General features: G+C 70.2%; 49 protein-coding genes and 1 tRNA gene (1 of these 50 running past the window's edge). 26 read left to right on the top strand and 24 right to left on the bottom strand.

Annotated features, from left to right (window positions below):
• The 5 genes from AB0I53_RS26975 to AB0I53_RS26955 form a co-directional block, all read right to left on the bottom strand.
• On the bottom strand, positions 1-1,861 hold the 5' portion of the coding sequence (locus AB0I53_RS26975; RefSeq protein WP_358608500.1) for an NAD-glutamate dehydrogenase. It extends 3,113 nt beyond the left edge of the window; the window shows 1,861 of its 4,974 coding nt (coding positions 1-1,861); the start codon lies at positions 1,859-1,861; the stop codon falls past the left edge of the window.
• A 300-nt stretch (positions 1,862-2,161) separates the two neighbouring features.
• The gene (locus AB0I53_RS26970) at positions 2,162-5,101 is read right to left on the bottom strand and encodes a hypothetical protein (protein WP_358608497.1); all 2,940 of its coding nucleotides are present in this window, start codon (positions 5,099-5,101) and stop codon (positions 2,162-2,164) included.
• Between the two features lie 98 nt (positions 5,102-5,199).
• Complete coding sequence (gene ettA / locus AB0I53_RS26965; protein WP_358608494.1) at positions 5,200-6,876, bottom strand: energy-dependent translational throttle protein EttA; 1,677 nt, start codon at positions 6,874-6,876, stop codon at positions 5,200-5,202.
• A gap of 141 nt (positions 6,877-7,017) precedes the next feature.
• Positions 7,018-7,428, bottom strand: a complete 411-nt coding sequence (gene ssb, locus AB0I53_RS26960) for a single-stranded DNA-binding protein (RefSeq protein ID WP_358608491.1) — start codon at positions 7,426-7,428, stop codon at positions 7,018-7,020.
• 123 nt (positions 7,429-7,551) lie between these two features.
• A complete protein-coding gene (locus tag AB0I53_RS26955; protein WP_358608573.1) occupies positions 7,552-9,516 on the bottom strand; it encodes a cytochrome c oxidase assembly protein in 1,965 nt (654 codons plus the stop codon).
• Positions 9,517-9,670: 154 nt separating this feature from the next.
• Between AB0I53_RS26955 and AB0I53_RS26950 the strand changes: the two genes are divergently transcribed.
• From AB0I53_RS26950 to AB0I53_RS26915, 8 genes are all read left to right on the top strand, one after another.
• Complete coding sequence (locus tag AB0I53_RS26950) at positions 9,671-10,252, top strand: DUF3558 domain-containing protein (protein WP_358608489.1); 582 nt, start codon at positions 9,671-9,673, stop codon at positions 10,250-10,252.
• Positions 10,253-10,384: 132 nt separating this feature from the next.
• Positions 10,385-10,461: transfer RNA gene (locus AB0I53_RS26945), tRNA-Arg, on the top strand.
• A gap of 207 nt (positions 10,462-10,668) precedes the next feature.
• Positions 10,669-11,286, top strand: a complete 618-nt coding sequence (locus tag AB0I53_RS26940) for a dihydrofolate reductase family protein (protein WP_358608486.1) — start codon at positions 10,669-10,671, stop codon at positions 11,284-11,286.
• Between the two features lie 594 nt (positions 11,287-11,880).
• Positions 11,881-12,654 carry a helix-turn-helix transcriptional regulator gene (locus tag AB0I53_RS26935; protein WP_358608484.1) on the top strand — a complete coding sequence of 258 codons (774 nt, stop codon included), beginning with the start codon at positions 11,881-11,883 and terminating at the stop codon, positions 12,652-12,654.
• Positions 12,651-13,481, top strand: a complete 831-nt coding sequence (locus tag AB0I53_RS26930) for an FAD-dependent monooxygenase (RefSeq protein WP_358608481.1) — start codon at positions 12,651-12,653, stop codon at positions 13,479-13,481. The genes AB0I53_RS26935 and AB0I53_RS26930 overlap by 4 nt, the downstream gene beginning before the upstream one ends.
• Positions 13,482-13,661: 180 nt before the next feature.
• Positions 13,662-13,832, top strand: a complete 171-nt coding sequence (locus AB0I53_RS26925; RefSeq protein ID WP_358608478.1) for a hypothetical protein — start codon at positions 13,662-13,664, stop codon at positions 13,830-13,832.
• A gap of 79 nt (positions 13,833-13,911) precedes the next feature.
• Complete coding sequence (locus AB0I53_RS26920; RefSeq protein WP_358608476.1) at positions 13,912-14,160, top strand: helix-turn-helix transcriptional regulator; 249 nt, start codon at positions 13,912-13,914, stop codon at positions 14,158-14,160.
• A 76-nt stretch (positions 14,161-14,236) separates the two neighbouring features.
• Entirely contained in the window at positions 14,237-14,680 is a 444-nt protein-coding gene (locus AB0I53_RS26915) for a DoxX family protein (protein WP_358608474.1), read from the top strand.
• 5 nt (positions 14,681-14,685) lie between these two features.
• Here AB0I53_RS26915 and folE read toward each other — a convergent pair whose 3' ends face one another.
• Positions 14,686-15,282, bottom strand: coding sequence for a GTP cyclohydrolase I FolE (gene folE / locus AB0I53_RS26910; protein ID WP_358608471.1), 597 nt, complete (start codon positions 15,280-15,282; stop codon positions 14,686-14,688).
• 153 nt (positions 15,283-15,435) lie between these two features.
• Between folE and AB0I53_RS26905 the strand changes: the two genes are divergently transcribed.
• Positions 15,436-16,140, top strand: a complete 705-nt coding sequence (locus AB0I53_RS26905; protein ID WP_358608468.1) for a transcriptional regulator — start codon at positions 15,436-15,438, stop codon at positions 16,138-16,140.
• A 49-nt stretch (positions 16,141-16,189) separates the two neighbouring features.
• Here the strand turns inward: AB0I53_RS26905 and AB0I53_RS26900 are convergent, their stop codons facing one another.
• Positions 16,190-17,428 carry a sodium:proton exchanger gene (locus AB0I53_RS26900; RefSeq protein WP_358608466.1) on the bottom strand — a complete coding sequence of 413 codons (1,239 nt, stop codon included), beginning with the start codon at positions 17,426-17,428 and terminating at the stop codon, positions 16,190-16,192.
• A 266-nt stretch (positions 17,429-17,694) separates the two neighbouring features.
• Here AB0I53_RS26900 and AB0I53_RS26895 point away from each other — a divergent pair, with 266 nt between their 5' ends.
• The 6 genes from AB0I53_RS26895 (at position 17,695) to AB0I53_RS26870 (ending at position 23,015) form a co-directional block, all read left to right on the top strand.
• Positions 17,695-18,072: a metalloregulator ArsR/SmtB family transcription factor gene (locus AB0I53_RS26895; protein WP_358608465.1), complete on the top strand. Its 378-nt coding sequence runs from the start codon at positions 17,695-17,697 to the stop codon at positions 18,070-18,072.
• 120 nt (positions 18,073-18,192) lie between these two features.
• Positions 18,193-19,521 carry a 2-hydroxycarboxylate transporter family protein gene (locus tag AB0I53_RS26890; protein ID WP_358608462.1) on the top strand — a complete coding sequence of 443 codons (1,329 nt, stop codon included), beginning with the start codon at positions 18,193-18,195 and terminating at the stop codon, positions 19,519-19,521.
• A gap of 14 nt (positions 19,522-19,535) precedes the next feature.
• A complete protein-coding gene (locus AB0I53_RS26885; protein WP_358608461.1) occupies positions 19,536-20,711 on the top strand; it encodes a CaiB/BaiF CoA-transferase family protein in 1,176 nt (391 codons plus the stop codon).
• Positions 20,711-21,502, top strand: coding sequence for a CoA ester lyase (locus tag AB0I53_RS26880; protein WP_358608459.1), 792 nt, complete (start codon positions 20,711-20,713; stop codon positions 21,500-21,502). The genes AB0I53_RS26885 and AB0I53_RS26880 overlap by 1 nt, the downstream gene beginning before the upstream one ends.
• Positions 21,503-21,657: 155 nt before the next feature.
• Positions 21,658-22,584, top strand: a complete 927-nt coding sequence (locus AB0I53_RS26875; protein WP_358608456.1) for a LysR substrate-binding domain-containing protein — start codon at positions 21,658-21,660, stop codon at positions 22,582-22,584.
• 35 nt (positions 22,585-22,619) lie between these two features.
• Positions 22,620-23,015, top strand: coding sequence for a hypothetical protein (locus AB0I53_RS26870; RefSeq protein WP_358608453.1), 396 nt, complete (start codon positions 22,620-22,622; stop codon positions 23,013-23,015).
• A 430-nt stretch (positions 23,016-23,445) separates the two neighbouring features.
• On the opposite strand, the gene AB0I53_RS26865 is transcribed toward AB0I53_RS26870, so the two are convergent.
• Both AB0I53_RS26865 and AB0I53_RS26860 read right to left on the bottom strand, forming a co-directional pair.
• A complete protein-coding gene (locus tag AB0I53_RS26865; protein WP_358608450.1) occupies positions 23,446-24,261 on the bottom strand; it encodes an SAM-dependent methyltransferase in 816 nt (271 codons plus the stop codon).
• 168 nt (positions 24,262-24,429) lie between these two features.
• The gene (locus AB0I53_RS26860; RefSeq protein WP_358608447.1) at positions 24,430-25,362 is read right to left on the bottom strand and encodes a LysR family transcriptional regulator; all 933 of its coding nucleotides are present in this window, start codon (positions 25,360-25,362) and stop codon (positions 24,430-24,432) included.
• 83 nt (positions 25,363-25,445) lie between these two features.
• Here AB0I53_RS26860 and AB0I53_RS26855 point away from each other — a divergent pair, with 83 nt between their 5' ends.
• Both AB0I53_RS26855 and AB0I53_RS26850 read left to right on the top strand, forming a co-directional pair.
• The gene (locus tag AB0I53_RS26855) at positions 25,446-26,207 is read left to right on the top strand and encodes a sulfite exporter TauE/SafE family protein (protein WP_358608444.1); all 762 of its coding nucleotides are present in this window, start codon (positions 25,446-25,448) and stop codon (positions 26,205-26,207) included.
• A 209-nt stretch (positions 26,208-26,416) separates the two neighbouring features.
• Positions 26,417-26,584, top strand: coding sequence for a hypothetical protein (locus AB0I53_RS26850; protein ID WP_358608441.1), 168 nt, complete (start codon positions 26,417-26,419; stop codon positions 26,582-26,584).
• 232 nt (positions 26,585-26,816) lie between these two features.
• Here the strand turns inward: AB0I53_RS26850 and AB0I53_RS26845 are convergent, their stop codons facing one another.
• Positions 26,817-28,100 (bottom strand): hypothetical protein, encoded by a 1,284-nt coding sequence (locus AB0I53_RS26845; protein WP_358608438.1) that lies wholly within the window; start codon positions 28,098-28,100, stop codon positions 26,817-26,819.
• Between the two features lie 548 nt (positions 28,101-28,648).
• Here AB0I53_RS26845 and AB0I53_RS26840 point away from each other — a divergent pair.
• Together AB0I53_RS26840 and AB0I53_RS26835 are read left to right on the top strand one after the other, a co-directional pair.
• Positions 28,649-32,413, top strand: a complete 3,765-nt coding sequence (locus AB0I53_RS26840; protein WP_358608435.1) for a CHAT domain-containing protein — start codon at positions 28,649-28,651, stop codon at positions 32,411-32,413.
• Positions 32,414-32,439: 26 nt separating this feature from the next.
• Complete coding sequence (locus tag AB0I53_RS26835; protein WP_358608432.1) at positions 32,440-34,044, top strand: Hsp70 family protein; 1,605 nt, start codon at positions 32,440-32,442, stop codon at positions 34,042-34,044.
• An 89-nt stretch (positions 34,045-34,133) separates the two neighbouring features.
• Here AB0I53_RS26835 and AB0I53_RS26830 read toward each other — a convergent pair whose 3' ends face one another.
• Positions 34,134-34,922 (bottom strand): serine hydrolase, encoded by a 789-nt coding sequence (locus AB0I53_RS26830; protein WP_358608429.1) that lies wholly within the window; start codon positions 34,920-34,922, stop codon positions 34,134-34,136.
• Positions 34,923-35,023: 101 nt separating this feature from the next.
• Between AB0I53_RS26830 and AB0I53_RS26825 the strand changes: the two genes are divergently transcribed.
• The 6 genes from AB0I53_RS26825 to AB0I53_RS26800 all read left to right on the top strand — a co-directional run bounded on the left by AB0I53_RS26825 (position 35,024) and on the right by AB0I53_RS26800 (position 39,485).
• Positions 35,024-35,695, top strand: coding sequence for a response regulator transcription factor (locus AB0I53_RS26825; protein ID WP_358608426.1), 672 nt, complete (start codon positions 35,024-35,026; stop codon positions 35,693-35,695).
• A gap of 41 nt (positions 35,696-35,736) precedes the next feature.
• Positions 35,737-37,107 carry an ATP-binding protein gene (locus tag AB0I53_RS26820; RefSeq protein ID WP_358608423.1) on the top strand — a complete coding sequence of 457 codons (1,371 nt, stop codon included), beginning with the start codon at positions 35,737-35,739 and terminating at the stop codon, positions 37,105-37,107.
• A complete protein-coding gene (locus AB0I53_RS26815) occupies positions 37,104-37,592 on the top strand; it encodes a hypothetical protein (protein WP_358608420.1) in 489 nt (162 codons plus the stop codon). Before AB0I53_RS26820 ends, AB0I53_RS26815 begins: the two co-directional genes overlap by 4 nt.
• Before the next feature lie 43 nt (positions 37,593-37,635).
• Entirely contained in the window at positions 37,636-38,094 is a 459-nt protein-coding gene (locus tag AB0I53_RS26810; RefSeq protein WP_358608417.1) for a GNAT family N-acetyltransferase, read from the top strand.
• Between the two features lie 93 nt (positions 38,095-38,187).
• Entirely contained in the window at positions 38,188-38,823 is a 636-nt protein-coding gene (locus AB0I53_RS26805) for a hypothetical protein (RefSeq protein ID WP_358608414.1), read from the top strand.
• Between the two features lie 2 nt (positions 38,824-38,825).
• Positions 38,826-39,485 (top strand): RES family NAD+ phosphorylase, encoded by a 660-nt coding sequence (locus tag AB0I53_RS26800; RefSeq protein ID WP_358608411.1) that lies wholly within the window; start codon positions 38,826-38,828, stop codon positions 39,483-39,485.
• Between the two features lie 128 nt (positions 39,486-39,613).
• On the opposite strand, the gene AB0I53_RS26795 is transcribed toward AB0I53_RS26800, so the two are convergent.
• From AB0I53_RS26795 to AB0I53_RS26735, 13 genes are all read right to left on the bottom strand, one after another.
• Positions 39,614-40,726 (bottom strand): oxygenase MpaB family protein, encoded by a 1,113-nt coding sequence (locus AB0I53_RS26795; protein WP_358608408.1) that lies wholly within the window; start codon positions 40,724-40,726, stop codon positions 39,614-39,616.
• A 145-nt stretch (positions 40,727-40,871) separates the two neighbouring features.
• Positions 40,872-41,483 (bottom strand): hypothetical protein, encoded by a 612-nt coding sequence (locus AB0I53_RS26790; RefSeq protein WP_358608405.1) that lies wholly within the window; start codon positions 41,481-41,483, stop codon positions 40,872-40,874.
• 297 nt (positions 41,484-41,780) lie between these two features.
• Positions 41,781-42,935, bottom strand: a complete 1,155-nt coding sequence (locus tag AB0I53_RS26785) for an epoxide hydrolase family protein (RefSeq protein ID WP_358608402.1) — start codon at positions 42,933-42,935, stop codon at positions 41,781-41,783.
• 227 nt (positions 42,936-43,162) lie between these two features.
• Positions 43,163-43,780 carry a vWA domain-containing protein gene (locus AB0I53_RS26780; RefSeq protein WP_358608399.1) on the bottom strand — a complete coding sequence of 206 codons (618 nt, stop codon included), beginning with the start codon at positions 43,778-43,780 and terminating at the stop codon, positions 43,163-43,165.
• 13 nt (positions 43,781-43,793) lie between these two features.
• Positions 43,794-45,296: an Hsp70 family protein gene (locus tag AB0I53_RS26775; RefSeq protein WP_358608396.1), complete on the bottom strand. Its 1,503-nt coding sequence runs from the start codon at positions 45,294-45,296 to the stop codon at positions 43,794-43,796.
• Positions 45,289-45,429, bottom strand: coding sequence for a hypothetical protein (locus AB0I53_RS26770; protein ID WP_358608393.1), 141 nt, complete (start codon positions 45,427-45,429; stop codon positions 45,289-45,291). The genes AB0I53_RS26775 and AB0I53_RS26770 overlap by 8 nt, the downstream gene beginning before the upstream one ends.
• Positions 45,426-47,009, bottom strand: coding sequence for a hypothetical protein (locus AB0I53_RS26765; RefSeq protein WP_358608390.1), 1,584 nt, complete (start codon positions 47,007-47,009; stop codon positions 45,426-45,428). The genes AB0I53_RS26770 and AB0I53_RS26765 overlap by 4 nt, the downstream gene beginning before the upstream one ends.
• Positions 47,009-49,411 (bottom strand): GTPase-associated protein 1-related protein, encoded by a 2,403-nt coding sequence (locus AB0I53_RS26760; protein ID WP_358608387.1) that lies wholly within the window; start codon positions 49,409-49,411, stop codon positions 47,009-47,011. Before AB0I53_RS26760 ends, AB0I53_RS26765 begins: the two co-directional genes overlap by 1 nt.
• Positions 49,408-50,598: a zinc ribbon domain-containing protein gene (locus AB0I53_RS26755; protein WP_358608384.1), complete on the bottom strand. Its 1,191-nt coding sequence runs from the start codon at positions 50,596-50,598 to the stop codon at positions 49,408-49,410. Before AB0I53_RS26755 ends, AB0I53_RS26760 begins: the two co-directional genes overlap by 4 nt.
• A 175-nt stretch (positions 50,599-50,773) precedes the next feature.
• Positions 50,774-53,134 carry a hypothetical protein gene (locus tag AB0I53_RS26750; RefSeq protein WP_358608381.1) on the bottom strand — a complete coding sequence of 787 codons (2,361 nt, stop codon included), beginning with the start codon at positions 53,132-53,134 and terminating at the stop codon, positions 50,774-50,776.
• Between the two features lie 237 nt (positions 53,135-53,371).
• Positions 53,372-55,027 (bottom strand): Hsp70 family protein, encoded by a 1,656-nt coding sequence (locus tag AB0I53_RS26745; RefSeq protein ID WP_358608378.1) that lies wholly within the window; start codon positions 55,025-55,027, stop codon positions 53,372-53,374.
• Entirely contained in the window at positions 55,020-55,727 is a 708-nt protein-coding gene (grpE, locus tag AB0I53_RS26740; RefSeq protein ID WP_358608375.1) for a nucleotide exchange factor GrpE, read from the bottom strand. Before grpE ends, AB0I53_RS26745 begins: the two co-directional genes overlap by 8 nt.
• 273 nt (positions 55,728-56,000) lie before the next feature.
• Positions 56,001-56,552 carry a snapalysin family zinc-dependent metalloprotease gene (locus AB0I53_RS26735; protein ID WP_358608372.1) on the bottom strand — a complete coding sequence of 184 codons (552 nt, stop codon included), beginning with the start codon at positions 56,550-56,552 and terminating at the stop codon, positions 56,001-56,003.
• A gap of 230 nt (positions 56,553-56,782) precedes the next feature.
• Here AB0I53_RS26735 and AB0I53_RS26730 point away from each other — a divergent pair, with 230 nt between their 5' ends.
• Positions 56,783-57,517 carry a PIG-L deacetylase family protein gene (locus AB0I53_RS26730; RefSeq protein ID WP_358608570.1) on the top strand — a complete coding sequence of 245 codons (735 nt, stop codon included), beginning with the start codon at positions 56,783-56,785 and terminating at the stop codon, positions 57,515-57,517.
• Positions 57,518-57,671 lie beyond the last annotated feature (154 nt).

Below are 57,671 nucleotides of genomic sequence, written 5' to 3'. Positions count from 1 at the left end.
CCTCGACGCCCATGCTCTGCAGCACCGGCAGCACCCGCGACAGGGTCACCCGGCCGCCGACGTAGAGCTTGAAGCGGCGCTGGCCCGCGCTGGCGTCGCGCGGCGCGTAGAACGACATCTTCAGGTCGCGCGGACCCGACAACGACTCCAGCCGCCGGAGGTCCGCCAGGCCCTCGCTCGCGGTGAAGTCCTCCTTGTACGCCTCCGGGAAGCTCGACGCGTAGCGCTGGCCGAGCTGGCTGATCGCCTCCGACAGGCTGCGCGCCACGTGACCGTCGCGGCCGCCGCCGGACTGCTCGGCGTCGACCTCCTCGATCATCTCGTCGTCCCAGGTGTGGATGGCGTCGGAAAGCCGGCGCTGGATGCGCACCAGGTCCGGCTCCACCTGGTTCTCCGGATCGGTGTGCACCACGAAGTGCACCCGCGCCAGGGTGGATTCGCCGACCCGCGTGCTGTACTCCAGGCCGGTGCCGTGGAGCTCGTCCAGCAGGACCTCCTGCATCGCCAGCCGCGAGCTGGTGGTGTAGCGGTCCCGCGGCAGGTACACCAGGCAGGAGTAGAAGCGGCCGTAGGCGTCGCGGCGCAGGAACGGCTTGAGCTTGCGGCGCTCGGCCAGCGCCAGCACACCGGTGATGGTGTCCTGCAGCGTGTCCGGGTCGGTGGAGAACAGCTCGGTGCGCGGGTAGTTCTGGATCTCCTCCAGCATCCGCTGGCCGGAGTAGGACTCCATCGGGAACCCGGCGCGGTGGATGATCTCCCGCACCCGGCGCTCGATGAACGGGATGTCCAGCACGTTCTCGTGCAGCGCGGTGGTGGTGAACAACCCGAGGAAGCGGTGTTCCCCGTTGACGTTCCCGGCCTCGTCGAAGGTCTTGACGCCCACGTAGAACGGGTGCACCGGACGGTGCACTGTGGACGGTGCGCTGGCCTGGGTGAGCACCAGCAGGTCCTTGGACAGCGCGCTGGCGCCGGCGTCCGGCCCCGCGGTCAGGCTGCGCGCCGCGACGCTGTCGCTGCGCAGCACGCCCAGCCCGGAGGCCAGCACGGTCTGCAGCGCGGGCTCGGCACTGTCGTCGATCAGCTCGTAGTGCCGGTAGCCGAGGAACGTGAAGTGCCCGTCGGCCAGCCACCGCAGCAGCTCGGCGCCATCGTGGACGTCGTCACCCGGCAGCGGCGGCGGGGTCCGGTCCAGCTCATCGGCCAGCGACCGGGCGGTCTCGTGCATCCGCTCGGTGTCCTCGACGACCTCACGCACGTCGTTGAGCACGTCGGCAAGGCCATGTTTCAGGGCGGCCAGCCGCTCGGCGTCGACGACCCGGTCGACCTCGACGAACATCCAGCTTTCGGCGATCGCGTCGGCCGGCGGGGCCGCCGGGTCCGCGTCCGGCAGCACCTCCAGCAGCTCACCGGCCACGTCGCGGCGCACCACGACGATGGGGTGGATGATGCGCTGCACCTCGGCGCCGAAGCGGCCGAGCTCTGCGATCACCGAATCCACCAGGTACGGCATGTCGTCGGTGACGGTCTGGACCACCGTCGCCTGACTCCCCCAGCCGTCCTCGGCCCGGTCCGGGTTGAAGATCTGCACCAGCGGACGCCCCGCGACCCGCTCCGCGGCGAGCCGGTGGTGCGACCGCAGCGCCCCGACGAGGTCGGTGGGCTCGTCGTCGACGAGCTCCTCGGCAGGCACGTGCCGGTAGTAGGCGCGCAACAGCTCGGCGAGTTCCGGTGCGGACTCAACCGCTCTGTCCAGCAGGCGACGCTTGGCCAGTTCGGGGTTCTCGGACCGCTCGCCGACTGCGTCGTCCCCATCGGCTCGCGGGCGTTCTCCGGTCTTCAACTGTCCGGGATTCGAGGTCATCTTCAGGCAGCTCCACGCTTGACGGCACCTCTTTGTGCCAACAGGTTCCACCTTAAGACTGCCAGTTCCGGCGACCAGCGGAGGGCGGTAGCGCGGTCGAGCACGTGAAAAGCGGCACAATGATCGATGTCTTTGACGTTTCAGAAAACGTTCTTGGTCGCCTCACACCCTCCCACTGGGAACCAGTGCGGAATGCCGTGCGTCACGTTCCGGCCGGGAACGTCGCAAACCGCAGCACACGCGGCAACACCTGCCCCACGCATTCGGACCAAGCCGTTGCGCTGCTTCGGTGAAACGCCTTCAGAACCGCGGATCCACCGCCGCGGAGTCCATCGCCGCCCGGCGGTGCCGGGGGGCCACACCGGATCCTCGATCGTCCGATGTGGACGAATGAGCGGAGTGGGAAACCTGGGAACGGCCGGTGATTCCGGACACACGCGCTTCGCTGTGCCGGCCCGACGGCGCGGCCTCCTCGGCTTCGGGCTGCTCGCGCCGACCGCTCTCGTAGGCCATCAGCGCCTCGGTGAGCAGCTCCGCGAGCCCGATCTTCTCCGCCGGGCCCGCATCCGCCGCCGGCGACTCCGCGGCAGGCAGTGCCGCCGCTGGCGGTGCGGCGGCCGCCAGCGCTGTGGCCGGCAGTGCTGTGGCCGGCGGTGCTGCGGCCGGCGGTGCTGCGGCCGGCGGTGCTGCGGTTGGCGGTGCTGCGGCCGGCGGTGCTGCGGTTGGCGGTGCGGCGGCCGGCGGTGCGGCGGCCGGCGGCTCCAGGGCCTCGCGGTCACCGGCGGGGTCGGGTATTCGCGCCTCGGGCGGTGATGGCTGCGGTTCGACCACCGGAAGGTTCGGCTCGGTCGCCCAGTCCTGGCGGTGCCTGCCGAGCAGTTCCGCGGCCGGAGTTGGCGATGCGACCGCAGGGGCGGACGATTCGAACGATTCCGGCGGTTCGAATGATTCCGGTGGTTCGAGCGGTTCCGGTGGTTCGGCCGGTTCGGCGTGCCGGGCGCGACGACGTCCCGGGCGCGGCTCCGCGGACAGCTGGAGGCCGGCGCGGATCTCGGCCAGCGACTTGCCCCGCGACCGGCGACCACCTTCACGCTGTTCCATCCCGGTCGCCGAAGCCCCACCCGCCTCGACCGCCGGCGCGGCCGCCGTCAGGGTATCCACGGTCAGAGCGTCTGCGGTCAGAGCGTCTGCCGTTGGCGTCTGGATCGTCGGAGCCTCGGGCTCCGGTTCGGCTTCGCGGCCACCGTAGGCCGGTTCGACCAGCGGCATGTCGTTGGCCCGGTGGCCGCCCGGCTGTTGGGCAGCGGGCTCGGTCGCCGTTCGATCTTGGCCGTACTGCGAACCGAAATCGTCTCGCGGCGCTTCCGGCAGAGGATCTGCCGTCAGCGGATCTGCCGCCGGCCCGGTTCCGGACCAGTCGGCCGGTTCGGCCGGGCCTCCGATCACCGGCAGGATCGCGGTGACGTCCACGGCGCCCGAGTGCCGGCCGGCGGCGGCCGCCGACCGGCGGAGGTTGTCCAACGTCGCGGCGAGCGCGCTCGTCTCGGGCTGCAACTCGGCAGGCTGGGCATCTCCCGGCTGGGCCTGCTGCGGCTCGTAGGCCACCGGCACCTCGGGAATGGTGCGCTCGGCGCTGGACGGCTGGTCCAAGGCCTCCGACGGCCACCAACTCGCCTGCGACTCCGTCGACGCCTGCTCGGTGTACTCCTCCGGCGCCGGTTCCCCACCGGGAAAACCCTGGTCGGCGGGTGGCGGGAAGGCGGCCACCTCGGCCTGCGCGACCTGGCCGGGCTCGGTCTCCGCCGGCTCTGCGGCCGCCGGAAGCGCCGCCGCACCGGCCTGGCCTGCCTCGGGCTCAGCGGATTCGACAGTGGCTTGGACGCTCAGCCGGTCGTCGGCCGCGGCCGGCTTCATCATCGCGGAGTCGAGCACGACCGTCGGCGGCGCCGACTCCTCGGAAATCCGGGGCTCGGGCATCTTCTGCCGGCGGCGCCCGCCTTCGCGCTGTCCCGCGGCCCGGCTGGTGAGCGTCTCCATCAGCCGACGCGCCGCGTCGTGCGCTTCCTCATACTCCGGCCGGTGCCCGGCCCACTCCGGTTCGGGCTGCTCGGACACGCCGTGCTCGGGCTGCCGAGGTTCCGGCGGCCAGGACTCCGACTGCTCTGGCACGGCCGATCGGGGCCCGGCCGGATCGGAGTCCGGCGGTACCGGCTCGGGCGATGCGGACCGGGCCGGGCCGCTCGAATGCGGAGGCACCTCGACGTCGTCGGCGAGCACCGGGTACTCGGCGAGTAACCGGACCCGCGCGTTGTGCACGGCCCCACGCCAACGCCGGTCGGCGGAATACGCGCCTCGGAGCGCGCGAAGCGCCTCGGGGAATTCCGCGCCCCGTTCGTGCACGTGAGAAAGGGTGTTCAGCGCCTCGGCGAGCAGACCGTCCAACTTGTGCCGCTCGGAGATGGCCGCGGTGTCGTTGAGCGTCCGCACCGCCGCACCGTGGTTGCCGTCCGGCAGGTGCACGCGAGTTGCCATCGCGAGCCCCAACCAACCGACCGGCCCGGCCGCCGCGGCGCGCACCGGCTGCGCCAGCACGGATTCCGTCGCTTGGACGGCCTCCGGGCGGCGCCCCAGTTCCAGTAACGACTGCACCCGCTCCAACACGAGCCGGGTCCGGATCTCCCCGCTGTCCGCGGCCGGATCGCCGAGCTGCCCGAGCAGCGCGAGACCGGCGTCGGCCACGGCGAGGGCCTCGCCGAACTCGCCCAGCCTGCGGTGATGCCCCGCTCGCGCGGCGCAAACCCGCGCCTTGAGCAACCGGGCGGTGTCCCGGCTGAGGCCGCACGCCTCGTACAGCCGCTCGGCCTCGTCGAGCGCCTCGGAGCGCTGCCCGTCCTGCTGGTGCGTCGGCAGCGATGCGGCCAACGCGAGCAGGGCATGCGCCCGCACCGCCGGCTCGATCCGCTCCTGCTCCAGCACCGGGTCCAGCACCCGGACCGCGACCTCGCTGCTGCCCGCGCTGCGCGCGCACCACGCCAGCTCGACCCGCAGCTCCGCCGTGACCTCGGCGTCGCCCGCCGCCTCCGCGTCGCGGACCGCCGCGAGCGCCCGGACGGTTGCCGGGACGCCCCGGCCCAGCCGGTTCGAGGCGAACAACGCGAGAGCCTCGGCTCTCAGGCGAGCCGCCTGGTCACCGGTGCGCCTGGCGAGCGCGACCGCACGATCACTGAGCACCAATGCCAACTCGGGCACTCTCCACCGCATCTGCCGTGCGGGTTCGAGCAATCCCTGTGCCGAGCTTGTGTTCGGTGAAGCGGGCACGCTCGCCAAAGCGCCTCCGTTCAGCCCCTGGTCAGCTTGCGATGCGTCACTCGGTGCGGACGGGCCGCTTCCGCGCCCATCCTCTCGATCTTATTCGCTTCGTAGCCCTCGAAGTTGCCTTCGAACCAGAACCACTTCGCCGGATCCTCGTCGTCGCCCTCCCACGCGAGGATGTGCGTGGCGACGCGGTCCAGGAACCAGCGGTCGTGGGAGATCACCACAGCGCAGCCGGGGAACTGTTCGAGCGCGTTCTCCAGCGAGCTCAGCGTCTCCACGTCGAGGTCGTTCGTCGGCTCGTCCAGCAGGATCAGGTTGCCGCCCTCCTTGAGCGTCAACGCCAGGTTCAGGCGGTTGCGCTCACCACCGGAGAGCACCCCGGCCGGCTTCTGCTGGTCCGGACCCTTGAACCCGAAGGCGCTGACGTAGGCGCGCGACGGCATCTCGACCTGGCCGACCTGGATGTAGTCCAGCCCGTCGGACACGACTTCCCAGACGTTCTTGGCGGCGTCGATGTTCGCCCGGTTCTGGTCCACATAGGACAGCTTGACGGTGTCACCGACCTTGACCGAGCCGGCGTCCGGCTCCTCCAGGCCCACGATGGTCTTGAACAGCGTCGTCTTGCCGACACCGTTCGGCCCGATGACGCCCACGATGCCGTTGCGCGGCAGCGTGAACGACAGGCCGTCGATGAGGACGTTGTCGCCGAAGCCCTTCTTCAGCTTCTCCACGTCGACGACGACGTTGCCCAGGCGCGGGCCCGGCGGGATCTGGATCTCCTCGAAGTCGAGCTTGCGAGTCCGCTCCGCCTCCGCGGCCATCTCCTCGTAGCGCCCCAGTCGGGAACGCGACTTGGTCTGGCGAGCCTTGGCGTTGGAGCGAACCCACTCCAACTCGTCCTTCAGGCGCTTCTGCAGCTTCGCGTCGCGCTTGCCCTGCACGGCCAGCCGCTCGGCCTTCTTCTCCAGATAGGTCGAGTAGTTGCCCTCGTACGGGTAGGTGCGGCCGCGGTCCAGCTCCAGGATCCAGCCGGCGACGTTGTCCAGGAAGTACCGGTCGTGGGTGACGGCGAGGACGGCACCCGGGTAGGTGGCCAGGTGCTGTTCCAGCCAGAGCACGCTCTCGGCGTCCAGGTGGTTGGTCGGCTCGTCGAGCAGCAACAGGTCGGGCTTGCTCAGCAGGAGCTTGCACAGGGCGACGCGGCGGCGCTCGCCACCGGAGAGGTTCTTGACCTCCGCGTCCGGCGCCGGACACCGCAGGGCGTCCATCGCCTGCTCCAGCTGGGAGTCCAGTTCCCACGCGTCGGCGTGGTCCAGGTCTTCCTGGAGCTTGCCCATCTCCTCCATGAGCTCGTCGGAGTAGTCGGTCGCGAGCAGCTCCGCGATTTCGTTGAAGCGGTTGAGCTTCTGCTTGATCTCCCCGACGCCCTCTTCGACATTGCCGAGGACCGTCTTCTCCTCGTTGAGCTGAGGCTCCTGCTGCTGGATGCCTACGGAGTAGCCCGGCGTGAGGAACGCTTCACCGTTGTTCGGCTGGTCGAGTCCCGCCATGATGCGCAGCACGGTCGACTTGCCAGCCCCGTTCGGCCCGACGACGCCGATCTTGGCGCCCGGGTAGAACTGGATGGTCGCGTTGTCGAGGATGACCTTGTCACCATGCGTCTTGCGCACGTTTTTCATGGTGTAAATGAACTCGGCCATGCCATGAATCGTAGTTGCGCCCCGTGTCGGACCGCGCACGCGGTCCCCCACCACCTGGCCGACGGCGTCCGCCCGCCCCGCGCCGGCGGCCATCACCTCCTTCGAACCGAAATCCGCGCTGGTCAGGAAGAAAGATCGCGATCAGCCGCCGGGCAGCGAGACGAGCCCGCGGTCTCTCGACAGCTGCGGCCGAACCACGCCTGGCGCCCCCGGCGGCGCGCCTCGCGCCAGGTCGAGGCCGACCGCGCTCGCCTCCAACTCGACGACGGTGCGCCACTGGCCGCCCGTCTCGTACTCGCGGGTGCGCAACCGCCCGGTCACCAACACCGGATCGCCCTTGCCCAACGTCGCGGCAACCCCGTCGGCCAGCCGCTTCCAGCAGTTCACCGTGGCGAGGAACCGGTCGCCGTCCACCCATTCCTCGGTGTCCCGGTCGAACCGGCGGGAGGTGGCCGCCACCCGGAAGCTCACCACCCGATTTCCGTTCGGCGTCTCCCGCACGACGGGCTCGGTGATGACGTAGCCCGCCACCGTCACCTGGGTCTCGAACATCTCTGCCGCTCCTCTCGGTCCTGCGCGGCCGACTTCCGGCCCGCGAACCAAGGTTGCCCGAAGATCGTCACGCAGCGCGACAGATTTACTGCGTTCCGTAAGAACTCCGGCCGATCGGCCAGGTCAACTACTACGAGGGGTGTCCTTCTCGGAGAGTTGTTTGAGCATTTCGTTGTACGCGGCCAGATCCGCGTCGCCGTCCGCATCGGCCTTCCGGTCGATTCTCCGGGCGGTCCGGGAATCCGCGCGGGACCACTGGATCAGCAGCGCGAGCATCACCACGACCAGCGGCACCTCGCCCGACGCCCAGGCCAGCCCGCCGCCGAGCCGCTGGTCGGCGAGCAGATCGGTCATCCAGGGCAGGTCGAGGCCGCGGTAGAAGCCCGCCCCGATCACGGTCTGCGACATCATCAGCGCGATCCCGAAGAACGCGTGGAACGGCATCGAGGCGAAGACCAGGCCGACCTTGCCCAGCGCCGGCAGCGGGCGCGGCGCCGGGTCGATGCCGATCACCGGCCAGTAGAAGATGTAGCCCACCAGCAGGAAGTGCGCGTTCATCGCCAGGTGCGCCCAATGCTCGGTCAGCGCCACGTCGAACAGGCCGGTGAAGTACAGCGCGTAGAAGGAACCGACGAACAGGGCCAACGCGACGATCGGGTTGGTCAGCAGCCGCGTCACCGGCGAATGCACGAAGGCCAGCAACCACTCGCGCGGTCCCGGCGGCTGCGACTTCCCGGCGGGCTTGAACACGCGCAGCGCCAGCGAGGTCGGACCGGCCATCACCAGGAAGACCGGCGCCAGCATGGACATCAGCATGTGCTGGCCCATGTGCACGCTGAACACGGCGGGCGCGTACTTGCCGATCCCCGACGAGGTGGCCAGCAAAATCGTCGCGCAGCCGCACAACCAGGCGATGGTCCGCCCGACCGGCCAGGCGTCGCCGCGCTTGCGCAGCCGGTAGACGCCCCACAGGTAGAGCGCGGCCAGGGTCAGCGCGAGCGTGCCGTAGACCAGGTCGAACCGGCCGTCGAACATCAGCCGGAGGAACGTCGGCGGCGCATCCAGCGGATAGCCGATCAGCAGTTCGGTCCGGCCGGGCACCGCCTTGGCCCCGTCCGGTGGCGGCGTGCGCCCGAGGGCGACGGCGACGCCGATCGTGGCGAACATGACCAGCACCTCGCCCGCGCCCAGCCGCAGCAGCGCGGACCTACCGGCGCCGTCGTCCAGCCGCTGCACGACGCTGCGGCGCTGGAAGTACCCGAACACCCCGAGCGCCACCAGGCCGACGGTCTTGAGCACCAGCAGCAGGCCGTAAGTGGAGGTGAACAGCTGCTCCGGCGAAACCCGGACCAGCGAGTTGATCACGCCGGACAGCGCCATGGCCGCCCAGCAGACCAGGGCCACCAGCGAGAACCGCCTGGCCACCAAGGGCAGGTGGGCGCCGCCGCGGGCGGCGTGCGCCAGCAGCGCCACCAGGCCGCCGACCCAGATGACCGCCCCGAACAGGTGGAAGAGCAGGCTGTTGGTCGCGATGTCGTGCGCGCCGCCGCTGGCCGAGTGGCCGGTGGCGATCACCGGGAACAGCGCGGCCAGCCCCATGCCGAAGGCCACCACGGTCCAGCCCCAGGACAGCACCACCCGGCAGGCCAGCGCGACCACGAACGCGAGCAGCGCGGTCAGCGCCCACGCCTTGACCTCCTCCAACGCGTCGTACAGGCCGAACAGCACTTCGGCGTTGAGCACCTCGGACACCGGGCGCCCGGTGGCGTCGGCGGCGATGAACGGCACCATCAGCGCCGCACCCAAGCACCAGACGGCGGCCGCCCAGCCGGCGGTCCGCACGGCGGCGTACCCGTCGGCGGCCAGCGCACCCGAGCGCTTCGCCGGAATCCCGAACGCGGCCAGCAGCAACGAGCCGATGCACACCACCGCGCCGGACTCCGCCAGCACGCGGACGACCGGCAACCCGTACTTCGTGATCGGCCCGGGATCGGGCAAGCCGAGCAGGGCGTATGAAGCACCGGCGGAAAGCGTGGTGAGGGCGGCGGCGATCAGCGCCGCCAGCACCCCGGCGGTGACGACCAGCACAGCCACCGTGCTGGCCGTGCTGCGCCGTTCCGGTGCTGGTACGGGGGTTTCGGATGGCACGCACCGAGCGTAACCGTCGATGCGTTGCGGTCACCTCGCAGGATGGCGGGCGGGAACGTGGTCTGTCGCACCAACGGGCCGCTACGGTTACCGCGTGACCATTGTCCGTCGCTGTGTGTTCCTGCTACCGATGTTGCTGCTGTGCGCGGCGACCGGCTGCGCCGAGCAGGTTTCCGGCGAGCCGATACCGGCAGCGGGATTCCGCGACAACACGGCGCAGCCCACGCAGCCGCGATCGACTGCCATCACCCAGGTGCGCATCGCCACCCCGCGCAGCATCGAGGGCATCGACATGTGCGGCCTGCTGACACCGGCGGACCTCGCGGAGGTCGGTGGCCCGGTGGGGCCGCCGCACGCGGACAACCCGATCGCCGGCGCTTGCGCCCACCTGCTGGCCAGCGGCCCGGAGAACACCGCCGCGGCCGGTTTCTACGAACCCTTCAACGTCGCCCTCAGCCGCCAACCGCGCGGCGTGCCGGGCGACATCGAGGGACATTCGGCGTGGTTGTACTGCGAACTCGTGAGTAACCACCAGACCTGCACGGCGGCCACCGCGATCCGGGCCGACCGGACGCTGCTGACCATGCTCTCGATGCAGGGCGCCTCCGCTGCCGACACCTCTGACCAGCTGTTTCGACTCACCGCGGCCGCCCTGCACAAGCTGCCGCCCGCCTGATCGGGTCGCGTTCGGTCGTCGATCAGCTTGCCGTTCGGTACCGGCTCGGCAACGGTGCGGCGTCAGTCCCACACCTGCCCTCGCGTACGGCTACCCTGCTTGCTGCAGCTCAGGCGAGCCGCAACCCGATCGGCCCCCATAGCTCAGCTGGATAGAGCAAAGGACTTCTAATCCTTAGGTCGCAGGTTCGAGTCCTGCTGGGGGCGCCACATGTCCGGTCGCAGCAGTGGGGGTTGGCCGGTCAGAGATCAGCCCCTGCTTTGTCCCCACCTTTGGCTTCAGCCATCCAGCCGCGTCTGCGAGCCGTTGCGACCGTGCTCGTCCTGACTTGCCAAAAAATCTTGCAGCCGTTGTCGAAATGAGGGCCTGCCGTTCGATGCGTTGACGACGCAGTCGACGACGAGGGAGACGACGAGATGGGCAAGGTCACCACCGGCAGCACGACGATGTCGCTCGACGGTTACATCGCAGGACCGGGAGAAAGCGGCTTCGACCTGCTTTTCCAGTGGTACGGCAACGGCGACGTCGAGATCCCGTCGGCCAGCCCCGACGTGCCCGCCTTCCGCATCTCCGCGGCGAGCGCGGAGCTGATCAAGCCGGAGCGGGAGAACACCGGCGCGCTGGTCGTCGGCCGGTACCTCTACGACATGACGAAAGCCTGGGGCGGGCGCCACCCGATGGACGTGACCACGGTCGTGCTCACCCACCGGCGCCCCGACGACCGTCCGGCGGACGACGAGAACTTCGTCTTCGTCACCGGCGGCATCGAGGCGGCAGTGGCGAAGGCGAAGGAGCTGGCCGGGGACAAGAACGTCGTGGTCAACGGCGGGCAGATGGCCCGGCAGTGCCTGGAGGCCGGCCTGCTCGACGAGGTCGGAGTCGAGCTGGTGCCGGTCGTGCTGGGCGGCGGGAAGACGCTCTTCGGTGATCTCGGTGCCACGCCGGTGGAGTTCGAGAGACCCGTCGTGACGGTCGCGGGCACCGGCGTCACGCACCTGCGCTACCGGGTCAAAAAGCAGGCCCACGGCGGCTGACCGCGGAGCAGCGCGCCTCCGTACCCGAGGATCGGGGACGGGGCGCGCTGCTTTTCACCAGCGCTGGCTCGATCAGCCTGGCCAGTCCAACACAGGCATGGGGCGTCCCCGCTGCAAGGCCGAACGAGTGAAGTTCCGCCGGTAATGCGGGGAGCAAAGGATTCGGCCGTTCTCGGCGCTCACCCACCTGCGTTTATGCAGGTCAGCACAGCGGTGAAGCCGCAAGCACTTCTAATCCTTAGGTCGCAGGTTCGAGTCCTGCTGGGGGCGCAAAACGCCTGGTAAAAGCAGTGGAGGTTGATCTAGTTCAAGATCAACCTCACTTTACCCCCACCATTGCGTCAGGTTCGGAGCTGCATGGAGGGTGCCCGCCGTGGACGGATAGACCCATTCACATTCCGACTCCGCCCCTGCGGGGCCGCCGAGAAGGTGAACATCGTGCTTGCCAACTGCGGCGCAGACCGCAGCGTCAGGGCAGGACCTTGTCGTCCGGCCACACCGTCAACGTGCCCCGGCTGGGCCGCATCTCTCTGCTGATCATCCTGGGTGCAGTCGGTGCCGGCCGGTACCGGCTCCGGTCAGTAGGCTCAAATCGTGCCTGATATCCGCCAGAAGCCCTCTCTGGTCACGCAGATCGGGGAGAAGCGGGGGCAGCTCGCGCACGGGGATGGCGTTGCGCCGCACCGTCATACCGAGGGGCAGTTGCTGTATCCCTCGGCGGGCGTGCTTGCCACGACGACCAGGCGGGGCACGTGGATCGCCCCGGCGAACCGTGTCGCGTGGACCCCGCCGGGTTTTGAGCATTACCACCGCGCGTACGGGCAGACGGAGGTACGGGTGGTGGAGGTTTCCGGCGTGCTGTGCGCTTCGTTGCCGGATCAGCCGATGGTGTTCGCGGTATCCCCGCTGCTGCGGGAGGCGTTGCTGGTGCTCACCAGTGGTCGTGAGCTTCGGCCGGAGGCGCGGGACCGGCTTCGCGGGGTGGTCGTGGACGAGCTGGTCGATGGTCGCGAGGAGGCACTGTATCTTCCGGAGTCGGCCGATGATCGTCTTCGTGCGGTCACGGACCTCCTGCATGCCGATCCCGCGGCATCGTTGACGTTGGCGGAGTTGGGGAGGTCGGTCGGGGCCGGCGAACGGACCTTGAGCCGCCTGTTCCAGACCGAGCTGGGGATGAGCTTCCATCAGTGGCGGAGCCTGCTGCGTGTCCAGCATGCGCTCATCAGACTGGCCGAGGGGGAGGCGATCACCGATATGGCTGCCCGATTAGGGTGGGCTAACCCGACGAGCTTCATCGAAGCGTTCACCGCCATTGTCGGCCAGACACCAGGGCGGTATCAGATGGAGCTCCGTCGCAGGGATCGGTGACCGCCACGGACTTGGCGGGTTTCCGGAGTATCTCGTCGGGATACCGGCACCGCGCAGGCCTGGGATCCGGCGACCATGGGGGTATGCCAACAAACCGACCAACGTCCGAACTGGACGAGAACACCACCGTGGTGATCGTGGGAGCGGGAGTCGCCGGGCTCACGCTCGGCAATTTCCTGCTGCGGCGCGGGATTGATTGCGTCATCGTGGAGAAGCACAGCCGTGAATACGTCGAGCAGCGACAGCGAGCCGGGGTCATCGACACCCGGGCGGCACGCATGTTCCGTGCGTGGGGACTAGAAGACCGGGTGGTCGGTGGTGTCCCGACCGAGCCAGTGCTGCACTTCCGGATCGACGGCGAGACGCGCACCCTCACGTTAGACGCGGATGATCACGGCGACGGCCGTTTCTGCCCCCAGCAGGTCCTCATCCGCAACCTCATCGACGTTTTCCTCAGCGACGGCGGAGATCTTCGCTTCGATGCCGAGGTCTCGGTGGAGAACATCGCCGGTGACGAACGCCCACTCGTTCGCTACTTGGACAGCACCGGCTCGGCACGGGTGATCAGCTGCGAATTCGTCGCCGGCTGTGACGGTGACCGCGGCGTCAGCAGGGCCGCCATCCCCAGCGAGTCCTTCACGCGCTACTCCCACGAGTACGGGTACGCGTGGCTGACCATCCTGGCGGAGGTTCCCGCCAATCACCAGTCCATGATGGCACTCCACCCTCGTGGTGACCGGGAGGCCGCTGACCAGCAGATCCAGGTTCGTATATTGCCTTGTTGGGGGCGCCCAGAAGGACCAGCGCAAATCGCCCCTTGCCGGTGAAACGCCGGCCAGGGGCGATTTTTTCATCTGCGGCGCACCGCCGTTTCGGTCAGGTCGATGCCGCGGCGCGAACGGGGCTCAGCGAGCCGGTTCGAGTTCCTCCTTGCCGTCGACGATGTTCCCGGCCGAGGCCGCACCGACGTAGCTGTAGGTGTGGCCGATGACTCCGGCGCGAGGGCGATGCAAGACGTGCTCGCGCGCTTCGCTGCCGACGGCGCGCATCCATCCACAGTGGACAACGGTGGCTATGGCCTCACCGGAATGCGCGAGCGGGCCGAATTGCTGGGCGGCACGCTCACCGCCGAGGCGACGCCCAGCGGTTTCCGCGTTCGACTGGAGGTGCCCGCGTGAACCAACCGATCCGCGTCCTCATCGCGGACGACCAACGAGTCAGCGCGTCGTCGACGATCACGCCGCGATCGACCCAGCCGTGCAGCACCACCTCATCGACGCCATCGTCGCCACGCCGCAGCGCCCCAGGCTTCCCGCCGGGCTCACGCCCCGGGAGGCCGAGGTGCTGTCCCTCATCGCCACCGGGCTGTCCAACGGCGAAATCGCCGAACGCCTCGTCGTCAGCGAAGGCACGATCAAGAGCCACATCAACCACCTGCTGGCCAAGATCGACGCACGCGGCCGCGCGCAGGCGGTCGCTTACGCCTACCGGAACCGGCTCATCTGACCCGATCCGGATTGGGAACCTCCTCGCGCGGAAACGCCTACGACATCAGGACAACACCGTGGAGGAGGGCAGTCGTGTGACGCACGATTCTTCGGATCGACTAGGCGGAATCGCGTTGTCAGTGGTGCGGATCGTCGTGTCGTTCATGTTCATGCTGCACGGCGCGGCGGGCCTGTTCGGCGTGCTGGGCGCGCCGTACGCCGCGCCGTTGTTCGCGTGGCCGTCCTGGTGGGCGGGATTCATCCAGTTCGTCGGCGGCGGCCTGGTCCTGCTCGGGCTTTTCACCAGGCCGGCCGCGCTGGTCTGCTCGGGCGCGATGGCGTACGCCTACTTCTCCGTGCACCAGCCCCGGGGGCTGCTCCCCATCCAGAACGCCGGCGTTCCGGCCGCGCTGTACGCCTGGTTCTTCTTGCTGATCGCCGCGCTCGGTGCCGGGCCGTTCGCGCTCGATGCGCTGCTCCGCCAAGTCCGTGGCGCTCCCTCGCACGATGAGCGCGCGGCGCGGTCGCGCCGGGATTGAGGCCGTCAGGCGTTGACGCCGGTGAGGGCGAAGAACTCCTGCCGGGAGCGCGCGTCCTGCCGCAGGGTGCCCAGCAGCGTCGAGGTCACGGTGTTGGAGCCGGTGGCCTGCACGCCGCGCAGGGTCATGCAGGTGTGCTCGGCTTCGATCACGACGCCGACGCCCTTGGGGTCCAGCTGCTCGCACAGCCAGTCGGCGACCTGCTTGGTCAGCCGCTCCTGGACCTGCGGGCGGCAGGCGAAGTGCTCGACGACCCTGGCCAGCTTGGACAGCCCGAGGATCCGGTCGCCGGGCAGGTAGCCCACGTGCGCGACGCCGACGAAGGGCAGCAGGTGGTGCTCGCAGACCGAGCGCACCGGAATCCCCCGCGCGAGCACGAGCTCGTCGTACTCCTCCTCGTTCGGGAAGGTCGTCAGGTCGAACGGCCGCGGCGTGAACAGCTCGGCGTACGCGCGGGCCATGCGGCCGGGCGTGCCGCGCAGGCTCTCGGAGTCCGTGGAGATCCCCAACGCCCGCAGCAGATCTCCGGCGGCCTTCTCGGCGGCGGCGAGGTCGATCTCGCCATCGGGCTGGTGGACGACGTGTAGGGAGGGGACGGACATCGGGTGTTCCTCCGGTCGGTTGCGCCAGGCCGGACCTGGTTTCACCAACGAACGTTAGTCTTATTGGCGAAGCCGGGTCAATGCAGCAGCATGCCGATGTTCCGAACCGATTTCGGACACCGCATTGGGCGCGGGAAGCGCTACCGTTAAGGCATGGTGTCCAGCGACGAGCCGACTGCGGGCTCGATGGCGGCGATCGCCGTGTTGGCGGACGACCTGCGACGCGGGATGTTCGAGTTCATCCGCCGCGCCCGGCGGCCGATCTGCCGGGACGAAGCCGCCGCCGCGGTCGGCATCTCCCGCAAGCTCGCCGCCTTCCACCTGGACAAGCTCGTCGACGCCGGGCTGCTGTGCGCGCGGTTCGAGCAGGTGGGCGGCATCCGCAAGGTCGGCCGCACGCCGAAGGTCTACGAGCCCACCGACGCCCACATCGGGGTGAGCATCCCGCCGCGGCGCCCCGACCTGCTGGCCGACATCCTGCTCGACGCGGTGCTCACCGAGGGCGACCGGGAGACCGCGGTCGAAGCGGCGATGCGCACGGCGCACGAACGCGGGCACCGCCTGGGCACCGAGGAACGCAACCGCAGCCGTCCCGGCCGACTCGGTGCCGAACGCGCTCTGACCAGGACCGAAGACGTGCTCGCCCGCTACGGCTTCGAGCCGGACCGGGAGACGTCGACCTGCGTCCGGCTGCGCAACTGCCCGTTCCACCCGTTGACCGCCAGGTCGCCGGAGCTGGTGTGCGGGCTCAACCACGCCTTCCTGCGAGGCTTCCTGGCCGGACTGCAGGCCCGGTCCGTGGAGGCGGTGCTCGACCCGCGGCCCGGGGAGTGCTGCGTCGCCCTGCGCAGCACCTGACAGTTCACCAGCGGGCGCGAGACTGGGGGTGCGCCCGCTGATGAACGGATCAGCGGGCGGAGCTCACGGATTCCGGCTCCGCCACCGCCGGTTCGGCGGCCTGGCGCCGGAAGGGCGCGGCGAGGGTCGGCAGGATGTGGCGGCGGTTGCGGATGAGCGCGGCGATCGCGATCACGGCGTAGATGCCGCACAGGACGTAGCGAGCGGTCTGGCCGGGCAGCGCGAACTGCGCCGCGAACAGCCCGAGCAGCGTCCACGCCGCCCAGCGCGGGAAGCGCAACGCCAGCAACGCGGACACGCCGAGCACCGTTTGCGTCGCGGTGAGCAGGAACTCCTCCACCTGGCGGGCGTCGAGCTGCAGCGCCGTTCCGCCGCCGCCGAGCAGGTAGGCCACCGGCAGGCTGCCCACCAGCAGCGTCCACTGGTTGACCTTGCTGGAGATCAGCGTGCCGATCGCGTCGGCGCCCTTGCCGCGGACGGCGAACAGGATCGCCACGATGAACTCGGGCGCCTCCGAGGCCAGCGGCGCGAGCCACTGCACCAGCAGGAACTTGTCGATGCCGAGCTGGGTGCCGGTTTCGATCAGCGAGTGGGCGAACGGCTCGGCGCAGGCGACGATCACCGCGGCGGAGAACACGAACAGCGCGATCACCAGCGGCCGGCGGACGTGCTTGGGCAGCCCGCCGATGGTGGCGGCGGTACCGACCAGATCGGGTTCTTCCGCCTCGGCGCGCGAGACCTTCCACAGGTAGAACACGAAGAAACCGAGCAGCGCGAACCCGAGCAGCAGCGAGATCTGGCCGGTCGCGGGCACCACGAAGGCGACCACCGAGGCGATCGCGAGGAACCCGAGCTCCACCCGGTTGCCGGACTCCAGCGTCAGCTCGCGCACGGTCTTGCCGGTGCGCCGCTTGGCCAGCGCGAGCGCGACGATCACCACGAGCGACCAGCCCAGACCGAGCAGCAGCCGGTTGGAGCCGGTCATGTTCGCCGCGGCGTAGGCGACGTAGGTGGGATCGCTGCCCGCGGTGTAGGCGAAGAAGAGGTCGACCGCGTACTCGGGCAGCACGGCGATCACGGCGAGGATGGCGATCGCCAGGCCGCCGGAGATGTCGACCTGCGCCGCCTCCGCGGCCCAGGCCAGCACGAACGACGAGGCCACCACGGCCATGCCGAACAGCAGCAGGCCGAGCACCGGGCTCACCGGCAGCCCGCCGAACCGGATGATCAACGCGGGCACCGCCAGCGCTCCGCAGAGCGCGAGCGGACGCAGCAACTTGGTGAACATCGAGCACCTTCCCGGACGTGGCCTGCCTCGGCCGGGACGTCCAGGGGTCTCGGCCAGGCACAGATCAGCTGGCCGAAGGTCTCGTCCACCCGCGTTGCGGGCGCCACCGCCGGAGACGGATCTCAGCGTGTCGACGGTGGGCTTGCGGACTACTCCCCTTCGGAACGAGAGCAACCCTCGCAGTCATTTCGTAGTTTTCGCAACCAACGAAGTGTTTGCGCGGCGGCCACCAAGGGGTTGTGCGATGCGGAACAATCGAACTCGCCATGCCGAAAATTCCCGCGCTGCCCACCGCAGAACCAGGCCTGCCCAGGCAGGACGCCGAACCGACCGAGGCCCAGCTGACCGCCGCAGCGGCGACGTTCGCCCTGCTCGCCAGCCCGCCGCGGCTGCACCTTGTGTGGTTGATCACGCACGGCTCGTACGACGTCGGCACGCTGGCCAAGCGGGTCGGCATCAGCATCGCGACGGTCAGCCAGCACCTGAGCAAGCTCCGGCTGGCGGGCGTGATCACGGCCCGCCGCGACGGCCGCCGCCACCTCTACACCGTCGACGACCCGCACGTGGTGACGCTGGTGGAGCAGATCTTCGACCACATCGCCCCGGACGGCACCCTCGCCCCGGACCCGCCGACGACGCGCTGAACCGGCGCGCCTGCTCGGCCGAGCCATAAGCCTGGCTTATGCCCACCTCGGGAATCGGCCTCTACTCGGGCCCGGAGGCCGGAGGTTTGATGCCTGCTATCCCTACTAGGAGGTAGCGCGATGGCATCACCCCCGGACACGGCGTCGGCGGAGCACGTGGCTCCCACCAAGCGGCACCGGTCCATCTGGTCGGTTCGGATCGGTGTCATCCCGCTGCCGTTCTACGCCCTGCTGGTCGTCGTGCTCGCGGTGCTCGCCTGGCAGGACGACCTGAAGGCCGACATCCCGACGATGGCCGCGCTGCTCGGTGTCTGCAGCTACACCTGCTACGAGGTCGGGCGACGCATCCCGGGCTTCCGCTCGATCGGCGGGCCCGTCATCCTGGTGACCTTCCTGCCCGCTTTCCTGGTCGCCGCCGAGTGGATCCCCGCCGATCTGGCCAAGCACGTCTCGACGTTCTACAAGTCCACGAACTTCCTGTACGTGTTCATCGCCGGGATCATCGTCGGCTCCATCCTGAGCATGAACCGCACCGTGCTGATCAGGGGCTTCCTCAAGATCTTCGTGCCGCTGGCCGCCGGCTCGGTGGCCGCGCTGGTGGTCGGCTCGCTGGTCGGCTGGGCGATCACCGGCGACCTGCACCGCACCGTGTTCTTCATCGTCGTGCCGGTGATGGGCGGTGGCCTCGGCGAGGGCGCCATCCCGCTGACCCTCGGCTACGCGCAATCCGGCGCCGGCCCGGCGGAAACGCTGCTGGCGCAGGTGCTTCCGGTGGTGCTGCTGGCCAACGTCTGCGCGATCGTCTTCTCCAGCGTGCTGTCCATGATCGGGCAGCGCTTCCCGCAGACCACCGGCTTCGGCAAGATCCAGCCGGCCAAGGACGACGGGCTCGACCTCGCCGAGAGCGAGCAGCCCGCGTTCGACATCCGGCAGCTGGCGGCCGCCGGGTTCATGGCCGTCGCGCTTTACCTGCTCGGCGAGGCCACGCACGCGCTGTTCGGCTGGCCTGCGCCGATCGTGATGCTGGTGGCCGCGATCGCGCTGAAGCTGACGCGCTGGCTGCCGCGCAGCCTGGAGCACCACTCCGGCCTGGTCTACGGCTTCATGTCGACCGCCGTGACCTATCCGCTGCTGTTCGCCATCGGGGTGTCGTCCACGCCGTGGAACGAGCTGCTCAAGGCGTTCACCGCCGGCACCGTCATCACCATCGTCGTCACCGTGATCACCATGATGGCCACGGCCTTCCTGGTGGGCCGCTGGATCGGCATGTACCCGGTGGACACCGCGATCGTCATCGGCACCCACACCGGCATGGGCGGCACGGGCGACGTCGCGATCCTCAGCGCCACCCGGCGGATGGCCCTGATGCCGTTCGCGCAGATCGCGACGCGCATCGGCGGCGCGATCACGGTGACCATCGCGCTCATCGCGCACGCCAACCTGTACTGAGAGGTGGAAAGCCAGTGCAACCGCTCCGCGGCGTGACCGTGGTGGCCCTCGAACAGGCCATCGCCGCGCCTTATGCCAGCCGGCAGCTCGCGGATCTCGGCGCGCGGGTGATCAAGGTCGAGCGGCCCGGGGCCGGCGACTTCGCGCGCCAGTACGACTCCCGCGTCGACGGGCTGAGCTCGCACTTCGTGTGGGTCAACCGCAGCAAGGAATCGCTGACGCTCGACATCAAGGATCCGCGCGGCATGGCGGTGCTGCGGCGGCTGCTCGGCACCGCGGACGTGTTCATCCAGAACCTCGCGCCGGGCGCGGCGGCCCGCATGGGCCTCGGTGCCGAGGAGTTGCAGGCCGGGAACCCCGGGCTGGTCGTGTGCGACATCTCCGGCTACGGCCAGGGCGGACCGTACGAGTCGATGAAGGCCTACGACCTGATGGTGCAGAGCGAGGCCGGGCTGCTGTCGGTGACCGGTTCCGGCGAGGACATCGCCAAGGTCGGCATCTCCGTCTCCGACATCTCCGCCGGGATGTACGCGTACAGCTCGATCCTCGCGGCGCTGCTGGAACGCGCGAACACCGGCAAGGGCGCGCACATCGACGTGTCGATGCTGGAATCCACCGTCGAGTGGATGGGTTTCCCGCTCTACTACACCTACGACGGCGCCGAACCGCCGCCGCGCGCGGGCGCGGCGCACGCGACGATCTACCCGTACGGCCCGTTCACCGCGGGCGACGGCAAGGTCATCATGATGAGCATCCAGAACGAGCGGGAATGGCGGGCGTTCTGCGACCGGTTCCTCGGGAGGCCGGAGCTCGCCGAGGATCCCGACTACGCGGGCAACGCCAACCGCAACGCCAACCGCGAGCAGCTGGGCCGGATCATCTCGGCCCGCTTCGCGGCCCTGACCGGCGACGGAGCGACCGAGCTGCTGACCGCCGTGCCGGTGGCCTGCGCCCGCGTCAACACCCTCGCCGACGTGTGGGAACACCCGCAGCTGGCGGCGCGCGGCCGGTGGCACGAGGTGCAGACGCCGCGCGGACCGGTGCCCGCGCTGGCGCCTCCCGGGCCGGTCAATCCCGCGCCGCGGATGGATCCGATCCCAGACGTCGGCGAGCACACCAGGAAGATCCTGGCCGAGCTCGGCCACGGGGAGTCCGATGTGGACGAACTTGTTCGAGATGGGGTGGTGTGATGGAGAACGCGGTCACCTGGCTGTTCGTGCCCGGGTCACGTCCGGAGCGGTTCGCCAAAGCCGTTGCGGCGGGCGCGGATGCCGTCATCGTCGATCTGGAGGACGCGGTCCCGGCGGACGCCAAGGCGGCGGCGCGGGAGAACCTGCGCGCCGCGTGGCCGATCGGCTCCGGCGTGGCGGTGCGCATCAATGCGCGCAACAGCCCGGAATTCGACGCCGACGTGGAGCTCTGCCGGGAGCTCGGCCCCGACGCGGTCGTCCTGCCGAAGACCGAGAGCGCGCAGGACGTGCAGGCGACCGCCGAGGCCACCGGTCGACCGGTGCTCGGTCTCATCGAAACGGCGCGGGGATTCGTCAACCTCGGCGAGATCTGCGCTGCTCCGGGCCTGGCCCGGCTGGTGTTCGGCAGCATCGACCTGGCGCTGGATCTCGGCGTCACGGCCGACGCAGCGCTGGACGCCTCGCGCGCGGACCTGGTCCGCTGGTCGGCGGCGTGCGGGCTGCCCGCGCCGGTCGACGGCGTCACGCCGTCGATCAACGACACCGAAGCCGTCGAACGGGATTCGCGCCGCGCCAAGGAATGGGGCTTCGGCGCGAAGCTGTGCATCCACCCCGCGCAGCTGCCGATCGTCCGCGACGCCATGCGCCCGAGCGCCGAGGAGATCGCGTGGGCACGACGCGTGGTCGACGCGGACGAGCAGGCGAACGGCGCCGCGGTGTCGCTGGACGGCGCGATGATCGACCGGCCCGTGGTCGAGCGCGCCCGGCGGTTGCTGCTCGCGGCGGGCTAGCGGCGAGCGGTTGGGCGCTTTCGCGCGAAACCGGCGTTCCCCGTGCGGGAGGGGCGTCGGCTTCGCGCGAAAACGGCATCCCGAGACGCTCCGGGCGATGCGTGGTTGAATCCGCCGACGAGGTTCGTGGACCAAGCACCTGGAACGAGGTCGACGTGGACATCGCTCACCTGCGCGACTTCATCACCGTCGTCGACTCCGGCAGCCTGACCCGCGCCGCCGCCCGGCTCTACGTCTCGCAACCGGCGCTGAGCCAGCGGATCGCCCACCTGGAAGCCGAGCTCGGCGTCCGGTTGCTGGAGCGCGGGCCGCGCGGCGTGACGCCCACCGCGGCCGGCCGCGCCCTCTACCGCGACGCGCAGCAGCTGGTGCGGCAGTTCGACCGGATCGCCGGCGACGTGCTCAGCGGCGATGAGATCCACGGCCCGGTCGCCGTCGGGCTGCCGACGACCGTTTCGGTGCGCCTGGCGCCGGCGCTGTTCTCCTGGACGAAGGCGCACCACCCCGGCATCCACCTCCAGCTGTTCGAGTCGATGAGCGGCTACATCCAGGAACTGCTCACCCTCGGCCGCCTCGACCTGGCGGTGCTCTACCGCGACGACGACACCGTCCGCCCGGCCGAAACACCGCTGTACTCGGAAGACCTCTTCCTCATCGGGCAACCGAAACCGCCCGCGGCCGACGAGGACGAGATCGGGCTGGCGGACCTGCACGACACGCCGCTCGTGGTGCCTGGCGGCCGCAGCAACCTGCGGGCGCTGATCGACCAGGCGTTCGCGGCGCAGGGCCTGGTGCCGTCGATCGTCGCGGACGTGGACTCGCTGGGCGCGATGATCCGCATCGCGGCCGGCGGCGAGGCGTGCACGATCCTGCCGCTGTCGAGCGTCGCAGATCAGGAGAACCACCGGGAGCTCGGGGTGCGGCGAATCCGCAATCCGGTCATCTCGCGCAGCGTCGCGGTGTGCAACGCCGTCGAGTACTACCCGTCCCGGGACGCGGTGGCGGCGGTACAGGAAGGCATCACGGTGGTGACGAGGCAGATGGCCGCTGCCGGCGAGTGGCCCGGGATCCAGCTCGCCTAGCGCCTTTCCGCGAGCTGGTCTGGCAGTCTGTTCGAGTGCTGGAGATCGCGGACAAGCTGGGCTCGGTGCTGTCGGCCCTGATCGGGCTCATCGGCCTGGGCCTGACCGTGTACGGCTTCCGGCTGCAACGCCGCGCGACCCGGCCAGCCGCCTCGCCGCCGATCGCGAACGCCCCGCTTCCGTCAGACCCGACCGGCCTGCCGCAGTCCGGGCCGGTCCGGCTGGAGGTCCCGGACCGCTCCGCCTGGGTTCCGTCGTCGGAATACCTGCCACCCGGGCAGTCCACGGGGACGGATCAGGGCTTCGGCTACCCGCCGATGCAGCAGCCGTACGTTCCGGGGCAGGCGGCGCCGCGCCGAACGGTCCTGGTCATCGGCCTGGTCCTGCTCGCCGTCGCGATCGTGCTCGGCGTCGCCACCTGGATCCTGTAGCGATTCCGGCAGATGTGCCCGGAGGCGGCTTCCCACCGGGCACCACCTGCCAGGCCTGACCCACGGGTCGTGAGTACTTTGGGCTGCTATAGAGCCTGTTTCCAAACTCGTCCTGCGTGGCGGTGTGGGTGGCGGAACCTCAGAGGTCTTCTCGGCTGTGGGATCCCCGACTTATGTATGACCAATACGCGGCATCGGGGCTGTCCTCGCGAGAAGACCTCTGAGAACCCGCGGCGGTGCCGGTTGCGTAGGTGGGCTAAGCGGCTGCGCCGCTTCAAAGACAAAACGCCCGCGTTACCACATCCGCACGTCACCACATCCCAAACAGCCTCTATAGCGACACAAAGTGCTCACGAGCCTGCTGCATCGAACGCTCAAGGCCAGCGAGATCATCGGCGGCCTTGCATGGGCTTTCGCCGGTCGGCACCGTTCAGGGCTTGCGGCCGACTCCGCCGAGGAGGTTGTGTTCTGCGTCCGACGGTTCTGCCAGGCGGGGTCCGTCGGGCCACCAGTCGAAGAGGTACGTCAGGCCCGGTTCGATCATTTCCAGGTCGTGGAACAGCGCCTGGATCTCGTCGCGCTTCCGGTAGTAGCAGGTGCCCATCATCGCCTTGAACTCGGCTTGGGCGTCCACCGCCAGCTTGGCCCGGGACGTGCCGTCGTCCGGGTTGTAGAGGTGCGAGATCGCGAGGAACGAGCCCGGGGCCAGCGCGTCGATGTAGGTCGACATGATGCCGACCGGATCGCGGTCGGCCGCCACGTGGTGCATCGTGTTGCCCTGGATCAGCGCCACCGGGCGGGTCAGGTCCAGGTACTTGGCCACCACCGGGTTTTCGAGGATCTCCGCGGGGTTTCGCATGTCACCGGACTCGAAGTGGGTGTACTCGTTGTCGACCAGCAGTGCTCGGCCGTGCGCGACGACCGACGGGTCGATATCGAAGTAGATCACCCGCGCCTCGGGGTTGAGTCGCTGCGCCGCCTGGTGGGTGTTCTCCGCGCTCGGCAGGCCCGAGCCCAGGTCGAGGAACTGGTCGATGCCGACCTGCCCCGCGAGGTAGCGGACCACCCGGATAAGCCAGCCCCGGCACTGCTTCCCGACCTGCACCGCGTCCGGGGCGATCTTCAGGATCTGCTGCAGGACATCGCGGTCCACCTCGAAGTTGTCCTTGCCGCCGATGAAAGCGTCGTACACCCGCGCGATGCTCGGCTTGGAGGTGTCGATCTGCGTCCTGTCAACAGCTGCCATGGTCGAATCCACTCAGTCCTCGTGGTGTTGATCACGACAGGGTAGGCCCGTTCGGGCAATTCCCATGGCGTTTCGGGAGAAATCCTGTCCGGGGTACGACCTGGCGATAAAGAGCCGGTCTGTTGCAGTCCCTCACTTGGTAAGGACGTGGCGGCGGCCGGCCAGCCGTCATGGGCCGACGGGGTCTGCGGGTGTGCTGCGGGAGGCAGGATCGAAGAGGGCGGCGTGACGCAGGTGTTCGGCGAGTGAGGCGACGGCCGTCGAGGCGGCATGGTCCTTGACGCCCCAGGCCAGCAAATGGTGGCGGCGAGCCCAGGGGTCTTGCAGTTCGCACACCTCGAGTGGCTGGTGGGGGTCGATGGCGGGACGCGGTACGACGGCGAGCCCGACTCCGGCGGCGGCGAGCGCGACGAGGACGTTGAGATTGGCGACGGTGGTGCGGTAGCGCACCACCGGGGCGTGTGGCGCGAGGTGCTTCTCGATCCAACGGCGCAGCGAGGAGTCGGCGTTGAGTCCGATGAGAGGGTGTTCGGCGACCTCGCTGTAGGTCAGCGCGGTCCGCTCGGCGAGGATTCCTCCTGCCTGGCCGATCACGACGAGGGAGTCGTCGCCGAGGGGCTCCATGTGCAGGCCGCAGTCACGGGCCTCGTCGTCAAGGACCACACCCAGGTCCGCCTCGCCGTCGGCGAGCATCCGCACGGTCTGCGGGGTGCGGCTCTCGGACACCGTGACGTCGACGTCCGGATGTGCTCGGAGGAACGAGACCAGAGCCCTCGGCACGAGCCGGTGCATCGCGGAGCCGCCGCCCAGCAGGGTCAGGGGCGCGGTGGGAGACCGGGTATAGCTCGCGACGGCACTTTCGAGTCGCGCGGTCTGGGCGAGCACGTCCCGTGCGTGACGGGCCAGGGTCGTCCCGGCCGGTGTCGGCCGCACGCCCCGCCGGCCGCGGATCAGCAGTGCCACGCCGGCCTGGCCTTCCAGCGAGCGCACTCTGGCGCTGGCCGAAGGCAGGCTCAGGTGCATCCGGCGAGCACCCGCCGTGATCGACCCCTCGGTCACGATGTGGAGAAAGAGCCGCAGGTCGTCCAGGTCATAGCGCACCGTCTCAGCCTAAGTCTCAGCCTAAGTCTGGGTACGTCGATTACGCATTGTGGACCCACTGGTCACGGGACGATGCTCGGGCTGTGATCGAGATTTTGCTCGTCCTGCTGACCGGCATCGCCGCAGGAGCGCTGAACGCCATCGGTGGTGGGGGTACGTTCGTCGCGCTGCCCGCTCTCGTCGCGTTCGGCCTGCCACCGGTGACCGCGAACGCGTTATCGCGGGTCGCCCTCGTGCCTGGGGCCGTGGCCAGCGCGTGGGTCTACCGACGCGAGCTCACCCCGGTCGGGGGAACGTCCACGAAGGCGCTGACGGCGATCAGCATGGTCGGCGGCGGGGTCGGTGCCGGCCTGCTGCTGGCACTGCCGGCATCGTCGTTCGACGCCGCGGCGCCCTGGCTGCTCGCCTCCGCCACGCTGATCCTCGCTTTCGGGCGGCGCCTCCCCCAGGCGTTGAGCATCGTGCTGGGCCGCTCGGTCGGTATGAGTCCCCGAGCCGTCCTGATCGGTCAGTTCTTCCTCGCCATATACGGCGGATACTTCGGCGGTGCCGTAGGCATCACGATGATGGCACTGTGGAGCGTCGGGCTCGGACTCGACGCCGCGGCCAGCAACCCGATGCGGGTCGTGCAGCTCGCGGCCGTCTTTCTCAGCGCGGCCGTGCTGTTCCTCTTCGCTTCGGACGTACTGAGCGCTCCGCTCGTCCTCGCGGCCATCCTGGTCGGCGCGGTGGCCGGAGGCTGGGCCGGCGCCCACCTCGCCCGCCGTCTCCCCGCCTCGCTACTGCGGGGCAGCATCCTGGCCATCGCTGTGCTCATGACTGTCATGTACTTCTTGCGCGGCTGAGAGCGCGCGGATGCGGCAGGCGCGAGGCGGGCGATGGCCTGCGAGGGGTGAGAGCCGGCCGTTCCGCGCGTAACGCCGGTCCGATCGGTGAGCACGAGCCGAAGCCCGACGACACCACCTGTTCCCCCTGGCACCGCACCGACTTTCGCCGGCCTGGTCCCAATTTGACGACATACCGGGAAGCACTCCTGATCGCTCGGAGGAGAGAGATGGTCACACCGTCGTCCGCCACACCGTCCGATGTTGCCCGGCTGCAGCGACAGTTCGCCGTGCGCGCTTTGGCCCTCGCGCTCCTCCTTGGCATCACGGGCGAAATGCTGCTGACCATTCTCGCCGCGCTCATCGGTCTCGGACTCCTCGTGCTGTCGGCCGAGTGACCCGCGGGCTACCGACCCGACCGGAATGCGGCCGCCCGAGGCGTACCCGTGCGTCTGAGAGCACCAGTACCTCCACCTCGGCCGAGACCGGTTCGAAGCGCACCGGCAGGCTGCTGATCCCGGCGCGGAGGTTGGAGCAGATCGGTCACGGCACAGTAGGCCCGTTCTGGCGATCCCCATGGCTTTTCGGGAGAAACCCGGCCCGGGAGGTTCCCGGGCCGGATCTCACCGTTCAGCGGGGCACGCTGTAGAGCACGCGTTTGCCCGGGTACTCCGTCACCGTCCAGACCTCGTTCTTGCCCGACCAGTACGACAGGTCCTCCACGCCGATCGCCACCTCTCGGTCCGGACCGTCCACTGTGAGCACTCCTGCTCCCGTTGCCTTGTCCGGCAACGCCGCCTGGAAGTGGCCCGGGCCGGTTTGGCCTCCGCCCGTGCTGCTGAGGTACCAGCGGCCGTCCGTCGCCGTTGCGCCTTGCACGCGCGGCTTCGGCAGGCGGAGTGCCGACTTCGCGCGCCAGATGCCGTCGCCGTCCGGGCTCGGCAGGCCCGTTGCTCCGTCCAGGTCCCAGCGGGCCACCCGGCCGTTCAGGTTCGGGTCGCCCTGGTCACCGCAGTACTCGCCGGTCAGCAGCGTGTCCGGGTTGGTGCTGCGGTCCAGCGACACGTACGAGTAGCGCTGCCTGCCTCCCGCCAGGCACTTGTAGTCCGCCGGGTGGTCGACCACGCCCTCCGGGTTCGACCAGCCCGCCACCTGCGGCATCACGTAGCGGTAGCCGAAGCCGTAGTACACGTTGTTCTGGCGGCCCACCTGGTTCTGGTCGGCCGTGTCGCCGTTCGTCGCCGACTTCAGGTCGAAGATCGAGCGCATGTCGAACACCCTGATGCCGCGGGCCGTGTCGACGAGGTAGAGGTAGTTGCCGTACCAGACGATCCCGCCCGCGTGGACGCTGCCGCCGTTGCCGGCCTGCGGCGTGGTGACCGCCTCGTAGGACGGGTTCCCGTTGCTGTTGATGTACGGGTAGACCAGCAGCACGTGCTGGTACTTGCTGGTCGCCGGGTCGAGGAAGGAGACCCGCACGCCCTTCACCGGGCTGGTGTCCTTGTTGTACCAGCTGACCAGCAACGCCTGCTTCGTTCCCCACTGCTGGTCTTCCTGCGCGTCCGCGACGGTCGTGACGCCCTGCGGCATCCATTCCGTCGTGTCGGTGTCGCCCGCGTTGAAGCAGAACTTCCGCAGCGTCGGTTCCTTCATCGTGTCCAGCGCCGGCGAGGTGCAGGCGCTTCCGGTGCTGCCCTGGCGGTTGGCCTGCTCCAGGATGTTCTGCACGCCGAGCTTCGGCAGTTGGGCGTCCAGCTTGTCGACCCTCGACTGCAGGTCACCGCTGGTGTTGTTGAGCACGAAATCGTTGAGGTTGGGCGCATCCGCCGGGGCTGCCGCGGCGGGCAGGGCGGCCAGCGTCGTCGTCACCACGGCCGCCGATAGCGCCGCGGCCAACAGGTTTCGTCTGCTCACCGGTGTCTCCTTCTGGTCGAGAGCGGCGAACATCGGGAGGCTACGCGGACAAACGCTGCGACAGAACGGAATTCACCTGTTCGCCCGCCACCGTTCGGCCGCGCGACCGGGTAGCGGTGCGCCAAAGCGCGCAGCGCCGCGGTTCGGGCCAGGCGAGCTCGGGGTTTTGACTGGTCAAGGGCCGTGCGTACTTTTTGTCGCTATAGAGGCTGTTTTGGATGTGGTGACGTGCGGTTGTGGCAACGTGGGGCTTTTGTCTTTGAAGCGGCGCAGCCGCTTAGCCCACCTTCGCAACTTGCACCGCCGCGGGTTCACGGTGCCCACCCCTCCGGGGTTCTCCCAGCGAGGACAGCCCCGATGCCGCGTATTGGTCATACACAAGTCGGGGATCCCACAGCCGAGAAGGCCGCGGTGACTCCCGCAGGGGGGCCGCCACCCGCACCGCTAAGCAGGACGAGTTTGGAAACAGGCTCTACAGCGACACAAAGTACGCACGGGTCACGGGCCCCTATGCTGCACCGGGATCCTCGATCGACTCGGGAGGCGCGGTGGACGTCGATCCGGCGGAGCTCGACGACGCCATCGCGCAGCGGTATGCGCAGCTCAGCGACGAGCTCGACGACGAAACCGCCTACCAGGTCCTAGTGGAGCTGGCGGACTTGCTGCTGCACCGCGCCGAGACCACCGGTGCCGACGTCGACGACGTCATCCAGGTCGCGGGGAGCCTGCTCAACGCCCTCGCCGAAGACTCCCCCGCCCGCGCCGCGCCGCTCTACCAGCTGGGCTTGGCGCACACGATGCGCGCCGAGCGCGGGGCCACAGACGAATTCCGCACCGCCGTCGACTACCTGCGGCAGCTGCGGCCACTGCTGCCCGACGATTCGGCCGAGATCCTGGCGCGGATCGGCCTGATCACCGCTCAGACGGCGTTCATCCTGGAGGCCTTCGAGCACGTCGACGACGCACTGGCCGATCTCAACGCGGCGTTCGGGCAACTGCCGGACTCGTTGCTGCGGAACCAGGTTCGCTTCCGGCGCGGGGCGATGCACCTCACCCGGTACCTGTCGATGGGCGGCGACGAAACCGATCACCGGACCGCCACCGAAGACCTAACCGCGACGCTCGACGTGCTGTCCGACGTGCACACCTCGGACGCCTGCCACATCGGCCTCGCCTTCCTGCTGCTGACCCGGGAAATACCCGCCGAGTTGCGCCGCGGCCGCATCACCTCCGATGTCGCCGACCGGATCTCGCTGACGACTCCGACCGAGGATCTCGCCGAGGTGCGCCGGCACCTCGACGCGATCTCCCCGGACGGCGCCGGCGACGGCTCCGTGACCACCTTGAAGGTCATCGTCAACGCGGTGGGGAACCTGGACGGCTCGACCACCGAGGACTGGACGACCGCGATCAGCGAACTCGACGACGCGACGAGTTCCTGGTCCGAGGAAGAACCCGGCAAGCAGGAAATCGCCGCGCTGCAAGCGGGTCTGGCCGCCAAGCTCGCCGAGGTCAGCGGCAGCGCCGAGGACGCCGACGCCGCGACGGCCCAGATCGCCGCGGCCACCGCGGCCTTGCCCGCCGACCACCCCATGCGTTCGCTGCTGCTCAGCGGCCTGCGCTTCACCTCCACTCCGCCTGGCAAGACCGCTCCGGACCTCGACCCGGCTGAGAACGCCGCCACGATCCGGCGGCTGGAGCAGGCGTTGGAACAGTTCTCGGACGACGACCCGGATCGGGCGAAGGTGCTCACGCAGCTGACCTCGACGCTGTTCACGTCCGTCGCGACCGACCGCGCGCAGTCGCCGGCTTCCCTCTCCCGGGTCCGGGAACTGAGTGACCAGGCGATCCGCCGCGGCTCCGCCGACCCGGTCAACACCGGGATCAACCACTTCCTGCTGGGCGCCGCCGAGAGCTTCCAGGTGATCAACGACCGCGCCGAGGACAAGCTCACTTCGGCGGTCGCGAACATGCGGCGCGCCGACGAGTTGCTGCCCGCCGACCACAAGTTGCGGCCGCTGATGATGCCGTGGCTGAGCTGGCTGCTCACCCAGCGGTTCATGGCCTTCGGCGGCCAGGAAGATCTCGACGCCGCCCGCTACTACGCGGCGGGCACCGGCAAGAACAACCAGGTCGCGCGCTTCGCCGCCGCCCTGAGCCGGCTTTCGCCGCACCGGCTCGACGCCGGCGCATTGGGCGAGGTGGCCGCCGAGCTCGAACAGCTGGCGTCGGAGATGTCGCCGGACGACTTCCTCCAGCCCAGAATCGCGAGCGCGCTGGGAACGGCGCGAATGCTTCGGAGCATGGTCGACGGCGAGGACTTCAGCTTCGACGGCGCCAACACGGGCGAGGCGCGCAACGCGATGAACGCCGTCCTCGACGCGGCGGCCCGCGTTCCGGACTACCACGTCGACCAGCCGAACGAGGCCCTCGGCGCCGCGAACGCGTGCGTGGTGCAAGGCATGGCCACCCGGGATCTCACGCTGCTCAACCGCGGTATCGGCATGATGGTCGAGATCTGCGGCAAAACCGACCTGTTTCCGCGCGAGCGCCGGCACGCGCTGGACATGCTGGGAACCGCGTTGCGGATCCGCTACGAGTTCGCCCGCGATTCGCGCGATCTCAACAACGCCATCGACCGGTTCGAGCAGGTGCTTCGCGAGTTCGAGTTGGAGCCGGGCGCTTTCGAGACCGCGAACCTGTTGAACTCGCTGGCCGACTGCTACGCCACCCGCGGCGACACTGCGCGCCGCGATCCGCAGCGCGCGGTGCAGAACGGGCTTGAGGCGTTGCGCGAGCGGGCGCGAAACGTGCTGCTGCAATCCAGTGCCCGTCGCGCGTTGGAGACCGCGAGCACCGCGTCCGGCGAAGCCGTGGAGGTGAGCCGCTGGTGCCTGGCGTCAGGTCAGCCCGAGGCCGCCGTGCAGGCGCTGGAACTGGGGCGCGGCATGGTGCTGCACGCCGCGACGGTCGATGCGAACATGCCGACCTTGTTGCGGGAGAACGGCCATGCCGATCTGGCCGATCGCTGGGAATCCGAGGTGGGTCAACAACAACCGTGGGATGTCGGTGGCGTCGGCACGGCCCGCGTCGCGGATGCCGCGCTGCCCAGCGACCTGCGGTATCGGGTGCTGCGGGCCTTCGACGGCACCGCCGCCGAAGCGCACCTGCTCGCTCCCCCGCCCGTTGCGGAGATCGCCGCCGGGTTGCGCGCCGCCCGCACTCAGGCCCTCGTCTACCTGCTGCCCGGCGTCGCGGTGCTGGTCACCGCCGACGGGCGGGTCGAGCGGGTGGAGTCGCCGCAGCTCACCGAGGACGGCCCGGTCGCCCGGTTCGACCGGCTGCAGCGGGAGCGCCCTCGCGGCGACGTCGAGGAGGAGTGGCGAGCCGCGTTGGCGAGCGTCTGCGACTGGGCGTGGACGGCGGTGCTGAACCCGGTGCTGGACCTGGTCGCCGCCGGTTCCCGCGAGCGCCCGCTGCGAATCGTGTTGGTGCCGGCCGGAAAGCTCGGCACGGTGCCGTGGCATGCCGCGCGGCGACGGGTGCCCGGCGGCAAGGTCCGGTACGTCTGCCAGGACGCCGTCATCTGCTACGCCGCGTCGGCGCGGCAGTTCGTCGAGGCCGGTCGGCGCGAAACCCGTTCCTGGGCAAGCGAACCGGCGCTGGTGCGGACACCGGAGCTGCACTTCAGCCGGCACGAGCTCGGCCACATCTACGAGACGCACTACAAGCACGGCACCTACCTGGGCAAACCGTCCGATCCGCGGCGCCGCCGGCAACGCCGCGAGACGCCGAAACCCGCCGAGGTGCTCGCGCTGCTGCCCACCGCCTCGCTGCTGCACCTGGCCTGCCACGCCACCTCGACCGACCTGCCGATCGAGTCCGCGCTGCTGCTCGGTTCCGGAGAAGTGCTGCCGGTGCAGGACATCCTGCGCCAGGCGCGGGACCGGCCGCGGGATGCCGCCGGGGCGCTCGTCGTGCTCGCAGCCTGCGCCAGCGACCTCACCGACCGGCAGCACGACGAGGTGCTGACGCTGTCCACCGCGTTCCTCGCCGCCGGTGCCGCCTGCGTCGTCGGCACCCGCTGGGAGGTCCAGGACCTGCCCACGGCCATGTTCATGATCGTGTTCCACCACTACCTCAACGCCGGTTACGCCGATCCGGCGAGCGCGCTGCGCGCCGCGCAGCTGTGGATGCTCGAGCCGCGCCGCCGCCCGCTGCCCGGGCTGCCCGAAGAACTCGCCCTCTTTTTCGCCGACATCGACCCCGCCGAGCTCGCGCACTGGGCAGGATTCACCTACCAAGGCCGGTAACACCCGGCCCTACCGAGAGGAGTCCCATGGCGCCGGCGACGTTCGGCATCGACCTCGGCACCACGCACTCGTGCATCGCGCACATCGACGAGGCGGCTCGCCCAGTCATCGCCAAGAGCGCGGTCGGCGAGGACACCACGCCCTCGGTGGTGTACTTCGAGCGGCCCGGCGCGGCGCTGGTGGGCACGGCGGCGAAGAACTCCGCGCTGCTCGCCCCGCATCTGGTGGCGCAGCTGGTCAAACGCGACATGGGGCGCAAGAACACCGAGTTCACCTACCACGGGAACCGCTACACGCCGGAGAAGATCTCCGCGCTGATCCTGCGCGAACTCGCCCGCGCGGCCGAGGAGAACACCGGGCACACCGTGCGAGACGTGGTGATCACGGTGCCCGCCTACTTCGGCATCGCCGAACGCGACGCCACCCGGAAGGCCGGTGAGATCGCCGGGCTGAACGTGCTCGACGTGCTGGACGAGCCGGTCGCCGCCGCGCTGCACCACCACGCGCTGGACAACGCGCAGCAGACCCGGCACGTGCTGGTCTACGACCTCGGCGGCGGCACCTTCGACACCACCGTGATCCGGGTTTCCGGCGACGACATCAAGGTGGTGTGCACCGACGGCGACGGCCGGCTCGGCGGCGCCGACTGGGACGAGCGGATGGTCGACCACCTGCTGGCCGCGTTCCGGGACGCGCACCCGAACCTGGATCCGAGCGCGGACGAGCTGGCCATGCAGGAATTCGCCGATCGTGCCGAAGAGGCCAAGAAGGCGTTGAGCGCCACCATGTCCCGCAACGTCGCGCTGCGGGCCGCGGGTGCCGCGGTGACGGTGCCCTTCACCCGGGAGCAGCTGGAGGAGCTCACCGCCGACCTGCTCGAGCGGACAATGGCGATCACCGAGCGGATCATCGAAACGGCCCGCGGCAAGGGCGTCGAGCGGTTCGACGAGGTGCTGCTGGCGGGCGGCATGACCCGGATGCCCGCCGTGGCGGCCGGGCTCAAGCGGCGGTTCGGGCTCGACGCCCGGCTCTCCGAACCTGACCTCGCCGTCGCCAAGGGCGCGGCGCTGTTCGCGCTGATCAGGCAGGCCAAGAAGGTCCAGGGCGCGCCGGCCGAACGGCAGCTGGGCATCAGCGCGGCCGACGTCGATGCGATGGCCAGGAAGCGGGTCGCGACCGTGGTGCCGCGAGCGTTCGGCGTCAAGGCGCTGGATCCGCGCGATCCGCTGGCGCTGACCGACCCGATGCGGGCGCGGCAGATGGTGGCGCACCTGTTGCACGCCAACACCGAGCTGCCCGCCGACACCGGCCCGTACCCGTTCCAGACGGCCATCGACAACCAGCGGATGGCCGAGATCGAGGTGTGGGAGCAGGCCGGGTCGACCCCGTCCGACGAGCTCGCCGACAACACCGAGGTGGGGCACGGCATGCTCACCGGCATCCCGGCCCGGCCGGCCGGGTGCCGGATCGAAATCACCTTCCACATGTCCGAAACCGGTGCGCTGACGGTGCTCGCCAAGGAGTTGGAGAGCGGCAACGACGTGCGCTTCGAGCTCAAGATCGGCGGCATGGACCAGAAGGCGGTGGCGAAGGCCCGCACCGACATCGCGGGCCACCAGGTGAGCGGTTGAGGAGTGTCCTCGCGAGGCACTGCCTGAGAACCCGCGGCGGTGCAAGCTGAGTCCCGCGCTGCAAGCGGCTACCGCCGCTTATAAAGCAGTCAGCCCAGCAGCGCGGCCAGCTCCTCCACCTCGGCTGTCACGCGGCTTTCCGCCTTCGGCAGCGAATAACCTTCCGGATGGTGCGTGAGCACCACGACGATGTACCGGTCGTCGCTCCCGACCAGGCCGCTGGTGTGCGCGTCGACGCCGCCGCGCCCGGCGGCCCAGGCCTGCTTGACGCCCCACGGCTGGCCGGACAGCGCACTGGGGATGCCGAAGTGCTGGTCAGTGCCGTCGGCCGCGGTGCGCGCGGAATCGCGCAGCGGGTCGAGCAACAGAGCGCGTTTCGCCTCCGGTAGCGCCAGAATGTGCTGGTACACCTTGACCATGTCGTCGGCGGTGATCAACGTGTCGCCCCACCGGCCCGGCACGTCGGGCGGTTCGGTGTCCGACAGGCCGAGGTCGGCCGCGACGCGGGTGACGATCTGCGGCCCACCGCCGGAGGACCACAGTTCGCTGGCGATCGCGTCGTCGCTGTGCGAGAGCATCCGGGTCATCCGCGGGCTCGGCCGCTTCGGGGTGACGATCCCGCGCTCGACGAGGTCGAGCCCGATGAGCAGCTTGACCAGGGAGGCCGACCGGAACTGCCGGTCCGCCTGGTCGGTGTGCAGCGTTTCCTGCTCGACCCGGTCGAAGACCACCGTGCCGGAGTCGGTTTCGCCGGAAGCCTGGCCGAAACCGAATGCGATGGCCAGAACCGCCACCACGACCAACGCTGCGACGACGGGCCAATTGTTCCGCCGCCGGGGGCGCTGTGCCCGCAGCGGCCTGGTCTTTGCTTCGAACATGGCCCCAGAGTCGCGACGCGATGTCGGCGTCAGGCCTTGGTCATGTCATCGTTTCGCTACAGAACCGCGTGGGCGCCGTGGTGGAGATCCATAATCGGCCGGTGCCGAATGTGCTGCTGATAGAGGACGACCCCGCCGTCCGGGAAGGGCTGTGCCTGGGCTTGCGCCGACACGGCCACCTGGTGGAGCCGGCGCCGGACGGCGAACGCGGCCTGCAGCTGCTGGGCGCCGCGGACATCGTGGTGCTGGACGTGATGCTGCCCGGGATCGACGGTTTCGAGGTGTGCCGCCGGATCCGGGCCGCGGGCAACGTGCCGATCATCATGCTCACCGCCCGCGGCGACGACATCGACGTGGTCAGCGGTCTGGAGGCGGGTGCCGACGACTACGTGGTCAAACCGGTGCAGGCCCGGGTGCTGGACGCGCGGATCAAGGCGGTGCTGCGCCGCAACAGCGGTGGCACGGACCAGGATCGGGAACGGCACGGCGACCTCGTGATCGACCGGGCCGCGCTGGAGGTGTCGAAGGCGGGCGAGCCGGTCCCGTTGACGCCGACCGAACTGCGGTTGCTGCTGGAGCTGTCGAAGGTGCCCGGCCACGTGCTCAGCCGCCAGCAGTTGCTGAACCTGGTGTGGGAACACGAATTCCTGGGCGATTCGCGGCTGGTCGACGCCTGCGTGCAGCGGCTGCGCATGAAGATCGAGGACGTGCCGGGCTCGCCCGTCTACATCCGGACCGTGCGCGGCTTCGGCTACCGGTTCGGCCCCCTGTGATCGGGCGCTTCCTCGGCAGGGCGCGGGGAATCCGCCCGCGGATGATCCTGATCGTCACGTTCGTCGCGCTGCTGGCGACGGTCGCGGCGACCGGGGCGAACTACGTTTCGGCCCGCCGCACCGTGCTCACCACGACGCAGGACCACTTCATGGAGCAGCTGCGCGACGACGTCGACCGGCTGGCGCCGGAGCTCCAGCTGCCCCTCGACCAGGCCGCCCTCGACGAGCTCGCCGGCCGGCTCGGCAGGCGCACCATCGTCGTCTACGGGAACCTGACCGCGAAGAACGCGACGTACTCGGACGCGGCGATCCCGGCCGACCTGCGGGCGACGGTGCGCGACGGGTCGCGGGTCGTGTTCCAGCGGGCCGACAACTACGGCGCCGCCATGCTCATCGTCGGCATGCCCGTGCTGACCACTGACGAGCACTTCCAGCGGCGTCCGTCGGGGCTCGAGGTGTACGGCTGGTTCCCGCTCTACGAAGAGGAGCGGCAGATCCAGGAGTTCGCGACGAACGGCTGGCTAACCGGTGCCGTCGCGGTGCCGCTCGCGGTGATCGTCGCCTGGCTCGCCGCCAGCGCGGTGTTGCGGCCGGTGCGCCGGCTGCGCGACGCCGCCCGCAGCCTCGCCCGCGGCGACCTGACGACGCGGCTGCCCACTCGCGGCTCGGACGAACTCGCCGAGCTGGCGCGGACTTTCAACGACAGCGCGGCCAGCCTGGAGGCTTCGGTCGGCGAGCTGCGGCGGATGGAGGCCGACGCCCGGAGGTTCGTCGCGGACGTGTCGCACGAGCTGCGCACTCCGCTGGCCGCGATGACGGCGGTCAACGAGGTGCTCGACGAGGAAGGCGCGCGGCTTCCCGGCGACGCCGGCACCGCCGCCCGGTTGATCAGCTCGGAGACGAAGAAGCTCGCACGGCTGGTGGACGACCTGATCGAGATCTCCCGGTTCGACTCCGGCGCCGCCCGGCTCGACCGGCAGGAAACCGACCTCGGGGAGCTGATCACCGGGACGCTGCGCACCCGTCAGTGGGCCGACCGGGTCGAGGCCGACCTGCCGCCGGGGATCGTCGCCGAGGTCGACGGCCGGCGGGTGGACGTGATCGTGGCGAACCTGGTGGGCAATGCGCTCCGGCACGGCGAGCCGCCGGTGCAGGTGCGCCTGCGCAGCGCCAACGGGCAGGTCGTCGTCGAGGTCACCGACCACGGCCCGGGCCTGCCGGAAGACGTGCTGCCGCACGTGTTCGGGCGGTTCTACAAGGCCGATGCGGCGCGCACCCGGTCAGAGGGCAGCGGGCTCGGGCTGTCGATCGCGCTGAAGAACGCGACGTTGCACGGCGGCATCATCGAGGCGGGCAACCAGCCCGGTGCCGGCGCGAAGTTCACGCTGCGGTTGCCCCAGGAGGTCTCGTGAAACGCATCGCCTTCGCGGCCGTGCTGCTGCTCGTGCTCACCGGTTGCGGCGTGCAGCCGACCGACGTGGTGCTCGCTGGGCAAGGGCCGGACGGCATCGCGCGGGGGCCGGTGCTGTACTTCGTGACCGGCGAGCCCGGCCAGGTCAGGCCGTCGATCCGGGAGACCGGGCGGCTCGGCACCGTGACCGACGCGCTCCGCCTGCTCGCCGCCGGGCCTACCGATGCCGAAGGCGCGGCCGGACTCCGCACGGAACTGCCGTTCCTCACGACCGAGCAGGTGTCGGCCGGCGCCCCGGACGCCGGGATCGTGACCGTGCAGTTGCCGGTGCCGCCGAGCACGTTGTCCGAGCTCGCTTCGACGCAGCTGATCTGCACGGCCGTCAGGGTCAGCGCGATGGCCGGTGCGAACGCGCAGAAGCTCATGGTGCGGCTCAGCGGCTCGGGAGAGATCGGGAAACCGCTGCTCTGCCCGGCCACCCGCTAGGTCGTACCCGGCTCCCGAATCCGGCGGCGATAGCCTCGTGATCATGGCGGACTGGGAGCTTCGGGCCTCTTCGGCGGCGGATGTCGAGGCGGTGGCCGAGCTGCGGGCCGTGGTGCTGAGAGCGGATCTCGAACGGCTCGGCCGGTATGACGAACAGCGCGTGCGGCAGCGGCTGCGGGACGGGTTCGAGCCGGCGCATACCTGGGCGATCGAGGTTGGCGGCGCCTTCGCCGGCTGTGTGGCGCTGCGGTCGGCCGAAAGCGCCTACTGGCTGGAGCACTTCTACCTGGCACCGGACCTGCAGGGCAGGGGCATCGGTTCTGCCGTGCTGAACAGCCTGCTGGAACGGTGCGACAGAGAAGACGCCTTGGTCCGGCTCAATGTGCTGCAGGGCAGCCCGGCCCGGAGCCTGTACGAGCGGCACGGGTTCACGGTCGAGACCGAGGACGACGTGGACGTGTTCATGGTGCGCGCCCCCGCTTCGGCTGCACCCGGCAGTTGATCGGGTTCCCGCAATCCCCGCCCCGGTTCGATGGATCTTGGTGTTGACTGAACGGCGGACACCGGAATCCGCCCACCGGACAGGAGGTCGACGTTGAGTCAGCAGCGAATGTTGGACGCGCTGGCGACCGAGTGGGACGACGTGGCCGACCGGCTCGACCCCGAGACGTTCACCAGGCTGGTCGCGCTGGTCGCCGAGCTGCAGGACGCGGCGGATTCGGAAACCTCCGCGCTGATCGCCGAGGACATCGCCTCGCTGCTCGGAGACGTGCTGCCGGTGACGCACCCGGTCCGCCAGGCGCTCGCCGAGCCCGTGTCGCGGTTCCGCCGGCCGGAGGTGGACTGGCAGCGGCTGAACACGGACCTGCGCGACCGGCTGGAGGATTCCGCGCCGCACGCCGACCTGGACCGACTGCGCGCGGCAGATTCGCTGGACGCGCAACAGGTTTCGGCAGGCGGCGGCGACCCGGCCGATCCGGATCTGATCCGGCTGCCGGCCGCCGACGGCCCCGCCCGGTGGCCCGCGTTCCAGTTCGACGTCGCGGGTGCGCCGCGCGAGCTGGTGCGCACCGTGAACCGGTACCTGCACGCCGCCGACGACCCGTGGGGCGCCGCGGACTGGTGGCTCGGGCCCAACGGCTGGCTCGGCGGGGTGCCCGCCGAGTTGATCGGCCAGGTCGACGACCGGGCGCTGATCGACGCCGCCCGCGAAGACTCGGCGGAGGTGTGAGCATGCCGATGGCCACGCCACCGCTGGAGTTCGAAGCCGTCCCGACCCGGTACGCGCTGCCCGCGGACACCACGCTGTTCCGGCTGCACGACCGCAAGCGGCACGCGGCCGAGTTCAAGCCCGCCCAGGCCGGCAACGCGCCGGGCGGCCGGTTCGACGGGACGACGACGGACCCGTTTCCCAGCTACTACGCCGGATTGCACGTGACGACGGCGCTGGCGGAGGTGCTGCTGCGCAACATCGGTTTCGGCGGCAACGGGCAGCGGCTGATCCGCCGGACGCAGATCGCCGAGCGGCGGCTAAGCGCCGTCCGCACCGCCCGCGAGCTGACCCTGGTCAGCCTGCTGACCGGGCCGGATCTGGCCGCCGTCGCCCAGGATTCGTGGCTGGTCGACGCCGACGGCAAGGACGCCTACGCGCAGACCCGGGACTGGGCGGCGTGGATCCGGGCGCAGGCGGAGTGGGCGGACGGGCTGATCTGGCCGTCCAAGCGGGACACCGGGAATCCGGCCGTGGTGCTGTTCGGCGACCGCTGCGGCGCGGACGGCCTGGACGGCGAAGAACCGGAGCTGCAGATCGACCTGGACACCCCGATCGGCGAAGCCTGGCTGGGCAAGATGCTCAAGCCCTACCGCGCAGCGGTAGCCCCCCGACCGAACTAACGCCCCGACAGACCCGGGCCCGTGAGTCCTTTGGGTCGCTATAGAGCGGAACGAGCGAACGGCCTGTTCACCTCACCTATCGAGGCGAACAGGCCGTTCGCGAAGTGGGTAGTTCGGCAGGCCAGAGGTCAGGAAGGTTCCGCCAGGCCTGTGGGGACCTGCCATTCGTAGCGGCGGCCCTTGTTCGTCATACGCAGCCCTTCCTTGAGCGCCACCCGACCGAACTCGCTGGCGAGCTTTCCGGCCAATGGCACCTTGTCGCCGGTCTTGCCGTAGCCGAAGCTCAGGTCGGACTGCAGCTGGAGCCCCAGGGACGTCCAGTCCGCGGGCGGCACCGCGAGGATGTCGGCGGTCCGGTCACCGGCCAGATGGCGCATCAGGCTCGGCCCCACGCCGGCGAAGGCCGGGCCCGGGAGCACTTCCCGGGTGAAGTCCAGCAGGGCCTTGGTCATTTCCCTCCCGGCTTCGGAAGGGGCCTGCTGCCGTTCGAGGATCCGGTCCTTGAGCACCACCGCCGAGTCGAAGTCGGACGGGTTGAGCCGCTCGTCGACGCCCAGGACGTGGCCGATCACGCGCCAGATGTGGAAGAAGTCGTCCCGGTCTCGGGCGGGCAGTTCCACGCCCAGCCGCTGCAGGCCGAGCGGGATCACGACGGCGAAGCTCAGCAACGTCCCGGCGAGGTCTTCCTGGTTGATCGGGATGCCACCGTTGTTGTCCCAATCACCCAGGCTGGAGACGTGGTAGCGCATGGTCGCGTGCAGCAGGCGGATCTTCTGCGCGGATCGCACGCCGCGGCCGTCGGCGCCGAGCCCGCCTTCGTCGAGCACGTCGACCACGAACTGCGAGGTCTCCACCAGTCGCCGGTAGACCTGCCCGGTGAGCCGCTGGGACCGGTGCAGGACCTGCACGCCGTTGGCACAGGCGTAGCAGAGCGGGAGCGATCCGCACAGCAAGGTCGAGAGCACGTGCGGCTCGTAGCGGCCCAGCAGATCGTTGCCGCGCTCCATCCGGGCCGGATCCGCCCAGTCCGGCAGCACCGAGGACCGGTCGAGGTAGTCCCGCAGCTTCGGCGGCAGGCCGTCGGGTATCGCCTGCCCGTTCCAGCCGAACCCGAGCAGCGCCTGCCTGACCGGTTCCGCCTGCCCCGCCGCGTAAACCTCGGCGATGGCGTCGTCGGCTCCCGGGTCACCGGCACCGCGCATCCGGTCCAGCAGGTCATCGGTCCAACGGACATCCGGCATCTCGAACTCCCGTCACGTGCCGCCCGGCCCGACCCGCTGCCGGGCCGTTGCTCACACGCGGGGTCTTACCGACAACCCAAGGAGGGCGCGCCCCACAACACCTGATCCAGCGACCGGAAGCCACCGGGGGTGGGGACGCGGGAGTTCAGCGTTGGGACCAGGTTCCGCCGTGTTGGAGGAACGCCCATTCTCGTTCCCAGGCTCGCATGCACATGCGACGGGCGAGGTGTTGGGTTCCCATGATCAGGGCGATGCAGGCCAGTTCGATCACCAGCAGCATCAGCAGCGCGGCGAAGATCGCCGATGCCGTGATCGCGCTTCCGCTGGCCGGCGCCGGCACTCGGTTGCCCGCCTGGTCGACCCACACCGTCACGGTGTCGCCCGGCGAGCTGTCGGCCGGTACCTGGACGGTCGCGGTCTGCGTCCGGGCCAGCCCGGCGCGCCACTCGACGACCGCGGTCGAGTTCAGGGCGTCCTGGCTGTATGCCTCGGATACCGGGACGCTGAGCGCGGGGCGGGTGGTCAGCACCGCGTCCACCGGCCGCGTGGTCTCTTCCGCCGTCGCCGCCCGCTGCTTCAGGTCGTTGTGCAATGACGCACCGAACAGGCCCGATGCCGGGATCCCGATCAGTGCGACCATGAGCAGCAGCACCGAGACACCCGCCGCCAGCCGATCGATGGGCCTTCGCAACGGGTTCCGGTTCACCCCCAGTGCGTTGACCAACCACGCTGCGTGCGCTTTCAGCGCCGCGACCATCGCCGACCTCCAGACATCCGGTGCACCATGAGCCGCGAACGACCGTCGTCTGGTTTTGCCTCGATGGTTGTGCGCAGCATCCGCCAATACGAGTATCCTCCCCATCCGCCCCATCGTTATCACAACGTGACCAGCCATACACCAACGGTGTAACAGATCACGTTATTCACAATCCGATTTCTCACCGAGCGAGATAACAAAGCCGGACATTTCGAGCACAGATAATCAATTCCGGCAATTCGAACTGCACCCGGCAAGTGCGGCGGCCCCGTGACCAGTGGCCGCGGGACCGCCAGATCAGCCTTCTGTCCTCAGTGGACGAAAAAACGAGCGAAGCTCCTCGGCCACCTGCGCCGGTTCCTCGTGCGCCATGAAGTGCCCGCCGCGTCCCGGCGTGCTCCAGTGGCGCAGGTCGCGGTAGATGCGCTCGGCGAGGCTCTTCGGGAAGTTCGCGAAGGCGGGCTCGTGGCTCAGCGTGACCGCCCCGGGCACCGTGATCGCCGGGACCGGGGCGTTGCGGTAGTAGTCGTAGTACTGCCGGAACGACGAGCCGATGGTGCCGGTGGCCCAGTACAGGGTTGCGACGGTCAGCAGCGCGTCCTTGTCCCAGCGCCGCTCCAGGTCGCCGCCGCAGTCGCTCCAGTCGCGGTACTTGTCGGCGATCCACGCGACGAGACCGGCCGGCGAATCCATCAGCGCCGCCGCGACCGTGTCCGGCCTGGTCAGCATGATCTCGCTGTACCCGCCGTCCGACTCGTCATAGGCGGCCAGCGCGTCGAGGTAGGCCTGCTCCTCGGGCGTCGGCGGGCGCTCGCCGAAGTCGGTGGCGATCACCGCCGAGGTCACGTGGGCACCCGCAACCTCACCCGGGTAGAGCGCGCCGAGCCACTGGGTGACGCCGCCGCCGATGTCGCCGCCGAAGGCGCCGAATCGCTGGTAGCCCAGGGTCTCGGTCATCAGCTCGCGCCAGATCTCGGCGACGCCGCGGCGCGTGAACGGCCCGTTCGGCAGCTCGGAGAACAGGAAACCCGGCAGCGAGGGGATGACCACGTCGAAGGCGTCGGCCGGGTCGCCGCCGTGGGCGGCGGGATCGGTGAGCGGCCCGGCGACCCGTAGCATCTCCGCGAAGCTGCTGGGCCAGCCGTGAGTCAGGACCAGCGGCAGCGGCTCGGGCGCGCCTTCCGCGCGCTTGCCGCGCAGGTGCACGAAGTGCACCTTCCGGCCCGCGACCTCGGCGAGGTGGTGCGGGTAGGCGTTGAGCGCCGCTTCGGCGGCGCGCCAGTCGAATCCGTCCGCCCAGTAGGCGACGAGCTCGCGGAGGTAGTCGGGATCCGTTCCGGCGGCCCACCTGGCGCTGTCGGACGCGGACGTGAAGCGGGTGCGTGACAGGCGACTGCGCAGGTCGTCGAGGACGTCGTCGGGAACGGAAATGCGAAAGGGCTGAACTGTCATTGCTTCCTTCATCCAGTGCGCGTTCAGTGGAACGGGCTTTCCTGGATGTCGGTCAGACAGCCGCCGCAGCCAGGAGCGCCCGGGTGGAACCGGTCGTGGTCATCGGGCTCACCTCCTCGCTTTGTCGAAGCTGACGCGACAGTACAGCAGTGATCGTCGCGCACGAATACCGCTCGTGAGCGTTCATTCCGGTAAGAACCGGAGCGAACACTCACGAGCGCAGCTCGTCAGCCGCGGCGGGCCGACAGGCCGGTGGCCATCGAGGCGATGCCCGCCGCGATGCCCGCGGCGTCGTCGATCTGCTGGTCGTCGTCCTGTACGCCGGGGCAGGCGAGATCCGCGAGCGCTGCGGCGGCTTGGGGCCCGAGGCCGCGGACGACGATGCGGATGCCCATGGAGCATGCCTTTCGCGCCAGCTCGCGAGCCTTCGCGTGGTCTGCCAGCGCGCCGTCGCTGAAGATGCAGAGCACGCGGTCACCCGAGTACTTCGGCAGCACCTCGATGCCGAGCTGCAGCGCGGACGACAGCAGGGTGCCGCCTCTCACCTCTGCCTTTCGGAGTGCGGAAACCACGTCGTCCAGCCGGGCCTCCGGCGGCACGTACTGCCGCACGGCATCGGACCAGAGCACCAGACCGCTCTCGTAGTGCGCGCTTTCGGCCTCGGCGAGGAACCGCTCGCCGCCGGCGATGGCCTGCGCCAGCCGCTCCCCCTGCATCGACGAGCTCACGTCGATGCACAACAGCACGTGTCCGCCGTACCGCTCCTGCAGCTTGGGCAGGTATGCGCCCGGCGGCGACTGCGTCAACCCGATTCCGCCGAAATCGCGGCGAATCCACGAACTCATCGCTCTCCCGAACTCAGCACCGCACGGTCAGCCCGGCGATGGTCGCGGCCAGCCGCTCGGTCGCCGCGCCGTCCACGACACCGTCCACATAGGCCTCCAGCTCCAGCGCCGCGCCGCCGAGCGGCTCCCGCGCGGTCACCGCCAGCAGCCCGTCCGCGCTGACCCGCAGCGTCAGCTCGATCACCGAACCTGCGGGCAGCGGCGGCAGCCCGGCGAACTCGCCGTCCAGCACCCGCCGGTTGTGCCCGACCTCCGCCGACGGCACGTCGCCGGCCTGCTCGAACACCTGGATGCGGACCGACCGCTGCCGGTTCACGATGGTGGCGAACCGGGCCGTCGCGGTGGCCGGCAGCGGATCGTTGCGGTGCACGAGGTGTTCGACGAAGCTCCGCAGGCCTTCGTCGTGGCTGTCCTCGATCAGCACGCCGAAGCTGCGCGGCACCACCGCCGCCGTCGTGCCGGTTTGCGCCGTGACAAGCCGGTGCGCGCGAACCGCGGCCCCGGACACGACGGCCAGATCGGGATCGACGATCTTCGGAGCCCGGCCGAGATGTGCTTGCATCGCGGCACGAATCATTGGTGCCTTCGTAGCGCCGCCGACCAGCAGCACCTCGTCGATCCGCGACACGCCCTTCGCCGCCGCATCGGCCAGCACCCGGTCCACGATCCGCAGGGTGCGCTCCACGAGGTCCGCGCCGAGGCTCTCCAGCGTCGCCCGGTCGACCTCGAAGCTCGCCGCGTCGTCGCCGCAGCGCAGCTTCACCCGGCGGCCGGTGACCGTGCTCAGCTGGCGTTTGACCTGTTCAGTGACGTCCTGGAGCTGCTGCCGGAACTCGTCGTCGTCCGGATCCGCGTCCGGGAACTCGCGGGCGAACGCCTCCGCCAGGTGTTCGGCGATGCGCTCGTTCCAGTCGGCACCGCCAAGCCGGCTGTCGCCGTCGGTGGCCACCACGTGCACTCCGTCGTCGGCCACCCGCAGCACGGTCGTGTCGAAGGTGCCGCCGCCGAGGTCGTAGACGAGCGCGGCACCGGGCTGGGCCTGGGCGGAGTAGTGCAGCGCCGCCGCGACCGGTTCGCTCAGCACCTCCAGCACGTCGATCCCGGCCAGCCGGGCGGCCTGCAACGTGGCTTCGCGCTCCCTGATCCCGAAGTACGCCGGAACCGTGATCACCGCGCGGACAGTCCCATGTGGACCTAAGCGGGCGACGGCGTCGTCGACGAGGCTGCGCAGGATCAGCGCCGACACCGATTCCGGCGTGTGCCTCGCGCCGTGGAACAGCAGCTCGAACTCGGTGCCCATCCGGCGCTTGATCAGCTCGACGGTGTTCTCCGGGTCCAGGTTGTCCCGCGCCGCGGCCCCGACCACGGCCGTGTCGGCGGAGGCGAAGTGCACCACCGACGGCGTGGTGAGCTCGCCGAGCCGGTTGCGCACCACCTCGACGTCACCCTCCACGATGGACGCGACGGCGGAATAGGTGGTGCCCAGGTCGATGCCGAGCACCAGCTCGTCAGGCATCGCCGAACACCGCGGTCGTGATGTCGGCGCAGCTGACCGCCGAACCCATGATGGTGAGCAGCATCGCGATCGCGAAGACCGCGATCAGCAGCCAGCGGTACACCCGGTAGTTCGCCGGGGGACGAATGCTCATACCGCCTCCGTGGTCGGCTTCTCGTCGCGGCCGAGGGCGAAGCCGCCGCGGCCCAGCAGCCAGCGGAACGGCGCGGCCGGGGTGAGCCGGTGGCCCGGCCTGATCCCGGTCACCGAGGACACCACGAAGTAGCGCACCTCGGCGAAGTCCCGCTCCGCGGCCAGCACCAGGTTGTCCAGGCCCGCGGTGTTCAGCCACTCCCGCACCGCCCCGGCGCACAGGTCGGCGGCCCACGGCAGGTCGGCCAGCAGATCGGCCTTGACCACGGTCACCGCCAGGGCCCGGCGCTCGGTCTGCACGCCGTAGTCGCGCAGCCGCCGGGCCGTCACCTGGTAGACCTGCTCGGGGTCGCCGCTGGCCGGATGTGCTTGCGCGATGCGGGATTCCAGCGCGCCGCCGAGCTGGTCGCGCACCCAGCCGATGGCGAACGGGTCGACCACCAGCACCAGTCCCCCGGCGTGGTCGAGGAATTCCAGCTCGCTGTTGTCGTCCCGGTCGACGTAGAACTCGCCGGCCGCGTCGAAGAGGTGCACCAGCGCCTGGTCGCGGGCCTTCGCCGAGCCGCCGCGGGTGAAGCGCACCGTGATCGCCGCGGGCAGCTGCCCGGCCGGCGTCTTCGCGGTGTCGCCGCCGGTGGTGATCAGCTGCTCGCCGTGCTCGAAGGCCTGCTTGCTGGCGCCGTCGACGAAGTCGAGCACGACGCCTTCGGCGGCGGCCCGGTCCCGCAGGGTGACCAGGCCCGCGTGCACGAGCCGGGTCTTGCCCGCCGACACCGGGCCGAAGACCGGCACCCGGATGTCGGTGACCGCGCCCGAACCGCCCCGCAGCGGCCGGTCGCACCGCTGGCACAGCGCCTCCAGCCGTTTGGACGCCCGCAGCACGGTCGTCGGCAGCTTCGCGCCGCACCCGCAGGTGCGCGACGCCGCGCCCAGCGCGCCGGGCCGGATGTCGTGGTGCACCACCTGGCACCCGTCGCAGCGGTAGGCGGGAACGGCCATCACGTGGTAGCAGACCGGGCAGCTGCCGCTGGCCTTCCGCAGCCGCCGCACGACCAGGTCGTAACCGCGCAGCACCCCGACCAGCGCGCCCCGGCCGAGCCATCCGAGGCCCAGCACGACCGCGCCGATGACCAGCACTTCCGCCGCGCCGACGAGCGCGCCCAGCGTGACACCGGACCAGATCAGGACGGTCAGGCCGATGCTCACGAAGCGCAGCTTGCTGCCGGTGCCGTAGTTGAGGCCCCACTGCCAGCCGCGCGCGATGAAGCCCAAGCCGTTGTGCCAGGCCGCGACCAGGTCGCGGCGCCACTGCGCGGCGAGGTAGCTCGGCCAGGCCCAGTCATGCGGGAACGGCCCCTTCGGCTTGCGCAGCCCGGCGGTGCCGTTGACCACGTCGTTCGGCGTCACCAGCGTCGGCTGCTCGGAGCCGCGCCCCGCCAGCACCAGGCAAGTCGAGACGAACGCCCACGAGCTGCCGAACAGCACGAAGAACGGGAACAGCCAGGCCAGGATCCCGATCACCACAGTGGCCAGCCACGCGCCCAGGCACAGCACCAGGAGAGCCCCGACGATGTAGGGCATTACTTCTCCCGTCTGCCGAACAGCCGCCGCGCGAACTCACGGGTGCGGGCCGGTTTGGGCTTCTGCTGCGAGAACTCCTTCAGCCAGTCGTGCCAGCCCGCGGCGTACTCGGCCGCCACGCCGCGCAGCACCTTGCTGATCCGCCGGTAGTCGGTCGGCTTGTGCTGGCCCGCCCAGCGCTCCAGCGCCTTGTCGAACGCCGCCCGCACCTGCTCCGAGGCGGCGTCCTCCCAGGCGGTAAGGAAAGCCAGCACGACCGCGTGATCGCGCCGCGACTGCGCGGCCTGCTCGTCGTTCCACACCGCGGGCAGCGCGTGGATCAGCATCTGCTGGAGCTGGTCGCCGCCTCGCACGGTCAGGTCGAGCGCGGCCGGCAGGTCGATGTCGAGCAGCACCGCGATGATCTGGTCCGCGCGGGCGGTGAACACCGACTCCGAGATGTCCTTCAGCGTCGCGGCATCGGCTTCGGCGCCCTTGCGGGCGAAGTTGCTCAGCCAGGACCGCAGCCGGCCGTCGTCCTCCCACAGCTTGCGCAGGTCGTCCCGGTCGCCGAGGTGGTGTCCCAGCATCCGCAGGACATCCAGGTACCGACCGGACACTTTGGACTTCTCCAGCACCGTGAACGACCGCTGCGCCAAGGCGTCCGAGACGGCCGTCGACGGCAGCGCGGTGACGAAGTCCTTGAGCTCGGCCATGGTGGGCGCGGAGTTCCGGAACAGCGCCTCCCACACCGCTTCGCCGGTGCCCGGCCGGTCCGGCGCGCGCAGCTGCTCGCGGAAGTTCGCGATGGTCTCCTGCCGCGCCGAGCCGCCGGAGGCCACCGCCGCGGCGGCGACCGCCGCGTCCAGCGGCATGAACGGGTCGCTGATCGTCGGGGCGAGCAGCCGCCACCAGCGGGCGTCGATCGCCTCGGCGACCTCGGCGGCACCCGGGCCTGCCAGGCGGCGGGCCAGCACGTCGCGCAGCAGGTCGATCATCTCCGGGCCGCACGTCCAGCGTGCCGGATCGACGCCGGCGTGCGGGTGCTCCGCCCACCACTCGACGAATCGCCCGGCCGCCTCGGCGAACCGGCCCACCCGGGGCCGCACGCCGAACCTGGTCGCGGTTCGCAGCAGCAGGTCCATCCGCTCCGGGGCGACGGCGCCGGCGGCCGCCTCGACCAGGATGCAGGCCTCCTCCGCCTCGTCGGGGCTCCACGGCCTCGGCGACAGCGGGGCCCGGGCATCGGCCGGAGTGCCGCGCACGATCTCGTCGATCTCGCCGCGCAGCAACGCGATCCGCACCCGGCCGGCCTGTGCCGCGTTCGTCCCGGCCAGCTTCGCCAGCACCGGCAACGCGGGCGAGGAGGCCAGCACCGCGTCCAGCACCGGCTCGACGACGTCCGATGTGGACACCGGCGGCGGCGACACCAGCCAATCCGCCAGCGCCATCGCGGAATCCTGCCCGGACACGGCCTCGTCGAGCATCAGCAGGCCGGCGGCCAGCCGGTCCGCCGCGCCCGGCCGCTGGTCGCCGCGGTTGCGGGCGAACTGGTGCGACAGTTCGATGGCGTCGACCACGTCGTAGGGGTCGACGCCGAGGAAGCGCGGCACCCAGTGCCGGGCGGCGGCGGTCGGCTCTTCCTTCCGGCGCTCGCCGCTGACCAGGTTGAACACCACGTAGTCGGAGTTGCGGTCCGGATCGGCCAGCGACCCGGCCCAGTCCGGGTGCACCGCCAGCACCTCGTGGCGGCTGTACTGCGGGTTGGTGGCGAACACCCGGAAGCCCACCCGCAGCGCCCGTTCCTGCGGCAGCAGGAGCGTTCCGGCCGCGATCCAGCGCACCGCGGTCTCCGCGTCCTCGCTGACGAACACCACCCGCGACGCGTCCTCGCCGTGCAGCCGGTCCATCGCGGAATGCACTGCGAGCAGCCAGGATTCGCCGTCCTGCCGGCTCAGCACCCAGTCCCGCAGCGCCTCTACGCCGAGCGGCCCCGCTTCGGGTTCGGCCGACACCGCCGCGCATTCGGTGCTCTCCGCAGGCTGTTCGACCCACCACGGCGCGGCCCACAGCTGGGCGGGCCGGATCGGCCCGTACAGCTGCGGATCGGTGGTGGCCAGCGCGTGGGTGAACTGGTTGCCCTCCCGCACGCCGCCGGTCTCGGCGCCCAGGTAGATCCCGCGGGCCGTCGCGTAAACACCGTCGTGCACGTGCACCAGCGACGGCGGGTATTGCGAGACCTCGCGCTTCTCGCGCATCCAGCCCACCGGGGCCTCGTAGAGCGCCGAGCGCTGCACCGCGGTCATCATCTCGTCCGTGGTGTCCGGCGAGACGGCCTGGAACTGGAATCCCGCGCCACCGCGCAGGCCCTGGCCCGGCCGGCAGTCGGTGTAGTACAGCGACTGGAACTCGCGCCCGCTCATCCTCGGCTCCGTTCGATGATCCGGAAGTGGCTGAGCAGCCACAGCAGTGGTTCGTCCACGCGGAACGGCCGCACCCCGGCCGGGTCGATCTGCTTGCGGCCATAGTCCGGTTCCGCGCCGAGCGAGGAAACCGCGAAATAGCGGAACGTCTGGTAATGCGCCCGCAGATGCCCGTCGATGTCGTCGGCGCCGAGGTCGGCCAGCAGCGCCCGCAGGTGCTCGTCGGTGTCCTGGCCGCCCGCCTCGTCGTACTGCGGGCCGGTGGCCGGCGGGCGGAGCAGCGGGTGGTTCTCGCCGAGCATCCCGAAGAACGCGTCGATCTTGGAGAACACCACGGCGATCGGGGTCTCGACCTTCTTGCGGTCGCTGAGCCCGACGCTGGAGCGCAGCATCTCGGTGACCCGGGTGAGCACGTTGATCGGCGGTTCGGTCCCGCGGCGGCTGGCGTCGGGCACCGCGATCCGGTCCGCCGCGCCCGGCAGCTGGAACGGGTCGAGCAGCACGATCAGCCCGTCCGAGGCGGTCAGGTACGCCTGGCTGTTGACGAACTCCTGGGTCGTCATGTCCTCGCCGGCGGCGTCGTAGAACGACAGCGTCGTGGTGTTGTGCACCTCACGGCCGAACTGGATGCGCGGCTGCCGCCACTGCATGACCAGCGGGACGCGGATGCCGTCGGCGGAGCCGGCGGTCGACTCGAACAGCGACCGGTCGTCGAACAGGGCGTGCTCGTAGCCCTCCAGCCACTGCGCGGTGCCGACCCCGGCCTGCTCCCCGGCGAAGGAGATGTCGGCGCCGAAGCGGCGCCGGATGTTGTGGCGCAGCTCGTGCACCAGCACCGTGGTGTAGACGGTCTTCCCGGCGTCCTTGCCGCCCACCACCCCGATCAGCGGGCTGCGGCCCTCGGCGAAGTTGGCGGGCAGCGGCGTGTGGCACACCGGGCAGGCGCGGATGCCGCTGACCGTGCCGCAGTCCGGGCACGGCGCCTTGCGCGGCGCACGGCCGAACCGCGATGACGGGGCCGCGAAGGTCGGCCAGGACGCGGGGGCGTATCCGGTGAGCCGCTGCCGCTCCGGGTCGACGGCCTTGCGGCACTTCTCCCGGCCGGGAGCGGGCCGGCCGGTGCACTGGAACCGCAGGTTGCCCGTGGGAAACCGGTGATAGCAGTAGGGACAAGCGACCTTGGCCATCAGCAGCCCCTCCCGGGCTCCGGAGCAGCGTCCCGGCAGTGCGCGGGCCGTGCGTACTTTCTGCTGCTATAGCGACACGAAGTACGCACGGCCCCGTGACCGGCGGAACCGTGGATCCGTGCCGGTTTCCGTGGTAGTCGGCCCGGTTTCGGCGGCGCCGCATCGCGGATGAACATCAGGACACCTTCAGCTGGGAGATCGGTGGATCGATCAACTGGACACCGGGGGCGGCGACGAAGCACCGCAGCCAGTACGGCTTCCGGCGCGGCAGCTCGACGGTCAGCTCCAGCGGATCGCCGAGGTCGTGGACGTCGCGGTGCACGACCTGACCGTCGTCGGGTTTGAGCGGCATGACGCGGCCGGGCGCGAGGACCACCAGCACCGTGCAGTCCGGGACGGGCTGGTCGGCGGTCACCACGATGCGCGCGGTACTCGCGCCGAACAACCGGTTCTGCCGTTCGATCCGGTAGCTGACCTGCGGCGGCGCCCCGGGCAGCACCAGCACGACGGGATCGGACCGGCTTTCGCCATTGTCGGCGGACCCGATCGCGGACACCTGCACGCGCACGTCGCCCGGCCCGGCGTCGATCCGGCAGCCACCGTCGGCCTGGTACTGCTGCCGGGTCAGCCGCAACCGCCCGGCTTCCGCGTCGGCCGACGGATTCGCCCAGGTCACCTCGGCCATCCGGACGCCGCCCGGCCACACCCAGGACAGCACCAGCTCGCCGCCGAAGCGCCGCGCGTCGAGCGAGGTGACCGGCGGCAGCGTCGCGGCAACCCGAGCGGTGTGCCGCACGGGCACGGCCTCAGCGGCGACTTCGGTGCCGTCCGGGCGGCGGTAGCGAGCGGTCAGCAGGTAGGTGTAGTCGCCATCGACGTCCACAGTGGAGTCACGAAAGGCGGTGTTGCCGCTGGTGGGAACGGCGACGTCGTCGGACTCCCCGTCGCGGCGCCGCCGCACGTCGACGCCGACGACGTCCCGGTGAACGACCCAACTCCCCTCGACCGCCCCGGTGCGAACGGCCAGCCGAACCTTGTGCACGGACGGCAGGACGTCGATCACCGCCCCGGCGGGCCGCGACCACGCACCGCCTTCGCCTGCGGCGAAAACCGCGTACCCGACGTTCCCGCCCGCCGCCACGGCGGCGTCCACCACCGCCGTCTCCGGGCCTTCGGCGACTACGTCGCCGTCATCGGCGTCGCCGGGCGTCCGCCCGGCTCGGCGCACCACCCGGTACCGGGTGGCGTCGTCGTGGTCGGGCTTCGCCCGCCACGACACCCGCACTCCGGCGCCTTCCGGCTGCGCCGTCACGGCGTCGACCGGGCTCAGCGGGATGCGCCGCAGCTCCGCCGCTATCGCGTCGTCGTCGGCGGCGAGCCGCGCGGCTTCGCCGAGCTGGCGCCTGGCTTCGCCTTCGGCTCCGTTGCGCAGCGCGTGGTCCGCCGCTTCGCGGAGTTCCCGCACTTGCTGCGCGTGCCGGTCGACGGCCGCTTTCGCGGTCGCCGCCTCGTCGGTGTCGGTGATCGCGGCCAGGGTTTGCTGGGCGGCGATCAGGTTTCCGGCGGCGAGGAGTTCGGTGACCTTCTGCAGGCCGGTGACCGGTGGCGCGGCGGTGCCGGTCTCGCTGAGCACGCTGATCACCGCCAGCCGCGCTTCGCCCGCGTCCAGGCCGCTGCGACCGAGCACCCGCAGCAGCGCGCTGGCCGGTGCGCCGTTCTCGCGGAGCCGCCGCACGTCGTCGAGCAGGTGGTAGAGCGCCAGCAGCCGGAGGTCTGCGCCGTCCTTGCCTGCGGCCGTGTTGAGCAGGCCGAGCGCTTCGCGAGCGGGTTGGTTGCCGGAGCGCCGGTTCTCCCGGTCGATCGCCTGCTGGACGGCCTTTGCGGTGAGTCCGGTCGGCTTGGGCGGGCTGCTCTCGAAGTCCGCCAGGAGCTTGTAGCTGTCGAGTTTTCCGTGCAGGAGTTCGGGAATCCCGGTGATCTCGGCGTCGCCCAGCAGCGCCTTGAGGCGGCGGAACAGGGTTTCGGGCAGCCCGCTGGTCTTCGGCAGTTCCGTCGGCGATGCGGTCCGCACCCCGGCCCCGGTCAGGGCTCGGTCGACCTCGGCGGGCGCCAGCTGGCCGAACGTCTCGCGCATCGCCTCCAGCTGGCCGGGCGTGATCAGGCCGATTTCACCGAAGTTCGCCTTCAGCATCGCGACGAGTTCGTCGACCTGCGCCTGGCTGGCACCGGCCCGGGCGTTGTTGCGGTTGCGCCACCAGGACATGCTGGACATCTCGTCGCCGGGCGCGCGCCGCAGCTCCTCGTCCTCGCGCAGGAACGCCTTGTAGACGCTGGTGGTGAAGCTGGATTTCGCGGTGGACTGGGCGCTCTTGTTCCAGTGCGAGCGGACCTCGGCGAGCCGCTGCGCCAGCTCCGCGTCCGAGAAACCCGGCTCGACCGCGTACCTGGTCAGCAGGTCGTCGGGTAATCGGCCGCTGCGTCCCCGCAGCGGCCGGACCACCTCGCGCTCGTAGACCTTGGGATCGAAGGGTTGCATCGGAGCCCGTCTCTGACCTCTGTTCGATCTTTGTCTTTGAAGCGGCGCAGCCGCTTAGCCCACCCTCGCAACCCGCACCGCCGCAGGTTCTCAGGTGTCTTCTCGCGAGGACAGCCCCGACGTGGTGAATTGGCCATTCATGATGTCGGGGATCCCACAGCGAGAAGACCGCGGTAACTCCCGCAAGGGGGGCCGCCACCCGCACCGCTACGCAGAACGAGCCTGGAAACAGCCACTTCAGCCGGAGACCGTGATCCCGGCGACCACCTTCTTAGCCTCGGCGACCTCCTCGTCGCTGCGGACGCTCACCCGGACCTTGATGTCCAACGACTTCCCGGTGGACGGCTCGGTGGCGGTCAGCTCCAGCAGGCCCTCGTCGTCGACGGTCATCCGGATGTTCACCGGCGATCCGACCGGCAGCGGCGGCAGCCCGTCGATGAGCCCCTTGCCCTCGTTGATCGGCTTGTTCTCGGCCAGCTCCGGCCCCGCGACCACGCCGGACTGCTCGAACAGCTCGATCATCACGCCGGTCTGGCCCTCTTCGACGGTGGCCGCCTCCAGCACCCGCTCCGCGGTGGGCAGCGAGTCGTTGGCGTGCACGAGGTGCTTGACGAAGTGCTGCGTCGGCTTCTGCTGCCAGTCAGGATCGCCGGTGTCCACGAGCTTCACGCCGAAGGCCTTGGGCAGCACGTTGCGGGTCTTCTTGGCGGCGAGGTCCTCCAGCGCCTTGACCGAGATCCCGGTCTGCTGCGCCACGTTCTGCACGGCCTCCGCGACGCCGGTGGCGCCCTGGTCGGCGGCGTCGGTCATCTCGCGGTGCACCACGCGGCCCAGCGCGTACAGCGCGGCGCCCTTGGCCACCGCCAGGTCCGGGTCGTGCAGCTTCGGGTCCCACCCGAAGTCGGCGCGCAGCCGCTCGACGACCGCCGGCATCTTCGTCGACCCGCCGACCAGCAGCACGTCGTCGATCTGCGCGCCGGGCTGCTTGTCCTGCAGCGTCGCCAGGGTGCGCTTGAGGATGTCGATGGTCTTGTCCAGCAGGTCCTGGGTTTCGGCCTCGAACTGCGCGCGGGTCACCTCGACGCGGGCGCTGACGCCGGCGCCGCGCAGCGCCACCGCCCGGGATTCCGCTTTGGACAGCTGCTTCTTGGTGTCCTCCGCGGTGGTCGCCAACGACTGGAGGAACTCCTCGTCGTCCTCGACCTCGGTGCCTTCCGGCGCCTGCTCCAGGAACTTCGCCAGCAGGTGGTTGCGCAGCCGCAGGTCCCAGTCGGCGCCCCCGAGGTGGTCGTCGCCGTCGGTGCAGACCACCACGATCTCGTCCTTCGACACCCGGATCACCGTGGTGTCGAAGGTGCCGCCGCCGAGGTCGTAGACGAGGATCGTCTTGTCCTCGGCGTCGGTGGTCGCCTCGTAGTGCAGCGCCGCGGCCACCGGCTCGGGCACGATGCCGATCACGTCCAGCCCGGCGATCTGACCGGCGTTCTTGGTCGCGCTGCGCTCCAGCATCCCGAAGTAGGCGGGCACGGTGATCACGGCGCGGCTCGCGTCGCCGCCGGTGTGCGCGGCGGCGTCCTGGGCGAGCTGCTTGAGGATCAGCGCCGAGATCGACTCCGGCGTGTAGGTGGTGCCGTGGAACTCGAACTCGGCGTCGCTGCCCATCTGCCGCTTGATCAGCGACACCACCCGGTCCGGGTCGATGATCGCGGAGTTCTTGGCCACCGACCCGACGACCACGTTGGCCTCGTTCTCGAAGAACACCACCGAGGGCGTGGTCTCGTTGCTGTCGGTGTTGCGGCAGACGGTCGGGCGGCCGGTCTCGTCGACGTACGAGATGGCCGAATAGGTGGTGCCCAGGTCGATGCCGAACACCTTCAGGTCGCCGTCAGACATCTGCGCTCATCCCCTCTGCTCGCGGGTCGTTCTCGGTGGCCGGCGCGGTTTCGGCGCTCCAGCGGTACACGTGCACCCGCGCGGGGACGGTCACGCGATCGGTCGTGGTGTCCAGGTATCCGTCGGAGACGACGACGGCGATCCGCTCGTGCTGGCCGGGATCATCGGCCGGGAGGACCTTGATGGCGCGGTGCTCGCGCGCCGAGAACTCGGCGCCGACCGCCGGCCGGATCGGCGCGCTGCCGCAGCGTTCCAGGGCCTGTTCCGCGCTCAGCGCGAAGGAATCGAGCAGGTCCGCGACCTGCTGCCGGCCGAGCTCGGCGGGCAGCGTGCGGGCCTGGTGCAGCAGGTCCTTGCGGAGGTTCTGCAGGTCCGTGGTGATCGGGCGCAGCACGAGGTTCTGCTCGCCGGCGCGCAGCCGCTCCACCTCGGCGTGCAGCTTGTCGATGACGCGCTCGCGGGCGGCGGCGCGCTCGTGGTGCTCGCGGACCTGCTCGGTGAGCGCCGCGACCGCCTCGGTCAGCCGCGCGACGGGGTCCGGCTCGGGCTCGGGTAACGGCTCGGCGGATTCCGCAAGCGGCTCAACCGGTTCCGGCTCCTGGTCCGCCTCCGGCACCGCCGGTTCGGGTACGTCGGCGACCGCGTCTACCGGCTCCCCGGTGTCCGGCCGCCGGTCGCCGTGCCCTGGCTCGTCACGCATGAACTCGCCCGCCTCGCTGCTCACCGCTGCCGCGGAGTGACCAGTAAATGATCACCAAGCCTAGTATCGTCCCGCTCCGTTCAAGCGGGATTCACCGACTTTGGACGGCAGAGCTGCGAAGGCGGTTCCCGGCGGCGATTGCTCCGAACCGGTGAGTCACGACCCGTGAGTACTTTGTGCCGCTATAGCAGCACAAAGTACTCACGGCTGATGACCAGCGGAAATGAAGTGGGTGGCGGCGCATCGGGGCGCGGACCGCCGCCACCCGCGTACTCACCGGGTGGCGAGCACGTCCTCGCGGAACACCTGCGGGGCGATCAGCACGCCACCGGCGAAGTTCCGCTCGACCTCGGCGATCTCGTCCGGGTTGGGCTTCGGGTTGTCGCAGTCCGGCCCGGCGCTGGCGCCCGACATCAGGTCCTCGCACAGCCCGGTCCGGTTGTCCGGCAGGCCGAGGATGTGCCCGAGCTCGTGCGCCGCGATGCGGATGGTGTCGTGGCCCTCGTTCACGGCCTGGCGGCCCATCCAGATCCGGCCCTGCCCGAGCCCGATCACCTCGGCGCGCGGCCAGCCGTCATCGGCGAGCACCACCACGTCGGCCGCGCCGCCGGAGGCCGGTTCCAGCCGGACGTTCTGCACATTCTCGTTCCAGACCTGCGCACCGGCATCCACCGCATCGCGGAATTCGGCCGCCTGGCTGGCGTCGTAGGTGACGACCCGGACGTTCTCCGGGACCGCCGCGCCGGCCGCGGCCGGAACGACGAGTGCGACCAGAAATGCGATGAGCAAACCAACAACGGGTCGTATCGTTCGGGGCAGGTTCATCTGCGGACCTCCTAAACGAACCGGATCACGGTGCCCTCGAACGTATTGCCCCCACCAGTGCCGCACAGTCGCCTGGCGTAGATGTGCCACAACGCGAATTTCCCGGAATAGCGGCGAACAACGCGACGGGGCCAGCTTATTTCTCGCGAAATGCCGGAAATCGCGTGGCCACCGGATCGGCGCAACAGCAGAATGAACTAGTGCCACCGGAACTTTGGGAGGACATCGAGATGGCCGACGAACTCAAGCCCATGCCGCAGGACTGGCGCCGCGCGCTGGCCATCGTCGCGCACCCCGACGACCTCGAATACGGCTGCTCCGGCGCGGTGGCCGCCTGGACCGCGAGCGGCCGGGAGGTCTCCTACCTGCTGGTGACGCGCGGCGAGGCGGGCATCGACGGGATCGCCCCGGAGGAGGCGGCGCCGCTGCGCGAAGCCGAGCAGCTCGCCAGCGCCGCCGAAGTGGGCGTGCAGTCGGTGGAGTTCCTCGACCACCGCGACGGCGTGATCGAGTACGGCCTGCCGCTGCGCCGGGACCTGGCCCGCGCCATCCGCGAGCACCGGCCGGGGCTGGTGATCACGCTCAACCATCACGACTCCTGGGGGCCGGGCAGCTGGAACAGCGCCGACCACCGCGCGGTGGGCCGGGCGGCGCTGGACGCGGTGGCGGATGCCGGGAACCGCTGGATCTTCCCGGAACTCGTCGACCACGGCTACGAACCGTGGTTGGGGGTGCGCTGGATCGCGGTGGCCGCGTCGCCACACCCGACGCACGCCGTGGACATCACCGACACCCTGGACCGAGCCGTGGCGTCGCTGGCGGCGCACCGGACCTACCTGGAAGCGCTGAGCGACGAGCCGGCCGAGCAGCACGCCCGAGGATTCCTGGAAGGAGCGGCCCGCGAGCACTCCGAACGCTTCGGCGGCCGCGCATGCACCACCTTCGAGCTGATCGGCGAGGGCTGACGCCGGGCGTTGGCCACGGGGCCGTGAGTCTTTTGGGTCGCCATAGCAGCCCAAAAGACAAGATGCTCTGCCCCGAGTCGAGCAGCCAGAAGAACGGGAACGCCAGCGCCGCGGTGGCGATCGCGCCGGTGACGATCACCTTCTTCGCGCCCAC

The sequence above is a fragment of the Saccharopolyspora sp. NPDC050389 genome (assembly GCF_040655595.1).
Classification (GTDB): domain Bacteria; phylum Actinomycetota; class Actinomycetes; order Mycobacteriales; family Pseudonocardiaceae; genus Saccharopolyspora.
This window is presented reverse-complemented; position numbering and strand designations above follow the sequence as displayed.

Coding starts and splice junctions, on each gene's coding strand:
- ssb (WP_358608491.1), bottom strand. CDS start 7,428: ATGTTCGAGACCCAGGTGACGGTGGCGGGCTACGTCATCACCGAGCCC.
- AB0I53_RS26755 (WP_358608384.1), bottom strand. CDS start 50,598: ATGGCCAAGGTCGCTTGTCCCTACTGCTATCACCGGTTTCCCACGGGC.
- AB0I53_RS26865 (WP_358608450.1), bottom strand. CDS start 24,261: ATGGCAGCTGTTGACAGGACGCAGATCGACACCTCCAAGCCGAGCATC.
- AB0I53_RS26730 (WP_358608570.1), top strand. CDS start 56,783: ATGGCCGACGAACTCAAGCCCATGCCGCAGGACTGGCGCCGCGCGCTG.
- AB0I53_RS26905 (WP_358608468.1), top strand. CDS start 15,436: ATGGTGTCCAGCGACGAGCCGACTGCGGGCTCGATGGCGGCGATCGCC.
- AB0I53_RS26760 (WP_358608387.1), bottom strand. CDS start 49,411: ATGAGCGGGCGCGAGTTCCAGTCGCTGTACTACACCGACTGCCGGCCG.
- AB0I53_RS26850 (WP_358608441.1), top strand. CDS start 26,417: ATGGTCACACCGTCGTCCGCCACACCGTCCGATGTTGCCCGGCTGCAG.
- AB0I53_RS26895 (WP_358608465.1), top strand. CDS start 17,695: ATGCCGAAAATTCCCGCGCTGCCCACCGCAGAACCAGGCCTGCCCAGG.
- AB0I53_RS26735 (WP_358608372.1), bottom strand. CDS start 56,552: ATGAACCTGCCCCGAACGATACGACCCGTTGTTGGTTTGCTCATCGCA.
- AB0I53_RS26925 (WP_358608478.1), top strand. CDS start 13,662: ATGCAAGACGTGCTCGCGCGCTTCGCTGCCGACGGCGCGCATCCATCC.
- ettA (WP_358608494.1), bottom strand. CDS start 6,876: ATGGCCGAGTTCATTTACACCATGAAAAACGTGCGCAAGACGCATGGT.
- AB0I53_RS26830 (WP_358608429.1), bottom strand. CDS start 34,922: ATGTTCGAAGCAAAGACCAGGCCGCTGCGGGCACAGCGCCCCCGGCGG.
- AB0I53_RS26880 (WP_358608459.1), top strand. CDS start 20,711: ATGGAGAACGCGGTCACCTGGCTGTTCGTGCCCGGGTCACGTCCGGAG.
- AB0I53_RS26785 (WP_358608402.1), bottom strand. CDS start 42,935: ATGACAGTTCAGCCCTTTCGCATTTCCGTTCCCGACGACGTCCTCGAC.
- AB0I53_RS26810 (WP_358608417.1), top strand. CDS start 37,636: ATGGCGGACTGGGAGCTTCGGGCCTCTTCGGCGGCGGATGTCGAGGCG.
- AB0I53_RS26940 (WP_358608486.1), top strand. CDS start 10,669: ATGGGCAAGGTCACCACCGGCAGCACGACGATGTCGCTCGACGGTTAC.
- AB0I53_RS26835 (WP_358608432.1), top strand. CDS start 32,440: ATGGCGCCGGCGACGTTCGGCATCGACCTCGGCACCACGCACTCGTGC.
- AB0I53_RS26780 (WP_358608399.1), bottom strand. CDS start 43,780: ATGAGTTCGTGGATTCGCCGCGATTTCGGCGGAATCGGGTTGACGCAG.
- AB0I53_RS26770 (WP_358608393.1), bottom strand. CDS start 45,429: ATGAGCATTCGTCCCCCGGCGAACTACCGGGTGTACCGCTGGCTGCTG.
- grpE (WP_358608375.1), bottom strand. CDS start 55,727: ATGCGTGACGAGCCAGGGCACGGCGACCGGCGGCCGGACACCGGGGAG.
- AB0I53_RS26820 (WP_358608423.1), top strand. CDS start 35,737: ATGATCCTGATCGTCACGTTCGTCGCGCTGCTGGCGACGGTCGCGGCG.
- folE (WP_358608471.1), bottom strand. CDS start 15,282: ATGTCCGTCCCCTCCCTACACGTCGTCCACCAGCCCGATGGCGAGATC.
- AB0I53_RS26900 (WP_358608466.1), bottom strand. CDS start 17,428: ATGTTCACCAAGTTGCTGCGTCCGCTCGCGCTCTGCGGAGCGCTGGCG.
- AB0I53_RS26750 (WP_358608381.1), bottom strand. CDS start 53,134: ATGCAACCCTTCGATCCCAAGGTCTACGAGCGCGAGGTGGTCCGGCCG.
- AB0I53_RS26795 (WP_358608408.1), bottom strand. CDS start 40,726: ATGCCGGATGTCCGTTGGACCGATGACCTGCTGGACCGGATGCGCGGT.
- AB0I53_RS26800 (WP_358608411.1), top strand. CDS start 38,826: ATGCCGATGGCCACGCCACCGCTGGAGTTCGAAGCCGTCCCGACCCGG.
- AB0I53_RS26790 (WP_358608405.1), bottom strand. CDS start 41,483: ATGGTCGCGGCGCTGAAAGCGCACGCAGCGTGGTTGGTCAACGCACTG.
- AB0I53_RS26765 (WP_358608390.1), bottom strand. CDS start 47,009: ATGCCCTACATCGTCGGGGCTCTCCTGGTGCTGTGCCTGGGCGCGTGG.
- AB0I53_RS26745 (WP_358608378.1), bottom strand. CDS start 55,027: ATGTCTGACGGCGACCTGAAGGTGTTCGGCATCGACCTGGGCACCACC.
- AB0I53_RS26775 (WP_358608396.1), bottom strand. CDS start 45,296: ATGCCTGACGAGCTGGTGCTCGGCATCGACCTGGGCACCACCTATTCC.
- AB0I53_RS26890 (WP_358608462.1), top strand. CDS start 18,193: ATGGCATCACCCCCGGACACGGCGTCGGCGGAGCACGTGGCTCCCACC.